We start from the raw sequence: 57,671 nt of genomic DNA, 5'->3' as shown, positions 1-57,671 counted from the left end.
GGGTGCCTCCCGTATTGCCCTGCGTGACCCGAATGTCGAGGGTAATCCGGTTCTCGCCGTGATGGATGTTGAGGCGATCGAAACCATTTCAGAAGAGCAAATGGACACCATGGCTGAGCAGGTGTTTGGCACTCTGGATGAGAAACACCCCGGTGTCGCAACTTTTAAGTCTGCGGGTCGAACTCTAGTATCGGGCCCGATCGAAGTGCTGAACTTTAGCTACTTCCAGAATGACTTCCCGGATACTTTCCGCACCGCGGTTGAGATTCGCAATGAATTCAAGGAGCGTGGCTGGAATAAGGTTGTAGCCTTCCAGACTCGCAACCCGATGCACCGCGCGCACGAAGAGCTGTGCAAAATGGCCCTCGACGGGGTGGAAGCCGATGGTGTGCTGATTCATATGCTGCTTGGCCAGCTGAAGCCAGGTGATATCCCTGCTCCGGTGCGCGATGCCTCCATTCGCAAGATGGTAGAATTGTACTTCCCGGCGAATACTGTGATGGTGACCGGCTATGGCTTCGATATGTTGTATGCTGGCCCGCGCGAAGCGGTATTGCATGCGGTGTTCCGCCAGAACTGTGGCTGTAGCCACCTGATTGTCGGTCGTGATCACGCCGGCGTTGGCGATTACTACGGCGCTTTCGATGCTCAGACAATCTTCGATGAAAAGGTACCCGAAGGCGCTCTTGAGATTGAGATTTTCCGTGCCGACCACACCGCTTATTCCAAAAAGCTGAATAAGGTGGTGATGATGCGTGATGTTCCTGATCACACGAAAGAAGACTTTATTCTGCTTTCAGGTACTAAAGTGCGTGAAATGTTGGGTGATGGTATTGCGCCGCCCCCAGAGTTTTCTCGCCCTGAAGTGGCGCAGATTTTGATGGATTACTATCAGAGCCTGTAAGTGCCGAATAAAAAAGGCGGGTGATTACCCGCCTTTTTTATTGCTTGGAAAACTGCGTTTCATCATCTCGTACAGCTTATTAATTATTAGCTGCTCTCATGGGCCTCTTTTTCGAGCCCGTAGTCCTCAGCAAGCGTGCCTTTGGCACCAGGTTCCTTGGGGGCCCAGTCGCGAGGTGGCTCTATATCCTGCAATTTCTCATCGTTGTCTTTTAGTTTTCCACTGCCGGCTTTTAGCATCTGGCGGCCGATATCCTGGCTGGATAAGCGCAGCGCACTATTAGATAAGTATTCGTGAACCTCTTTATAGCTCTCGGTGAGGTTGTGAACAAGTTGTGACGTTTGGTCAAAGTGATCGTTGACCTGCAACTGGAAATCTTCGAGTTTGTTGTTGGCTTCGCGGAGTCTCTGCTCCAGTTCCTCTGAGCGCTCCACACTGGTACGCCCGCGCACAGCCAGGAATGCGAGGAATGCACCCAGGGTCATACCGAGGACGCCGACTAGAATTAATACCGATGTAGAGTGCACTTACTACCTCCTCAACTTGCTTTTTTATTGTACAGATCGCCTCGTGGAGAGATGAGGCTGCCAATCTTGGCCCAGCCGGTTTCTGCACTTTGGGTAGCCCGCGTTCGTGGCTATTGCCCCTCATAATAGAGAGGCTAGTATACGCGATTATTACGCTGACAATTAATGTTGTCGGTCAATTGCGGCAGAATGGTTAGTGCCTGGTTCCAGTTTGCGGGGAGGGCTGGCTATTTCGGGTAGTTGCACTGTTGTAAAGGGTGCCAACCATGTCTCTCCGCGGTCTATGCGTAGATTGGTTGAATTTGATAGAGTGCGCGCCAGTTATTCAGTAGTCGAAGAAATTTTCCTCTATGTTGCCCGCCAAACCACTATTTTCTTCCCCTCTTGAGCGTTATGAGAGTGATCTTCAGCGTCCGGACTTTGTTGAGGATCAATCCCAGCGTCAGGCAGTTGAGGAGCTGCAGGATCTTCATCGGCGCCTGGTGGCCCGGTCTGAGCGCGGTGCGATCATCAGTTTTTTGTCCCGCATTCGCAGTCGCGCTAATGAGCCCGAGAAGGGTCTCTACTTTTGGGGTGGGGTAGGCCGCGGAAAAACCTACCTAATGGATGCGTTTTTTGAGTCCCTGCCGTTCGCGGAAAAACAGCGCACCCATTTCCATCGCTTTATGCGTCGAGTTCATCAGGATCTAAAGGAGTACGCAGGGGAGAAGAATCCGCTGGAGAAGGTGGCGGATAAGATTGCCCGCCGCGCTCGGGTGCTCTGCTTTGATGAGTTTTTCGTCTCAGATATTGCCGATGCCATGATATTGGCCGGTCTGTTGGATGCGCTGTTCCGCCGGGGGGTGGCCCTGGTGGCGACCTCGAATATTGTGCCCAAGGGCTTATATAAAGATGGGTTGCAGAGGGTACGGTTTCTCCCGGCCATCGATCTGCTGGAGAAGTACACCAAGGTGGTTAATGTCGATAGCGGTACCGATTACCGGCTGCGCACCCTGGAGATATTGGAGCTATATCATTCTCCGCTGGGACCTGAGGCGGATAGCAGTCTGGAGCAAAGTTTTTCACAGCTGAGTGTCAGTGGCTGCGAAGCTCGTAGCGAGGTTCAGCTGCAAGTGGAGGGGCGCCCAATTCGAGCCTTGAAAGTAGCGGATGATGTTGCGTGGTTTGATTTTGTGGATCTGTGCGATGGGCCGCGATCGCAAAATGACTATATCGAATTGGCCAGGGAGTTCCATACGGTGCTTCTGGGGTCGGTGGTCAAGTTTGATGAGCGTATGGACGCCCAGGCGCGTCGCTTCATTAATCTGGTGGATGAATTTTACGACCGGTGCGTGAAGCTGGTGATTTCTGCGGAAGTTCCAGCTGAGGAACTGTACGTCGGCCGGAATCTTAAGTTTGAGTTTGAGCGCACGGTGAGTCGGCTTTTGGAGATGCAGTCCCGCGAATATCTGGAGCGGCCCCATCGCCCTGAATAAGTCTGTCGAGTCGGGGTAAATTCCGCTTGAAAAGCATACACTCCTTTTGTACTATCCGCGCTCTTTTGTGGGACGGCCCCTAATTCTGGGGGTCATATTACAGGTGTTTATAACATGAAGACTTACAGTGCCAAGCCAGAGGCGGTAAAACGCGACTGGTACATTGTTGACGCTGCGGACAAGACCCTCGGCCGTATTGCTGCCGAGATCGCAACCCGCCTGCGCGGCAAGCACAAGCCTGAATACACGCCCCACGTGGACACTGGCGATTACATCATTGTAATCAACGCAGAAAAGGTTCGCGTGACCGGTAACAAGGCCAAAGACAAGATCTACCACAGCCACTCCGGCTACCCTGGTGGTCTTAAATCCATCAGCTTTGAAAAGCTGATTGAAAAAGCGCCCGAGCGCACCGTTCAAAGCGCCGTTAAAGGCATGCTGCCGAAAGGTCCTTTGGGTCGTGCCATGTTCAAGAAGCTGAAAGTATACAGCGGCAGTGAACATCCTCATGTGGCTCAACAGCCGATTGAACTGGCGATCTAAACGGGAATAAATCTGATGGCAACTACTCAATACTACGGTACCGGCCGCCGCAAGACCTCCACTGCTCGTGTATTCCTCACAGCGGGTGAAGGTAAGATCACCGTAAACGGTCGCACCCTGGACGAATACTTCGGCCGTGAAGTGGCTCGCATGATCGTGCGTCAGCCGCTGGAAAAGGTTGAAATGGTCGAGAAATTCGACATCACTGTTACTGTTAAAGGTGGCGGTTCCTTTGGTCAGGCGGGTGCTATCCGTCACGGCCTGACCCGTGCCCTGATGCAGTACGACGAAGCGCTGCGTCAACCGCTGCGCGCCGCTGGTTATGTTACCCGCGACGCCCGTGAGGTTGAGCGTAAGAAAGTGGGTCTGCGCAAAGCGCGTAAGAAGCCGCAGTTCTCCAAGCGTTAAGCTTTCTTTTTGGCCCGGCTTTTGCCGGGCTTTTTTATATTCCCGTATCTGTGGTTATCCAGCGCTCTTATGACTTTTGCTGGATTTATCGCGGTTTCGCCGCGTGATTCCCGACGTTCCCCATAGCATTGCCTTGTATCAAATTGGCATTTTCTTTAACATTGCGCCGATTTGTATCCGCTTGATTTGTGGGGTTTATTCGCGCGGGCAATCTGCCGGGGCGGGACTTCTTTCAAGACTTTTTGGGTTTGGGCCAGCGAATCTCCGGGCTATCGGGGTCGCTGTGATGGGAGAACTACGTCATGAGTGATGACGGTGTAAATGTAGGACGGCGCCGTTTTCTAACCGCTGCCACCTCAGTTGTTGGTGGCGCGGGTGCGGTGGGGGTTGCCGTTCCCTTCGTCGCTTCCTGGAAACCGAGTGCCAAGGCGAAAGCTGCGGGCGCTCCGGTTAAATACAACATTAGCAAAGTTGAACCGGGCCAGATGGTCACTGTAGAGTGGCGAGGTAAGCCGGTCTATGTTGTGCGCCGTACCGATGAAATACTGCAAGACCTGGAGAAAGTGGAGCCTCTACTGCGCGACCCTAACTCCGAGGAGTCTATCCAGCCAGCTTATGTAGATCCGGAAAACCGCTCTATCAAGCCAAAGCTGTTGGTGTTGGTTGGTCTGTGTACGCACCTTGGCTGCGCACCTATGTACCGCCCGGAAGTGGGTGCTGCCGATCTGGGTGGCGATGAGTGGATGGGTGGCTTCTTCTGTCCCTGTCACGGTTCCAAATACGATATGGCTGGCCGTGTTTATACCGGTGTTCCCGCGCCTACCAACCTGGAGGTGCCGCCTTATTCCTATGAAAACGACGATGTAATCGTGATTGGCGTAGACCAGGAGGGCACCGCATGAAATGGCTCGCAGATTTCGGTGATTGGGTAGATCAGAGACTACCCATTTACCAGGCCTGGGATAAGCACATGGGCAAATACTACGCGCCCAAAAACTTTAACCTGTGGTATTTCTTCGGCGTTTTCTCCCTATTGGTCCTGGTCAACCAGCTGTTGACCGGTATTTGGCTCGTTATGAGCTACAACCCCTCTGCCGAGGAGGCATTTGCCTCGGTTGAGTACATCATGCGCGATGTGGAGTGGGGTTGGTTGATACGATATCTTCACTCCACAGGTGCGTCTGCCTTCTTTGTGGTGGTGTACCTGCATATGTTCCGCGGTTTGATGTACGGCTCTTATAAGCCGCCCCGCGAGCTGGTGTGGATCTTCGGTATGTGTATCTACCTGGTGCTGATGGCAGAAGCCTTTATGGGTTACGTACTGCCCTGGGGCCAGATGTCCTACTGGGGGGCCCAGGTAATTGTTTCTCTGTTTGGAGCAGTTCCCTATATTGGCGATAGCCTGGTTGAGTGGATTCGCGGAGACTACCTGATCTCTGGTATTACCCTGACCCGCTTCTTCTCCCTGCACGTTATTGCACTGCCGCTGGTATTGGTATTGCTGGTAGTTCTGCATATCCTGGCGTTGCACGAAGTGGGTTCCAACAACCCAGACGGCATCGAGATCAAGAAGAACAAGGATGAGAACGGCATCCCCAAAGACGGTATTGCTTTCCACCCTTACTACTCTGTTCACGACCTGGTAGGTATCGCGGTATTCCTGTTTATCTTCGCAACTGTTGTGTTCTTCTTCCCGGAAATGGGCGGCTTCTTCCTGGAGTACGCTAACTTCGAAGAAGCGAACCCGCTGAAGACACCACCGCATATTGCTCCGGTTTGGTACTTCACGCCGTTCTACGCAATCCTCCGTGCGGTTACCATGGATATCGGTCCGCTTACTGCGAAATTCCTTGGCTTGGTAGCTATGGGTGCCGCTATTGCTGTGCTGTTTGTGCTGCCTTGGCTGGACAAGAGCCCGGTTCGCTCGATCCGCTACAAGGGTTGGTTGCCGAAGGGCTTGCTGCTTCTGTTTGCTGCAGTATTTATTATCCTTGGCTACCTGGGTGTTAAATCTCCGACCCCGGATCGTAACTTCCTGTCTCAGGTAGCGACCCTGTTCTACTTCGCCTTCTTCCTGACCATGCCGGTTTGGACGAATCCGAAGAGTAAGAAAGGCATTGGCTCCTGGGCTGTTTGTGTCATCTTCGGCGTGCTGTTCCTGTGGATGGCGGTAGCTAATTACTCCGTGAATACTTTCATGGTGGTTGTAACTCTGCTGCTCGCTGCCTTCTTTACTTTGCTGCCCTGGATTACCAATCGCGATGAGGTCTACCCAGAGCCCGAGCGTGTAACCAGCCCGTCTGGTGGTAAAACTTTCGGCATCCTGTTTATCGGTATTATCGTTGTCGGCCTGCTGACCTTTATCCCGATTAAAGCGGTAGGTGCAGAATCTGAAGTGGAGCTGGATCACATCAATATCGATCTGCGGGACAAGCCGTCCCTGCAGCGCGGTGCCAAGTACTTCGTTAACTACTGCATGGGTTGTCACAGTGCCAATTACTCTCGTTGGGAGCGTGTGGCCACTGACCTGGATATCCCGGTTGAGTTGATGATGGAGAACCTGGTTTTGGGTGACGACAAAATCGGCAACCTGATGACGATCTCCATGCGTCCAGATGATTCCAAAGTATGGTTCGGCGCCGCGCCGCCGGACCTGACGCTGGTTGCTCGTTCTCGCTCACCGGAATGGCTCTACACTTACCTCCGCAGCTTCTATAAAGACGACAGTCGTGCTACCGGGGTAAATAACAAGGTCTTCCCGAGTGTGGCCATGCCTCACGTTCTGATGGAGCTGCAAGGCTTGCAGGAGTGTGCCCCTGGTCCCAAGCGCGACCACGGTAAAGTTGTCCGCGATGAGCTCGGCAACCCGATTATGGATGCCGCCTGTGGTAGCCTGGAGGTCGGTAAGGTGAAAGGCTCTATGACACCGGAAGAGTTTGATGGGGCAATGTATGACCTCGTCAACTTTATGGAGTACATTGCTGAGCCGATGGCTGAAGATCGCAAACGTGTTGGCTTCTATGTGCTGGCGTTTATTTTTGTGTTCTTTATCTTCGCCTGGTTGCTGAACCGCGAATACTGGAAAGACGTGCACCACTAAAGCCGTCGCTAGTTTGTCTCTAATGGGTGGTGGGTTTACTCACTGCCCTTTTATATTTTGAATAAAAGGTCGGTTCTAGCCGGCTTAAAGTTTGAGGTAGTTTGAACATGGGTGTGCCTACCAACAAGCGCTCCTCGATGACCTTCTTCTCCGATGGTCGCAGCCACTATAGCCACCGAGTACGTATCGTACTTGCAGAGAAAGGGGTTTCTGTCGATATCACCGATGTGGACGCCGATGATAAACCAGCTGAACTCGCTGACCTCAATCCTTACAACTCCCTGCCAACCCTGGTAGATCGCGACTTGGTTCTGTTCGAGACCAAAGTGATGATGGAGTACCTGGACGAGCGTTTCCCGCATCCGCCGCTGCTGCCGGTTTACCCGGTTGCCCGCGCGCAGAGCCGCCAGATCATGCATCGTATCGAGCGCGATTGGTGTCCTCTGGTGGACAAGATCCTTGCTGGTGGTAAGGACGCGGCCTCCGCTCGCAAAGAACTGCGCGACAACCTGGTTGGTATCGCTCCGATGTTTACCGACCTGCCGTACTTCTTTAATGAAGAGTTTTCTCTGGTAGATTGCTGCATGGCCCCGCTGTTGTGGCGCCTCGAGCAGTTTGAAATCAGCCTTCCGAAAACCAAGCAGGTTAAGCCGTTGCTGGATTATATGGACCGCCTGTTTGCCCGCGAGGCATTCCAGCAGAGTCTGACCGAATACGAACGGGAAATGCGTTGAGGGAATACTGGTGAGCAAGCCGGCCATGACATCCAATCGTCCCTACATTCTGCGGGCGTTTTACGAGTGGATAACCGATAACCGGTGCACTCCTTATATTCTGGTTGATACGCACCTCCCCGGTGTTTTGGTGCCGCAACAACATGTGAACGACGATGGTCAGATAGTGCTGAACATCTCGGAATCAGCGGTTGCCAGTCTGACTATGGATAATTACGCCATCAGGTTTAACGCCCGTTTTGGCGGGGTTCCGACAGATATCCAGGTTCCAGTGGGGTCTGTGGTCGGAATCTACGCGCGGGAAAACGGGCAGGGGATGGTATTTGAGGCCGAGGAAACTCCAGAGCCGCCCGAACCGACGCCACCCACCAGTTTGGGTAAAAAATCGGTGAAAAAACCGGCTCTGCGTGTCGTTAAATAGTGCTCCTTTTCGCTGGTAGGGCAGATTTCTGAAGCCCTGCCAGTTCCCTTCCTCCACTTTTGTGACTCGGTTCCGGGTATACGCTTGTCCCAAGTCCGTATAATGTCGCGTTATCTTTTATTGCCGCGAATGTCATGCCGCCGTACCTTCAATGGCTGCGCTTTATTTGGCTGCCAGGGATGCTTCTGGTGCTTCTCGTTGCGCAGTATCTCCCCTGGATCGATCTGACCCACTTATACAGTCCGCAGCTGCCTGTGTTGCTATTGGCTATGGCGGCATTGCTCAGTTTTGGTTTTCGCTCAAGCCGGGTTGCGCTTGCAGCGCTGCTTATCATGGCCCTATACATCGCGGCTCACTCCCAGTTGCTCCCCAGCTTGCACAGGGATCTCCCACTTTATCTCTCACTGGTTGCGGTAAATCTTGTTCTGTTTACTTGCAGTCGTGATCGCAGTGTCTTCAGTATTTTTGGGCTGCTGTGGGGCCTGTTTTTGCTGGCTGAGGGGATGGGTTTTGTCTTGCTCTACGATTGCTGCGCGCCGCTGAAGCTGGCATTTCCGGTCGAGAATTTGCCCAGGGGGTTGTCTGGGTTTTTACCCGACGCATTTTCGTTGCCACAATTGATTGGCAGTGTCTCCGCTCTCGGTGCTTTTGCCTTACTTTTTCTCTACCCTGGCCCCACCGCTATGGGTCTGTTTAGTTGTTCTATTTTGCTGCTGTGCAGTGTTTGGTTGAGCCTTCCTCTCGAGTTTACCGGGTCTGTAGCGGGAATATTGTTGGTCGCTTCGCTGCTTGGGGCCAGTTATGAATTGGCGTTTCGCGATGAACTGACTGGGCTTCATTCCAGGCGGGCCTTCCGCTATCAGATGCTGACGCCAGCATGGAATTACAGTCTTGCCATGGTTGATATCGATCATTTTAAGAAGCTGAATGATCGCTATGGGCACCAAGTGGGTGATCAAGCTTTGCAAATGGTTGCGGCTCAACTCGCGCGCCACTCTCACGGTACCGTGTTTCGCTATGGCGGCGAGGAGTTTGTTATTTATCTTCCGGGCCGCAGTCGCGAGGCGAAAGAAGCTTTATTGGAAAAAATCAGGGAGAAAATCTCAAGCTACCCACTGCGCCTAAGGTCATCGGGGCGTCTTGCCGCAGGGGCCTCGCTCAGGGGGAAGGGTGGAGGGAAGCCAGTAAAAGTTACTGTGAGTATTGGCGTTGCCCACCGCAATAAAAAACTAAAGAAACCCGAGAGTATCCTTAAAGCGGCTGATCAAGCGCTTTATAAAGCGAAGCGCAGCGGGCGAAATTGCCTGTCTGTCCACAGCTGATATAAATCAAGTAAATTTGAAAGTGACGCTTAATTCCCTTTTGGCATTGGTCAATCTGTTGTGCGCCACCGATACTGCAAAGCAGGGTATTGGAAGGGAGATTTGGTGTGCGGATACTCAGTCATACAATAGGTATTCTTACCAACCCGGAAAAAGAGTGGAAAGCGATACGCGCTGATCGCCATTCTTTTTTTGAGGTGTTTGTAACTCATGTGCCGCTTCTGGCGTTGATTCCTACCGTGGCCGGTTACTTTGGGGTTACCCGGGTAGGTTTTCAGGTTGGGGGACATCTAGCAAAGCTGACACCTGAAAGTGCAGCTGTTCTGTCGGTTGTTACTTACTTTGCATTGCTGGTTGGCGTCTATTGCCTCGGAGAGTTTATTAACTGGATGGCGCGATCCTACGGGGTTGAGGGCGATGAGCCCACGCGCCATTATGAAGGGACGGCACTTGCGGTGTTTATTACTACGCCAATCTTCCTGGCGAGTATCGTCGTCCTTTATCCGCACCCCTGGCTCACGATGGCGTCCGTAGGCATTGCCGGGATGTATTCTATTTACCTGGTCTTTGCCGGCATTCCGATCCTGATGAATATGAATAAGGATCGAGCATTTCTGTATGCCTGTGCAGTATTAACCGTTGCCCTGGTAATGATGGTTACGGTGCTTATTGGCTCCGTCATTTTGTGGAGTGTGGGCATCGGGCCGGTTTATCAGCACCATGCCCATTAAAAGTCCACAACGCCAGCATTTCTGCTGGCGTTGTGCGGCTATCTAGCCTTATGGATAATCGGTGGCATAGGGCAGTCCAGGCTGTCAGCGATGGCCCTTAACAATTCGATCTCCTCCGCTTTAATTACCCCATTGTGATTCAAGGTGATCACAATCGCTTTTAGTAAGCCGGGTTTCTCCAGGGGCGGGATAAGGCTGGCGATTGCAATGGCCTTGTCCAGTCGTGGCAGGGTGATATCAACGATGCCGGGTAGCGGGGTTATTTCAAGGCTGAGAGCATTGAGTCCCTTCTCATAAGCACGTTTTGCTGGAAGGTATTGGCTGTTTCCTGCATGGGCGATGGCTGCAATGATAAATCGTGAAGCATCTTTGTTGGCATGTTTGCTGTGGGAGAGGCGCTGTCGATCTGGAGCGCCGTCGAGCGCGTGCATTAATACCCGGTACAGGGCCCATTCCCAAACTTCAACTTTCCCATCGCTGTGTAGAAGCTTGATAAGATTTCGTTTAAAGATCTGGTACTGCTGAGGGACTAGGGCACGCAAGGCCGGGATACATAGGTCTATCAATGCGAGGCGAGCGTTGCTCGGCAGTGATTGCATATGTGGAGTGAGTTTTTTCATCTCGCGGATAACAGCGGGATGGGCAATTTTCTCCAAGAGGTTTAGCTGTTTGTCTCGCTCGGTTTTATCCTTGTGCAGAAGAAGGTAGTAAACCAGTGCCCGGGCGGTAAAGGGTTCGTGTGCAGCCTGCTGGATAAGGGGTGGAATAGAGCTCAGTAGTTGATGTCCAAGCTCGACTTGATGTGTATCTGGTTTGGCAATGCTGTTGTCCACCGCATCCAGAGCAGCCTGGAAAGGCGCTGTAGGAGCGGCCATGGCGAACTGAGGATTTTGCAATTCACTGGGTTTTAAAGTCTGGGCTTCACTTTTTACCTGTTCTTCCGTATTGGCGAATAGGCCATTCCAGGCGGGTTCTAGCCTCTTGATGCGAACTGGCAGTGGAGGGTGAGTGGCAAAAAGGCTGAGCAGGGAGCGTTTTACTCCAACCGCGAACAACATATGGTTAAACTCTGCTGCGTTGGGGCTGCTGAGTTCTGAGCCTAAATCGCGGCCACCGATCTTCTTCAGTGCGTTGGCAATACCGAGGTTGTTGCGAGTAAATTGTACTGCGGAGGCATCGGCAAGAAACTCCCGCTGCCGACTGACTGCGGCCTTGATCAGGTTGCCGATCAGCGTACCGGTGTAGCCGAGGATAATCAGAGTTATTCCCAGGCCTAGTAGCGGATATCTTATGGGGGTTATGCGCCTGTGGGGTGCCGGGCTTATGACAAGGAGCTGCCCCAAAAGTCCAATAATTAAGATTCCGTGGAGCAGCCCAGTGATTTGGGTGTTTAGACGAATGTCTCCATTGAGAATATGACTGAACTCGTGGGCAACAACTCCCTGTAGTTCCTCCCTGGTAAGCTTTTCCAAGGAGCCCCGTGTCAGGCCAATAATGGCGTTGGTAGGGTTTTGGCCAGCGGCAAAGGCATTGATGGTGCTGTCCTCAATGATGTAGACATCGGGTACCGGAATACCTGCTGCAATAGCAATCTCTTCCACAACATTGAGTGCTCTCTTTTCCCGCTCAGTCCGCGCGGAAGTATTAAGTTTGTGCCCTCCCAGGGATTCCGCCACAGCCTTTCCCCCAGGGGATAATTGATGGAACTTGTACAGACTGCCCAGAATAACGACGGTACCGATGACAAAGGCTATTGAGCCAAGGGTCTCCCAGCCCAGAAGTTGCACAACTTCAAAGGGAGTAAATGGTTGGCCGCGAGACAGTGACACCATGGCTGCCGTAGCCAGGGTACTCAAACTGATTAGGGTAATGAGGGCCAGGCTGAACAGGAAAACCAGCAAACGACTGCTGTGCTTGGCTTTGTCCTGGTGAACGTAAAAGTTCATATTTAAAACTCGATACGTGGCGCGACTTGAAAGGTTTCTGAGTCTGCGAACTCAAGCAGTTGGGCGTTGGCTCTGTGGCCAAAAAGGCCGGCCAGAAATACTGGGGGGAAGCTCTGCTTGTAGATGTTGTAGCTGGTGACGCAGTCGTTAAAAGCTTGGCGTGCAAATGCCACGCGGTTTTCGGTGCTGTTTAACTCCTCGTTGAGTTCGCGAAGGGTCTGGTCGGCTTTCAGTTCCGGGTAGGCCTCAATCACCATATTCAGGCGACCCAGAGCGCTGTTGAGAAGGCCTTCTGCGCGGCCGAGCTTATCGATAGCGGCCGGATTGGTAGGGTTTTTAGCGGCAGATTTAAGGTCTGAAATTGCGGTATTGCGCGCACTGATTACCGCTTCCAGGGTTTCCTTCTCGTGATTCAGGTATGCCCTAGCACTCTCTACCAGATTTGGTACCAGGTCGTGGCGTCGCTTTAACTGTATCTCTATCTGCGCAAAAGCATTTTCGCTGTGGTTTTTCAGTGAAACCAGTTTGTTAAAGATACTGATGATGAAAAAGAACAGTGCGATGACTACCGCCAGCACAATAAGTCCCGTAGATCCCATAACGCTCCCCTATTTATCCCTGTTGGTGGCGTAAATAGTAACACGATGGGCTGATACTGATGCGCACCGGCCGCACCCCTGGCGGAGCGGGGTGGGGCTTCGGCTATAATGCGGCGACATTAAAACAATTGCCGCCACCACAGTGATGACGGCACAGAACTTGGAGCAGCCAGAATGAGTGATGTAACTTCGGACCCTGTAGTGATTGTCGGAATGTCGCGTACGCCAATGGGCGCTATGCAGGGCAGCCTTTCAGCCCTCACTGCCCCGCAGTTGGGTGCTGCGGCGATTCGCGCAGCCCTTGAGGACGCGGGTGTGGCACCTGCCGATGTGGATGAAGTGCTGATGGGTTGTGTGCTCCCGGCAGGTGTTGGTCAGGCTCCGGCACGTCAGGCATCACTGGGTGCCGGCATCCCGGTCGGCACTCCTTGCACCACTGTTAACAAGGTGTGTGGCTCCGGAATGAAGACTGTGATGATGGCCCGCGATGCCCTGCTGATGGGTGAGGGTAAGGTTATCGTTGCTGGTGGTATGGAAAGCATGAGCAATGCCCCCTACCTGCTGGCCAAGGCCCGCTCTGGTATGCGCCTCGGTCATGGAGAGGTTAAAGATTCCATGTTCCTGGATGGCCTGGAAAATGCTGCGGATGGCAAGCTGATGGGTACTTTCGCCGAATCTACTGCGGATAAGTACGATTTCACCCGCGAAGAGCAGGATGCATTTGCCCTGGAATCTCTGGCGCGTGCCCAGGCTGCGATTGAGAGTGGAGATTTTGCTCGTGAAATCGCCCCCGTCACGATTGCCTCTCGCAAAGGCGAGATTGAGGTGAGTGTCGACGAGGCCCCAGGTAATGCCCGTCCAGACAAAATCCCTCAACTAAAGCCAGCGTTCCGTAAAGACGGTACTGTAACCGCAGCGAACTCCAGCTCTATTTCTGACGGTGCTGCGGCGCTGGTGTTGATGCGCAAAAGTGAAGCTGAGAAGCGCGGCTTGAAAGTTCTGGCTGTTCTCAAAGGGCAATCCCAGTTTGCCCGTGAGCCCGAGTGGTTCACTACGGCTCCGGTCGGCGCTATGCACAAGCTGCTGGAAAATGCCGGTTGGTCTGCGGCGGATGTGGACCTATTCGAGATTAATGAGGCATTTGCGGTAGTGACTATGGCTGCAATGCGTGAGCTCGATTTGCCCTGGGAGAAGGTCAATGTTAACGGTGGTGCCTGTGCCCTTGGCCACCCGTTAGGTGCTAGTGGTGCCCGTATCCTGGTTACCCTGTTGGCAGCGATGGAAAAGCGCGATGCCAAGAAGGGTGTGGCAAGCCTGTGCATTGGTGGCGGTGAGGCTACAGCGGTTGCTATAGAGCGCGTATAAATTACAGGCTTGAGCACAAACAAAACGGAGGCAGTTGCCTCCGTTTTGTTTGTGTAGTGCGGGAAATATTAGTTGATGTATTCCACTGCTTTCACAACCTTCTGTACCCCGCCTACCGAGCGGGTCACTTCGGCTGCCCGTTCCGCTTCGGCAGGAGTTAACAGTCCCATCAAATAAACAACTCCATTCTCGGTCACAATTTTGATGCGACCACTGTCTACTTCCTTATTGGCAAACAAGTTGCTCTTCACCTTGGTGGTTAGCCAGGTATCGCTGGTGCTGGCCAGTAAAGTGACTTTGCCGCGCACCTGAATTTCGTTGTAGACCTGGCGAACATTCTGTACTTGTTCCGCTGTGCGCCCGGCGAGTAGGCGCAGTTCCTGGCTGGGCACCTGGCCGGTGAGCAGTACAACACCATTAAAAGAATTGATATTGATATTCGAGGTTTTCAGGTCCGGGTGAGCTTTGTTGATATTGACTGTGGTCACCGTCTCGATGCGCTGGTCATCAATATAGGTGCCAAAAGATCGCTCGCCGGGGTCCTGCTGTATGGGACCGTCATGGGTGGCCTCCAATACAGTGCTGCATCCCGCTAACAAGGTGGTTGCCGCGAGGGCAGCCAGGAGATATTTCCCCAGGGTCAACTTTTTGTTGTTCATCGTTTATTCCTCGTAGCCACCAAACAAACTACTGTCGATTAGGTCGCACAGGCAAAAAATTGTCAGAAGATGTACTTGGTGTACCTCTGCTGCGACATCGGATGGCACCCGTAGTTCAATATCATGGGTATCGAGCAGGGCGGCGCAGTCGCCGCCATCACCGCCGGTCAGTGCGAGTATGCCCATATCCCGGTCCCGAGCCGCACGCATGGCCTGAACCAGGTTTGAGTCGCGCCCATCGCTGCTGATAATTACGAGAAGGTCACCGGGCTGCCCCAGGGCGCGAACCGGGTGTGCGAAGGTGTCTGCACCGCCGTGGTTCGAGGCAACGGTGCCCATGGAGACGCCGTCGCTGTTGAGGGCCATAGCCGGTAGGCCGGGGCGTTCGCGCTGGAAGCCGCCGGTCAGTTGCGAGCTAAAACTTTGCGCCAATGCGCCACTGACACCATTGCCACAGAGCAGGACTTTGCTCTCTGCCAAGAGTGTATGCACCACCATTTCGCTGGCTTCTGCAATCAGCGGGGCCAGTATCTCGCCAGCGTTCATTGTGGCTTCAAGGCTGTGGTGAAAAAGGGTTACGACTCGCTGTTCCATTGTGTCCTTAATTCAGGTGAGCTCGAACTCACCATAACTTGACGGGGTAAATCTCGGTTTTGCCTCAGGCTTCGAAGGCGCTTTTAATCCACTGGATGTTTTGTGCATCGCCATCTATGGCAAGGACATCGAAGCGGCACGGACAGTCCAGTTTATGTTGCTGCAAATAGCGGCTGGCAGTGGCCAGTAGCTTAGCTTGCTTGCGTGAATCCACGCTGGCTGCGGCCCCGCCGAATTGGCTCTTGCGGCGGAAGCGCACCTCCACGAACACGACAGTATCGCTTTCACGGGCGATAAGGTCTATCTCTCCGTGTGAACTGCGATAATTGCGCTCCAATAAGGTGAGCCCCGCGCGCTGCAAATAGCGGGCCGCGGCAGCCTCCATTTGGCTGCCGACAGTGCCGCTTGAGCCCTTAAAAAGCCTCACGATTCCCACTTAATTCGATCGGCTCCCGCTGCGGCAATTGGGGCTCGACGGTAGTGATGGGCACCGGCACCCCTTTGTCGATTCGCGCCCACATTTGTTCGCGCACTATGCGGCCATCGGCGCTCAGGCTCAATGCGCCGGTGAGACCGTGTACTTTCTGTTCCGGGAATTGGCGCAGCATCGGCAAGCGCGGGTAGAGGCGGAAGGCATCGGCACCTAGGGCATACAGTCTGGCAAAAGCCGGTGCGGGCGACGCCTGCTCCTCGATATCCTGCTTGGTTTGATTGCTTTCAAACAGCCAGGGCAGGGCGGTAAAGCGAATACCGTTCATATCCCTGTCGCGATTGCGGTTGATGCTGCCACCAAAGACATGAGAGGTAGCGTATACGGGCAGGTCACTGGCGTAGTAGTAGGTCAGCATGGGGTTGAGTTGGCGCGCCTGCTGGGGTTGTGCTGCCAGGAATACCATATCGACATCGTCACGGCGCCTGGGGGTAAATTCCAGCTTTGCCGCCAGGCGACTCTGCAATTCCTTCTTGCGCGTGTTGCTGGCGGGAATTAACAGGGCATCGCTGACCAGGGCTGAGAACTTGCTGTTGTCCTTAAACGTCCGGCGAATGCTAACTGAGCCACCGAGGCGCAGCCACTCTTCTTCAAATGCTTCAGCGCCGCGCTGCCCCCAGCTATTGTCAGCGGTGAGGACCATTGCCTGTCGCTTGCCCTGTCGGTAGGCGTGCTGGGCAATTTGCCGCGCTTCATCTTCAATTGCCAGGCCAAACTGGACCAGGTCTGTGGTCAGGCGCCCCTCATCGCCGTAGTTGAGGGCGAGAGTAGGCACTGGCAGTTTTTCTGTGGCAAGCAGGTTGGCTACCTTGCTCTTATCCAGTGGTCCAACAATCATCTGCGCACCGGCATCTACGGCGCTCTGGTAAATTTCCTCGAATGGCTGATCGGAACCGGTGTCGTAAACCATCACTTTCGGAGTTGCGCCGCCAGCATTCAGAGCGGTGTAGTGGGCGGCCATAAAGCCATCCCGGATTGCCCTGCCGGCGTTGCCCAGGGGGCCGGACAGTGGCAGGAGCAGCGCTACGCGGTCTGCCCGCTGGGCGGCCAAGCGCTCCAACAGCTGCAGTGCCTGTGGCGGATGGGAATTGGCACTATGGGCAGGCCAGCGCTCGCGCCAGCGGCTGAGGGCGGTCAGCTGTGAGCTGATATCCGTCTGGGTGTCGCGGCCCAGCAGGGCGAGTTGATACCAGGCGCGCATCTGGGTGTCATTGCTTTGGGTGGCGCGAGCCTGCAATTCACTGGAGGGCAGCTGGGTCAAGAGATGCCAAAAGCCGTTGTTATTTTCTGTGATCGCTTCGTCGGATCGGGCGATATAGGAGATTTCGCGCCGCTCACTAATCGCGCTGTCCAGATTGCCCAGAAGTCCCCACAGATCAGCCCGTAGGCTGCGTAGAGGTAAGGCAGTCTTTTGCGGCAGCTCCGACCACACATTGTCCAGTCGTGGAGAGGCTGCCAGGTCGAGGGCTTCAAAGAAGTCGTCGTCTGCGGCAAGGAGGCTGCCATAGACCTGTGCATAACTGGCGAAGAGATTGTCGTCCAGTTGTTCGGGCGTAATTTTGATTACCGCCTCTTTTGCCGTCTCTTTATCTCCCAGCTCGTATAGAATAGCGGCCGCTTGCAGGCGCTGTTGATCCCGCGCCGGTGCCGGCAGGGTGTCGGCACTGCGCAGCATACGTACAGCTTCACTGCGGCTTGCGGTGTGGCCGGCCGAATAATCCGGCTGGTAAACGTTTGGCCGGGAAGCCGGTGTCTGGCAAGCAGCCAGTGCGACTGCCAGTGAGGCAGCTGCCATTCTGGTGATTACAGTAGAGGTGCGCCGGGAAGAGGCGGACATAATCTTCTCCCGCAATATTTATATTTGGAGTGAACAGCTATGGGGCCGGATCAGGCGCTGCTTTATATTGTCGCTACGCCCATTGGTAATTTGGCCGATATGGTACCGCGAGCGATCGAAGTTCTACAATGTGCCGATCTGGTTGCGGCGGAGGACACACGTCACAGTCAGCGATTATTTTCCCATTTTAATATCGATACGCCATTGATGGCATATCACGATCACTCGGATGACAAGCGCACAGAGCAGATTTTGCAGCGTTTGGAGCAGGGCCAGACCATTGCCCTGATTTCCGATGCGGGCACCCCACTGATCTCAGACCCCGGTTATCGCCTGGTGCGTGAAGCCCGAGAGCGAGGAATCAAAGTCTCTCCGATACCGGGGGCTTGTGCTTTTGTCTCTGCACTGAGTGCCGCTGGACTCCCCAGTGACAAGTTTAGTTTCGAGGGATTTCTGCCGGCCAAGTCCGGTGCCCGTGAGCGAGCCCTGCAGGAGTTGGCCAGTGATACCCGTACTTTGGTGTTCTACGAGGCCCCGCATCGGGTTGCCGATACTCTGGAAGCAATGGCGGTCGTGTTCGGCGGTAATCGAGAGGCGGTGATAGCCCGCGAGGTAAGCAAGGCCTTTGAAACTTTTCAGTTGATGCCTCTGGCTGAGTTGGTTGAGTGGGTCCGAGCTGACAGCAATCAGCAGCGCGGTGAGATTGTTTTGATGGTGCGTGGTGCAGAGCGCTCTCGTGAAAGTGAGCTGGATGGGGAGGCACAGCGTGTAATGTCGCTGTTGCTGGCGGAGTTGCCGCCGAAAAAGGCGGCGGCGATCGCTGCCGAAATTACTGGAGTGAAAAAGAAAGTCCTGTACAACTGGAGCCTGGAGCAAAAATAAGGCACTGATTGCTGCAATTGCCTGTTGCAATCCGTCTGTCGCCTCTTTACTCTTCGCCGCGAGCTGGCCGGGCAATCGCTGTCGCCTTGTGCGATGGAGGAAAGTCCGGGCTCCATAGGGTGGAACGCCAGGTAACGCCTGGGGGGTGCGAGCCTACGGAAAGTGCAGCAGAGAGTAGACCGCCGATGGCTCCTTTTTTGGAGTACAGGTAAGGGTGAAAGGGTGCGGTAAGAGCGCACCGCGCGGCTGGTAACAGTCCGCGGCATGGTAAACCCCGTTCGGAGCAAGACCAAATAGGCCCTCTATAGGTGTGACCCGCACTGAGGGCGGGTAGGTCGCTTGAGGTGTCTGGTGACAGGCATCCCAGATGAATGATTGTCCTCGACAGAACCCGGCTTACAGGCCAGCTCAACAATTTCAAAAGCCCGGCATTCGCCGGGCTTTTTTGTTTGCCTGATGTGGTGGTCCCGGCTCCGGTAGCCCTCTTTGTGTTCGCCTATTTCTTCTCGTTTAATTTCGGCTAAAGCCTCTTTTTGGCGCAAAAAAATTGATTAACTGTTAAGGGGGCGATCGTGCCAGATAGGGCTGTTCCGACTAGTTTCAATGTGCCAATATGCGCCACTTCTCTGGAGGCCGCGATTTTACAAGGGGTTATGGGGACTTTGGGGTCGAATTCCTTGACTTTGTGTCGACCAGTTTTATAGTGTCGAGAGTGGGAAAAAGTGGAAAATCGTGGAAATTTGTGGTTTATTCGCGATAAGTAAGTGGGTGTTCACACCGCCAGGTTAAAGTCGAACATCTTTCTCCATTGACCTGCCATATGGGAGTGAGTCGCGAGAGGCGCGATCTCCAAAGCGAGAACCACTAAACGTGTATTTGGGCAGCCACGCAATCAATATGGACGCCAAGGGGCGTCTGGCAATACCGGCACGCGTCCGCGATAGGCTGTTGGATGAGTGTGCGGGGTGCTTGGTGGTGACTGCCCATACAGAGGAACGCTGCTTGTTGGTGTATCCGTCGCCCCAGTGGCAGCAAATTCTCCCGAAGATTGAAGCATTGCCCAGCTTTAACAAAGTGGCTCGGCGCGCTCAGCGCCTGCTGATCGGGTATGCCTGTGAACTGCAGGTGGATGGCAATGGCAGGGTATTGATTCCGCCAACTCTGCGTGAGTACGCGGGGCTGGAAAAGAAATTGATGTTAGTGGGCCAGGGGAAAAAGCTGGAGCTCTGGAGTGAGGAGCGCTGGATGTCCTGGCTCGATGATAGTGAAGACGAAGAGGGTATGCCTGAGGAAATGGCATCCCTCTCTTTATAAGGGGAGTACCGGGTGTCTCAAGAATTGCATCGCAGTGTGTTGTTACGCGAGGCCGTAGACGCTCTGGTGACTGAGCCGGATGGGTTTTATATCGATGGCACCTTTGGCCGGGGTGGGCACAGCGCCTCAATCCTTGAGCACTTGGGGCCCAATGGCCAGTTGGTAGGGGTGGATAAAGATCCCCAGGCTGTTGAATTTGCAGAGCAGCGGTTTTCCGGTGAATCTCGTTTTTCCATTTGGCATGGGTCTTTTGCCGATATGGATAAGGCTGCCGGGCAAGCTGCCGGCAAGGTCAGTGGAATATTACTCGATCTGGGAGTGTCTTCGCCGCAACTGGATCAGGCCGAGCGCGGTTTCAGTTTTATGCAGGATGGCCCCCTGGATATGCGTATGGATACCAGTCGGGGTATCAGTGCAGCGGAGTGGGTCAACACTGAAGCTGAGGCCGAAATGGCCCGGGTGTTTAAAGAGTACGGCGAGGAGCGTTTTGCCCGTCGAATGGCTGCTGCCATTGTGAAGCGCCGGCTGGAAAAACCATTTGAGCGCACCCTCGATTTTGCCGAGGTTGTGAAAGAGGCGAATCCGGCTTGGGAAAAAGGTAAACATCCTGCTACCCGAGTCTTTCAGGCTATTCGTATCCATATTAATGGCGAGTTGGATGACCTGCAGAGTGCATTGGATAAATCCCTGCAGTTGCTGGCACCGGGTGGGCGACTGGTGATTATCAGTTTCCACTCTCTTGAAGACCGAATGGTGAAGCGTTTTATTCGGGAAAAAGAGCGCGGTCCCCAGTTGCCTCGTGGCCTTCCGGTTATGGATAGTCAGATAGCCAAGTCACTGCGCTCGGTGGGTAAGGCAGTGAAAGCCAACACGGTTGAAGTGGATGAAAATCAGCGGTCCCGCAGTGCAGTAATGCGGGTGGCAGAAAAGCTGGCGGGAAGCTGAGTTTATGTCTGGCAAGGCTCTACTTGGAGTGGGGGTAATGTGGATAGCGGTAATACTGTCGTCGCTATCTGTTATTCATACCACCCAACAAAGCCGAGAGTTAACTGCTGAGCTGGGTAAGGCACAAAAAGCCCACGATGAATTGCGCTATGAGCAGGAGCGTCTCCTTTTGGAGAAAAGTGCCTGGTCTGCCTATAGCCGGGTCGAACAGGTCGCCCGAGAAAAATTAAAAATGCATATGCCAGCACCTTCGGAACAGGTCTTGGTAGTGGCGGATTAAGTTTTAACCGCCTTGGATGAAGACGTAAGTACCCCACTGCTTGCCCGGTGGGGTTTCTGCGTTTGGGGGCTTTGGCCTTTAAATAATTATAAAGAATTTTGCGTTAATTGAGTTTTGGAGTTCAGGCCCTGGAGAGTGGCATGCTCAGCCGGGATGCAAAGTAAATAGATAACGCCAACTGGGAAAACATGGGCGCAGTCAAAAAAAAGGATATTCAGCCGGGTATAGCCCGCTGGCGCTTTGCGCTGGTGGCGGTCCTGCTGTGCCTGCTCGCTCTTACCCTTGTGTTCCACTTGGCCAAACTGCAGGTAGTGCCTGCTGCTGAGCGCGGATATCGTTTCCTGCAAGACCAGGGCCGGGCCCGCACCTTGCGCACCGAAGAGATTGCTGCCTATCGGGGCTCAATAGTCGATCGAAACGGTGAGCTTCTCGCTGTCAGTACACCGGTACACAGCCTGTGGGCCAATCCCAAGTTGTTGAGTGAAATAAGCGATGCGAATTTAGTGCGCCTGGCTCGCGCGCTGGATTTACCGTCTTCCAAACTGGGCTCTCGCCTGAAGAAATACCGAAACAAAGAATTTATGTACCTGCGCCGGCACCTGTCTCCAGAAGAGGCTGAGAAAGTGCTGGACCTGGGTATTACAGGTGTTTTCAGTAAAAAAGAGTATCGGCGCTTCTATCCTGCTGGGGAGGTCGTAGCCCAGCTTCTCGGTTTTACCAATATCGATGATCGCGGCCAGGAAGGAATGGAATTGGCCTACGACGATTGGCTGTCCGGACAGCCGGGATCACGTCAGGTAATTAAAGATCTGAAAGGGCGCACGGTAAGGGATTTGGCAATTCGTCAGGAAGCGCAACCGGGCAGGGATCTGCGTTTGTCTATCGATATGCGCCTGCAATATTTGGCCTACCGGGAATTAAAGCGGGCGGTGTCGGAAAACGGCGCCGCTTCCGGCTTTATGGTGATTCTCGATACTCACAGTGGCGATGTGTTGGCCATGGCCAACCAGCCTTCATTTAATCCCAATGATCGTAAAGGGGTTAAATCGGCGGCTATGCGCAACCGTGCGCTGATCGACCAGTTTGAGCCGGGTTCTACAGTGAAACCCTTAACGGTATTGGCGGCTTTGGAAACCGGGCGCTACACCCCAAGAACAGAAATAAACACCAGCCCTGGATATATTCGCGTGCCGGGAAAAACCCTGGTGGACCCGGTTAATTACGGAAAAATAGACCTCACCAAGATTATTACCAAGTCGAGCCAGGTGGGAATTACAAAAATTGCTCTCGATTTGGAACCAAATTCTCTGCGGGGACTCTTTTATCGCTTGGGTCTGGGCGAGGCAGTGGGCAGTGGCTTCCCCGGTGAAGCACAGGGGATCTTGCCCAGTCGCAGCCGCTGGCACCCAATCGAGCGGGCTAATTTCGCCTTCGGCTACGGTTTAACAGTTAACGCTGTGCAACTGGCACAAGCCTACAGCGTACTGGCGAATGAAGGGGTTAAGCGTCCTGTTTCCCTGGTTTTATCCGGTGACAAAGTGCCGGGCGAGCCTGAGCAGGTTATTGAGCAATCCTTGGCTGGGCAGGTTACAGCGATGTTGGAGACGGTGATTTCCCGGGGTACTGGGCGCCTTGCCGCTGTAGAAGGTTATCGTGTCGCCGGCAAGACCGGTACTGTGCACAAAGTTGGCAGTAGTGGTTATGCGGATAATCGCTACCGCTCAGTATTTGCGGGCTTTATCCCCGCTGATAATCCGCGCCTTGCCGCGGTAGTTGTTATTGATGATCCCAGTCATGCCAAATATTACGGTGGTGAAGTTGCTGCACCGGTATTCGGTTCGGTGATGACTGGTGCTATGCGCCTGTTGCAGGTTCCGCCGGAAAAAATTGAATCGGCGGAGGGGCAATTGGCCGCGCAGTTAAGCGAGAGGGGTTCAAAATCGTGAGTCAGCGCGAAAAACATTCTGTTTCTATCAAAGAATTAGTGCCGGGTTACGCCGGTATTCCCGATATTTTTGTCACTGGTATTGCCCTGGATAGCCGCAAGATAAAAGCGGGCGATGCATTTATGGCCTTGCGCGGTTCTGTGGTCGATGGTCGGGAATATATCGATGCGGCAATTACTGCAGGTGCTGTGGTAGTGCTTGCCGACGGCGACAAGTTGGAATGTAAAAGCCGTGGTGATATCCAGGTGGTCAGTGTTCCCGGTCTGGCAAAGCGGGTAGGGGAAATTGCAGCGCGTTTCCACGGTAATCCCAGTGGTGAAATGCACTTGGTTGGAGTGACTGGCACCAACGGTAAAACCACTTGCGCCTATTTGACTTCCCAATTACTGGCTCGCCACTTTGGCAGTGCAGCACTGATAGGCACCATCGGTAATGGTGTTTGGAAAGATAACCAAATCGAATTGCAGGAAACGGGTTTAACAACGCCTGACCCGGTGAGTTTACAAGCGGACTTTGCAAATTATCGCGATAGTGGCGTTGCCGCTGCCGCAATGGAAGTTTCTTCGCATTCCCTTTCTCAGGGACGTGTGCATGGGCTGATTTTTGATACGGCAATTTTTACCAATTTGAGCCGCGATCATTTGGATTATCACGGCAATATGGCCGCTTACGGCGCAGCCAAAGAGAAACTTTTCGGACTGCCAAAATTGAAGCGAGGAATCATCAACCTGGATGATCCGTTTGGCGCCCAGTTGGCAGAGCGCTGCAAATTGCGTGGCCTGCGCGTTATTACTTATGGGCTGCAGGCGGGCGATTTATATGTTGCTGACCTGCGTCGCCATGAGCGCGGTTTTTCTGTAAAACTTAATTCCCCCTGGGGCAGCGGTGAGCTGCACGCACCCTTAATTGGCGATTTCAATATTCACAATGCTCTGGCTGTGGTAGCTGCTGCAGCGGCAGAGGGCATGCCTTTTGAAGATATTATTGCCGCTTTCCCCACTATCAAAGCGGTGCCGGGGCGTATGGAGCGTGTCCTGGTTGAGGGTTCCGATGATGTGGGTGTATTGGTGGATTATGCCCATACACCAGATGCTCTTCGCGCGGCTTTAGCAGCAGCGCGCCCTTACTGTCGCGGTAATTTGTGGTGTGTTTTTGGTTGTGGCGGTGACCGGGATACGGGTAAGCGCGCGTCGATGGGGCGTATTGCCTCAGAGATGGCGGACCGTGCCATTGTGACTAGCGATAATCCGCGCAGCGAAGAACCACAAAAAATTATCGACGATATTCTCGAAGGGGCTGCCAGTAATATCGAAGTTGAAATTGATCGCGCGACAGCAATATCTCAGGCGGTATCTGCAGCACAACCGGGGGATATTGTATTGATCGCCGGTAAAGGGCACGAAAATTACCAAATTATCGGCAGTGAAAAAATTCACTTCTGCGATCGTGAGCAAGCTGCTGCAGCTCTCAAAGCCCGCGTGGATGAATCGGGCCAGTCAAGTGAAGGCAAGGAGAGCCAAGGTGATTAATTCCCTTACGTTGCAGCAACTGCAAAGCCGTTTTGGTGGTGAGTTAATCAATGGCTCTGTGGAGTTTGAACTGGTTTGCACGGATACCCGCAAGCTGGACCCCAAATCTTTATTTGTTGCTCTGGTTGGCGAAAATTTTGATGCTCACGACTTTGTCGGTGAGCTGGATGGTCAGGTATTGGGGTTGGTCGTTGATCGTGAAGTGCCTAGTTGCAGTTTACCGCAGTGGCGCGTTGAAGATACGACGGTCGCATTGGGACAAATTGGCTTACTGTGCCGTGAGCAGTTTGACGGTCCGGTTGTGGCGATTACAGGGTCCTGCGGTAAAACTACCGTTAAGGAGATGCTGTCTGCAATTTTTTCCCAGAGTCATACACCCTGTGTAACCGAGGGAAACCTGAACAACCAGTTCGGTTTACCCATGACTTTGTTTGGGCTGACAGCGCAACACGATGTGTTGATTCTCGAAATGGGAGCTAACGGCCCTGACGATGTTGGCTACCTGTGTAGTATCGGCAAGCCGCAGGTGACGGCGGTAAATAACGTAATGCCAGCGCATGTCGAGGGCTTTGGCTCAGTTGATGCTATCGCAAAAGCCAAGGGCCAAATTTATACCAGTTTGGATGTATCGGCGACGGCGGTGATCAATACCGATGATGGCTATGCGAATTACTGGTTGGAGAATATGCCCGAGGGGGTAAAGACTCTGGGTATTGGCTTATCCAATGAGTGTGCTATCCATGCGGATAATATTGTATTGAATCCCAATGGTTGCCCTTCATTTGACTTGGTAATTGAAGGCGTTGCCCACCCTGTTAGCCTGAAATTGCTTGGTGAGCACAACGTTCACAACGCTCTGGTTGCTGCTGGATGTGCTTTTGCTGCGGGAATACCTGCGGTTGAAATTATCAGCGGACTTAACACGGTGACCGGGGTTGCTGGGCGCTTGCAGGAGCAGGCAGGTATAGCCGGTGCAACCGTTATTGATGACAGTTACAACGCGAACCCGGGTTCAGTAGGTGCGGCCATTGAATTGCTGTCACAGCGTTCAGGTAAAAAAATTCTGGTGCTGGGGGATATGGCGGAGTTGGGGCCGGACGCGGAGGAAATGCATAGAAGCGTTGGAGCTTTGGCACGAGAGCGGGGCTTGGATGCGCTGTTTACATTGGGGCCGCTGGGTACTGCCGCCAGCATGGCCTTTTCTGCGGGGAGGCAAGAGTCGCTGCGCAATTATCGCGAGAGAGAGCCCCTGGTTACTGCTCTCACTCAACAATTGGATGAACAAACCACAGTTTTGGTTAAAGGATCACGCAGCGCCCGTATGGAATTGGTAGCGCAGGCACTGCTTGGCAATAGCAGAGGGGAGAAGTAATGCTGCTTTGGCTAGCGGAGCTATTACAACAACATGTCAGCGGTTTTTCGGTATTTAACTACCTGACAGTGCGCGCAATTCTTGCTGCGTTGACGGCTCTGGGTATTTCACTACTTGTGGGTCCGCGCATGATTCATTGGTTGAATCATTTACAGGTGGGGCAGGCTGTTCGCGATGATGGTCCGCAAAGCCATTTGAGTAAATCTGGTACCCCGACTATGGGCGGCACCTTGATTCTCGCCTCAATTTTTGCCTCAGCCCTACTCTGGTCTGACCTCAGTAATCGTTACGTGTGGGTTACTTTATTAGTTACCTTTGTTTTCGGTGCTGTGGGCTTCGTGGATGACTATAAAAAAGTCGTTTATAAAAATCCCCGTGGCCTTATTGCTCGCTGGAAATATTTTTGGCAATCCGTTGCCGGGTTGGGTGCAGCTATTTATCTGTATATGAGTGCTTCAAGCCCGGCAGAGACTCAGTTTTTTGTCCCGTTTTTTAAAGATGTTGCGATAAACCTGGGACCGGTATCTTTTATATTGTTGACCTATTTTGTCGTTGTTGGCTCCAGTAATGCGGTTAACCTGACTGATGGCCTCGATGGCTTGGCGATTATGCCTACTGTGATGGTGGGTGGAGCACTTGGGGTGATTGCTTATTTATCCGGCCATATGGAATTTGCTGACTACCTGCATATTCCCGCAATTCCAGGAGCCGGGGAGTTGGCGGTGTTCTGCGCTGCCCTCGGTGGTGCCGGACTCGGATTCTTATGGTTTAACACTTATCCGGCCCAGGTGTTTATGGGAGATGTGGGTGCTCTGGCACTGGGGGCGGCGCTGGGAATTATTGCAGTAATTACTCGTCATGAAATTATTCTGTTCATTATGGGCGGTGTGTTTGTGATGGAGACGGTTTCCGTAATTTTGCAGGTGGCATCCTTTAAATTAACGGGGAAGAGAATTTTTCGCATGGCGCCTCTGCACCACCACTTTGAGTTAAAAGGGTGGCCGGAGCCTCGGGTCATTGTGCGCTTTTGGATTATTACCGTCATTCTGGTCTTGGCTGGTTTGGCAACACTGAAAATTCGATAAATAGATAAATGAGCCTGATCGCGACTTCTTCACAGCAGAAAGTGGTAATAGGTCTTGGCGCTACCGGAAAGTCGGTGGTGCGCTACCTGCTGCGTTACGGCCATACACCGGTCGTTGCAGACAGTCGCGATAACCCGCCGGGGCTCGAAGCTTTTCGTCAGGAGTTCCCAGAGGTTGCGGTGGAAACAGGTCCATTGCGCCCGGGGACAATACTCGCTGCGAGCTTGATTATTGCCAGCCCGGGAGTTGCGCTTGCTGAACCCGTATTGCAGCAGGCGATTGCGGATGGGATTCCTGTGGTTGGGGATATTGAGTTATTTGCCCAGGCCCTGACTCGGATGCAATCGACAGCGAAGCTCGCCGCGATCACAGGCTCCAACGGAAAGAGTACAGTGACCACACTCCTGGGGGAGATGGTTGAAGAGGCAGGGCTGACAGTTGGTGTGGGCGGCAATATCGGTGTGCCGGTGCTGGATTTACTTGAGAAACCTCTGCCGGACATCTTTGTTTTGGAGCTTTCCAGTTTTCAATTGGAAACCACCTACTCGCTGGCACCTACCGTAGCCACCATTTTAAATATGAGTGCGGACCATATGGACCGCTACCCCAGTATGGTGGAGTACCACCGGGCCAAGCAGCGCATTTATCGCGGAGCGGATCAGTTCGTGATAAATCGCGCGGACCCCTTATCCCAGGGGCCTCTTTCTCGAGAGAGACGGGAGTGGAGTTTTGGGCTTGATCAGCCGGATCTCAATCAGTTTGGCCTGCGCTTGCATGAGGGGCAGAACTGGTTGGCTCGAGGCACAGAAGTTTTAATACCTGTGGCCGATTTGGCTATGGTGGGTAAGCATAATATTGCCAATGGTTTGGCAGCCCTGGCAATGGGTTATGCACTGGGCCTACCCACTGAGGCGATGCTAAAAATTTTACGCAGCTTTCGCGGGCTGAAACATCGCTGTGAGCGCGTGGCTGATTTTGAAGACGTTGTTTATGTTAACGATTCAAAAGGCACCAATGTAGGAGCAACCCAGGCGGCATTGGATGGCTTGGCTACGGCAACCAGTAAAATAGTGCTTATTGCTGGAGGGGATGGCAAGGGTGCTGATTTTGCTCCCTTACGAAAAAGTGCAAGAGCACTCCGGGCCCTGGTGTGTATCGGTGTGGATGGAGAGAAAATAGCCGGTGTCTTTGATGGCCTGTGCGAGATTCGCAGGGCTAGCACAATGGTAGAGGCCGTTGCTGAGGCCAGACAATTAGCTAATAGCGGTGACTATGTATTGTTATCACCGGCATGTGCCAGCTTTGATATGTATAAGAATTTTGAAGCCCGCGGTGATGATTTTCGCCAGGCCGTTTTGGAATTAGGCTATACCGCTGGAGGCTCCCAGTGAGTGCCCAGGTAATCAAGGCTCAAGGTAGTGAATGGCAGGATGGGCTGCTGCTACTCAGTGTTCTGGTTCTGGCTAGCATTGGTGTGGTGATGGTCGCTTCAGCATCTATCGCTTTTGCTACGGATATTTATGGTGATCCCTGGTATTTCCTCAGGCGTCATTTGGCTTTTTTGATGGTTGGTGGATTAGCTGGATTTGTCGTTAGTCAGATTCCCCTGTCAATTTGGTCGCGACTGTCCTGGCCATTATTACTGTTTGCCTGTCTGTTATTGATTGCAGTGCTTGTGCCGGGGATTGGACGGGAGGTGAACGGTAGCCGGCGTTGGCTGGTATTTGCAGGCATAACTGTGCAACCCGCGGAAGTGGCTAAGTTCTGTCTGTTAGTTTTTTTTGCCAGTTTTTTAACTCGTCGAAATAAGCAACTACGCCACTGGACCAGCTTTATGGTGCCAGTGGTGATTCTCGCATCGGTTGCTCTGTTATTGCTTTTACAACCGGACTTCGGTTCGGTGGTTGTAATTTCAGGCACCGTATTGGCAATGGTTTTTTTGGCGGGAGCGCGTCTTCCCCATACTTTTTTATTGGTAGCTGCGGCTGCGAGTGGACTGGCGATAATGGCACTGATGAGCCCCTATCGCTTACAGCGATTGCTGACGTTTCTGGATCCTTGGGGGGATCAGTTTGCCAGTGGCTACCAACTTACCCAGTCCCTGATTGCATTTGGTCGCGGAGAGTGGTTTGGAGTTGGTTTGGGCAATAGTGTGCAGAAGCTGTTTTACCTGCCTGAGGCCCATACGGATTTTATTTTCGCCATTCTGGCAGAGGAATGGGGAATGTTGGGTGGCGTAGTGCTGGTAGGGCTTTTTGTTGTTCTCACTTACTCACTGCTCCGCCTGGTAAAGGAGGCCCTGGTGCAGGAGAAATTTTTCGCTGCACTTCTAGCTTTTGGTATGGCAGTGCTATTGGCTGGACAAGCTTTCGTGAATATGGGCGTTGCTTCAGGCTTGTTGCCGACTAAAGGGCTAACGCTGCCATTTGTCAGCTCTGGTGGCAGCAGCCTGATTGTATGTTGTGCATTACTCGGCTTGGCGATGCGGATTCGGGCTGAACTAAAAGAGCCTGCTGAAAACGGAAGCGGGGGGCTAGAGCTTTTGCGTCAGCTGCCAATATTCCATTCACCCAAGTCCAGTGTGAAGGGCAGCAACGGAGAAACGGTTTGATGCCTGAAGTAAATAAGCGTTTTTCTGGAAAGAAGTTTTTGCTGATGGCCGGTGGTACCGGCGGTCATGTGTTCCCAGCGTTGGCTGTGGCTAAAGCGTTGCAAGAGCAGGGAGCTGTTGTCGAGTGGTTAGGCACTGCCCGCGGGATTGAATCCCGATTAATACCTGCAGCAAATATTCCTTTGCACTGCATTAAAGTGGAGGGTATTCGGGGGAAGGGAAAGTTGGCCTTACTCAAAGCCCCGTTGCAAATTTTGCGGGCAATTGCTCAGGCCAGGACCGTTGTTAAGCAAGTACGACCTGATGCAGTACTCGGCTTTGGCGGCTTTGCGACCGGCCCAGGGGGCGTTGCAGCCCGTCTCGGGGGGATACCGTTGATTATTCACGAGCAAAATGCTGTTGCCGGAACGACAAACCGCTTGTTAGCGCGGATTTCCAGCCAGGTGCTTGAAGCATTTCCCAGTGGGTTACCCGGTGCCAGGCAGGTGGGTAATCCAGTGCGCAAAGAAATTGCAGAATTGCCTGAGCCAGAAACACGAATTGGCAGCCAGTCGTCTCTGCGCCTTTTGGTATTGGGCGGTAGTCTCGGTGCTGTAGCAATTAATGAACTGGTTCCTAAGGCAATCGCATTGCTGAAACCCTCCCTGCGCCCGGTAGTGGTCCACCAGGCTGGAGAGCGCCACCTTCAGGCTGCCAAAGACGCCTATAAAGAGGCGGCAGTAGAAGCTGAGGTGGTCCCTTTTATTGCGGATATGGCTGAGGCCTACCGCTCTGCGGACCTGATTATTTGCCGTTCCGGGGCTTTGACTGTTTCTGAAATTTCAGCTGCGGGAGTCGGTGCAATCATGGTGCCTTTCCCCTTTGCAATTGATGATCATCAAACGCGTAATGGCGAGTGGTTGCAAAATGCTGGCGGAGCGATTGTTATGCAGCAGCGGGAAATGGACGAGCAGAAGTTATCCGGCTTGTTACAAAGCCTGTTAGAAGATCGTCAGAAACTATTACAAATGGCGACCTCCGCGCGGCGAGCGGCAAAAACTGATGCGACTGAGCAAGTGGTTAACGCTTGCAGAGAAGAGCTGGCCTCGGCCAGGTAACACAGAATAAGTGGACGAAGGTTAAAGTAATGTCTTCAGTGCGGACAAACGAAGATAAAAGTTATGCGGTACCGGCCATGCGCCGTATCCGCCGTATCCACTTTATTGGAATCGGTGGTGCCGGTATGAGCGGCATTGCAGAGGTACTGCAGAACCAGGGCTACGAAGTCTCAGGTTCTGACCTGCGTGAATCTGCAGTTACTGATAGATTGCGCAAATTGGGCGTTAAGGTCCAAATCGGGCACAGCGAGGAAAATGTTCGCGGCGTTGATGTTGTGGTCAATTCCTCTGCCGTACATGGTGATAACCCGGAGCTGGTTGAAGCGAGAGAAAAGAGAATCCCTATTGTACGCCGTGCCGAAATGCTCGGTGAACTAATGCGCTATCGCTATGGCATTGCTGTGGCAGGAACCCACGGAAAGACCACCACGACCAGCTTAATCGCCTCAATTTTTGCGGCAGATAAAAAAGACCCGACCTTTGTTATCGGTGGTCTGGTCAACGCTGCAGGTGCCAATGCTGCCTTGGGCGAAAGTCGTTATTTAGTGGCTGAAGCTGATGAGAGCGATGCGTCTTTTATTCACTTACAGCCGATGGTGACGGTGATTACCAATATCGATGCAGACCATATGGAAACTTATGGTGGAGACTTCGAAAAGGTAAAGCAGATCTTTATTGATTTTGTTCACAACCTGCCGTTTTACGGTTTGGCGGTAGTTTGCGGGGATGACGCCAATGTTCAGGAAGTTATTCCCAAGTTTTCCCGCCCGGTTCTGACCTATGGATTTGATGAGGGTAATGACTACCGTATCGTTGAAGTAAAGCAGGAACCACTGCGCAGTCATTTCACGGTACAGAGACCCAAGGGTGATCTATTGCAGGTTTCTGTGAATACACCGGGTATTCACAATGTTCTCAATGCGACTGCAGCAATTGCTGTAGCTAGTGATGAAGGCGTTAGTGATGAAGCAATTAGCCAAGGTCTAATAGGCTTCCAGGGCGTTGGTCGTCGATTCCAGATCTACGGTGATTATGCCGTTAGCGATGATACCGAAGCCGATAAGGTGATGTTGGTAGATGACTACGGTCACCACCCACGTGAGGTAGCCGCTACTGTAAAGACAGTTCGAGATGGCTGGCCGGATCGTCGCTTGGTAATGATTTATCAGCCCCACCGTTATACCCGTACGCGGGACTTGTTTGAAGACTTTGTCCAGGTCCTCTCTGAGGTGGATAAGTTAATTTTGCTGGATGTATACAGTGCGGGTGAAGCGCCAATTGCTGGTGCCGATGGCAGAACGCTTGCGCGAAGTTTACGCAACAGGGGACAGGTAGATCCGATTTTTATGGAAACTATCGATCAGGTTCCACCGGTATTAGCTGATCTGTTGGAGCCAGGTGATATTGTCCTGACCCAGGGAGCTGGCAACGTCGGAGCACTTTCGCAAAGGTTGGCTGATTGGCGCTTGGGCGAGCGCAGCGGCGAGGACTAAGTAGCTAGTGAAAGGAGCTGGAACGAAATCAGCCGGGAGAAAAAAAAAGACAGCTCGCGGAGCGAGCCCTCTTGGAACCGATGATCCCGAGAAGCTTCGTCTGAACTGGAAGCGGTGTTTTTTTTTATTGGTGATGTTCGCAGGCTTTAGTGCTTTGCTCTATGGTGCAGTTTGGTTATGGCGATGGGTGCCATCGGTTGAGTTGAGTAATGTTGATGCTCTAGAGCAAGTTGAAGTACGCGGGGCTTTTAATGCGGTAACTGAAGAAGAGTTAAGAGAGGTGCTTCTTCCTCACTTGAAAGCGGGCTTTTTTTCAGCGGACATTCAGGCGATGCAGCAGACATTACTGTCTAACCCCTGGATTACTTCCGCCTCGGTGAGCAGGCGTTGGCCGAAGGGTGTTGAGGTTGATATCACTGAAGCGCAACCTCTCGCCACCTGGGGTAAAGATAAATTGTTGGTAGCGAGTGGGGATCTGCTGCCGCGTCCGTCACATATGGGGGTTCAGTCCCTGCCCGAGCTTGCCGGGGATGAAGAATTGGTAGAGCGGATTATGCTGCAATACCGCGCGCTTGCGGGGTTACTGACCACGCGGGATATGGAGGTTAAACGGTTGTCATTTGACGACCTAAGCGGTTGGCATCTGGAGTTAGTGTCGGGAATTGAATTAAAACTTGGCCATGATGCTTTATTGGAGCGGGTACACCGTTTTCTGTATTTGAGTCGGGGTGTACTGGCGCCGCACTTGCAAAAAGTTGTCAGCGTCGATACGCGCTACAGCAATGCGGTAGCGGTTCAGTGGAAAGACGAAGAAAAGTAAACATCGAGGCAGCCCGGGTGGCTGTTTTATAGATAAAAGTTTAAAAGCGAATGCTGTGTTCTGGTCCGATAGCAGAACCTGAAACAGAATGCAGCTCAGCGAGGTTGGCACGAAAATGACACAGGTATCCGATCAGCGCATGATTGTTGGACTGGATATAGGCACCTCTAAAGTAGTCGCTATTGTTGGTGAAGCTTCCGGTGATGGGGAACTTAATATTGTCGGTATCGGCTCTCATCGTTCCACTGGAATGAAAAAGGGCGTAGTGGTTAATATTGAATCAACCGTGCAATCTATACAGCGCGCTGTGGAAGAAGCTGAGTTGATGGCGGGTTGTGAAATTCACTCTGTGTACGCAGGGATTGCGGGAAGTCACATTCGCAGCTTGAACTCTCACGGTATAGTTGCGATTAAGGATCGAGAGGTTACCCAGCAGGATCTCGATCGTGTTATTGATGCTGCCAGGGCTGTCGCTATTCCTGCGGACCAGAAGATTTTGCACACGCTTCCGCAGGAATACCTGATTGATAATCAGGAAGGGGTAAAAGAACCTCTCGGAATGTCTGGTGTTCGCCTCGAAGCAAAGGTCCATTTGGTCAGCGGTGCAGTGAATGCTGCACAGAATATTGAAAAGTGTATTCGTCGATGTGGTCTGGAAGTAGAAGATGTCATTCTTGAACAATTGGCTTCAAGTTACGCAGTCCTGACCGAAGATGAAAAAGAGTTGGGAGTATGCATGGTAGATATTGGTGGGGGAACTACCGATATTGCTGTGTTTACTGGTGGATCTATTCGGCATACCGGTGTGATACCGATTGCTGGAGACCAGGTTACCAATGATATTGCCATGGCTTTGCGCACACCGACACCGCACGCAGAAGACTTGAAAATCAAATATGCGTGCGCGTTGGCAAAACTCGCTCGCGAAGGTGAGACCATTAAGGTACCGAGCGTTGGTGATCGCGCGCCCAGGGATTTATCCCGACAGGCATTGGCCGAGGTCGTTGAGCCGCGCTACGACGAATTGTTTACATTAGTACAGGCGGAGTTACGTCGCAGCGGCTTCGAAGATTTGTGTGCGGCGGGTGTAGTACTTACCGGCGGCTCTTCAAAAATGGAGGGCGCGGTTGAACTGGCTGAGGAAATTTTTCATATGCCGGTTCGCCTAGCAGTGCCTCAGGGTATTGCAGGTTTGACGGATATCGTCAGCAACCCAATTTATTCCACTGGAGTTGGATTATTGATGTATGCGATGCAGCAGGAAGAGGCTCGAGAGGGCAAAATACAGCCTGTCCGCAACGATAATCAGTGGTGGGACAAGGTAAAGCACTGGTTTCGCGGAAATTTGTAATAGAGTGCAACCAGATTTAGCCATCCGGTGAAGGATTTTTTTTAGGCATGGCTGTAAAATTCGACATGAGCAAGAAAGGGGAACAGCAATGTTCGAGCTAGTTGATAGCGTACAGGATAAGCCTGTCATCAAGGTGATTGGTGTCGGCGGCGGTGGTGGTAATGCTGTTAAGCATATGATCGCCAATGATGTTGAGGGTGTAGATTTTATCTGTGCAAATACAGATGCACAGGCCCTCAAAGATGTTGAGGCCCGCACTATCCTGCAACTGGGTAACACAATTACACGCGGTTTGGGCGCAGGGGCAAACCCGGATATTGGCCGACAGTCCGCACTTGAAGATCGCGATCGCATTGCTGAGGTATTAACCGGTGCGGATATGGTATTCATCACTGCCGGTATGGGCGGTGGTACCGGTACCGGTGGTGCGCCGATTGTCGCTGAGATTGCAAAAGAACTGGGCATCCTTACCGTTGCGGTAGTTACTCGCCCATTTAAGATCGAAGGGCGCAAACGCACAGTTGTAGCTGAAGAGGGTATCCTCGAGCTGCGCGATAAAGTTGATTCTCTGATTACTATCCCCAACGATCGTTTGCTGGAAGTACTCGGTAGCAAGATCACAATGAAATCTGCTTACAAAGAGGCAGATAACGTTTTACTGGGTGCTGTACAAGGCATTGCCGACCTGATGATTCGCCCGGGCATCATGAACGTGGACTTCGCCGATGTGCGCACCGTAATGTCTGAAATGGGCATGGCGATGATGGGGTCCGGTTCTGCCGTCGGTGAAAACCGTGCGCGCGAAGCGGCTGAGAAAGCCGTGCGAAGCCCGCTACTGGATAACGTCAACCTGGCAGGTGCTCGCGGTATCCTGGTGAATATCATCACAGGTAGCGAAGAGGCGGGCTGTCAGGAACTGACCCTGGGTGAGTACTCTGAAGTAGGTGAGATTGTCCAGGAAATCGCCTCCGATGAAGCTACTGTGGTTATCGGTACAGCGGTAGATGATAAGCTCGGTGATGAGATGCGGGTTACCGTTGTGGCCGCAGGTCTTGGCGAGGGTACTCCTGCAGCGCGTCCGGCGAAGGTGGTGGATAATACTCGCCGCCCAGAGCCTCGCGAGCCTGTTCGTGAAACCCGTGAGGTTCGCGATAATCACAGCGCTCACGCTGGCCACAGCTCTGCGGGACTGGCAAGCCGCGAGGCCATTGATCCGCGCCCTCGTGCTGAAGCGGAGCGCCCCAAGCGCCCGGCTTCTGCCCTGAATCCCGCTGATGCGGATATGGAGTACCTGGATATTCCAGCCTTCCTGCGCCGTCAGGCAGACTAGGAAACGGTACCGCAGAGGCAGAACACCGCTCATGTCTGCCCGGCTCCAGCTGGGTATTGCCGCTGCGGTGCGGCTTTTGCTCGGGTCTACCTTGTCGAATGGGTGGGCCCTTGCCCCGTTTGTGTAGATTTTGATCAGAACTGGTGAGTCGCAATAACTATCTAAAATAATTAACAATTATTAACAGCGCTTGCGGAGCTTAGGATCTTAGAATGCTGTCATAGCGACATGCGTTGGCGCTGCAATCTTTGCTTGATCTATCCTCATATAGGTAGGTGGTGCACAGTTGTGGTGACCACTCGCCCAGAATTGGTATTGGCGTCGCAATTGTGCTAGTATCGATGGCTTGCTGCGCCTTAGGGGCGTAGTCCACCGACGGGGAAAAGATAGTTTCATGATCAAACAGCGCACGCTTAAGAATGCTATTCGCGCCACTGGCGTAGGTCTGCACACTGGCAAGAAAGTTGTACTTACCCTTAAACCAGCGCCCGTAGACACCGGTATCGTGTTCCGTAGAACCGATTTGGACCCGGTAGTTGAAATCGAGGCTCGTGCGGAAAATGTCGGCGACACTCTCCTTTCAACCACCCTGGAAAAGGGTGATGTTCGCATTGCTACGGTAGAGCACCTGCTCTCGGCAATGGCGGGCCTTGGCATTGATAACGCGGTTGTCGAGTTATCCGCGCAAGAAGTGCCCATTATGGATGGCAGTGCCGGCCCATTTGTATTTCTAATTCAATCTGCAGGCATCCAAGAGCAAGCAGCTCCGAAGAAGTTCCTGCGAATCAAGAAGCCAGTAACTGTAGAGGATGGCGATAAGGTTGCCAGCTTCCTGCCTTTTAATGGCTTTAAAGTATCTTTCACAATCGACTTTGACCACCCGGTTTTCCAGGGGCGTAACCTGAGTTCATCCGTGGATTTCTCCAGCACCTCCTTTGTGAAGGAAGTGAGTCGCGCCCGTACCTTTGGCTTTATGCACGAGATCGAGTACTTGCGCTCCAAGGGCCTAGTTCAGGGCGGTTCCGTTGATAACGCAATTGTGATTGACCAATACCGTATTCTGAATGAAGGCGGGTTGCGTTACGAAGACGAATTTGTGAAACATAAAATTCTGGATGCGATTGGCGATCTCTATCTTCTGGGGACCAGCCTGATTGGGGAGTTCAAGGCCTTTAAGTCTGGCCATGCGCTGAACAATAAATCCCTTCGCAACCTGATGGCTCAGGAGGATGCTTGGGAAATGGTCACCTTTGAAGGTGAGCAGGAAGAAGCACCGATCTCCTATATTAAGCCTATTTTGGCAGTTTGATACTTTCGCAAGAAGCCGGCATTATAGTGCCGGCTTTTTTGTATGATTGTTTCACAGAGAAAGCCTATAGATTTTTGGTATCCTTATCGGTTTGGCACCTCGGCTTGTGAGCTGGGGACTAACGAAAATTAAAAATGTCGAACTCCTCACAGTTCCTATGAAAGTAATCCTGGTTAATGAGCGCGGTGCGACTCGCAGCTTTAATTTTGGTAGTTTGAGCAAAGCCCTGTTGGGGTTGTGCTTGCTGAGCCTCCCTGTGGGTGCATTTCTGCTGGGGGCGAATTTACCGGTTACTAAAACTGACCTATTTGATTCCCGAACGGCCAAGGCCTGGAGCCGCGCACTGCGCAAACAGCAGGAAGAAATTGCTGAAGCAGATAGAGAGGCGCGGGAGCAGCTGGCAGCTCTTACCGTTAAGCTTGCAGAGTTGCAGGCGCGTTTAACTCGCCTTGATGCACTGGGTGAGCGTTTAACCTCTGTTGCCAATCTCGATGAAGGAGAGTTTGAGTTTGGCAGTGCACCTGCTATCGGTGGGCCGGAAGACCCCGGAATCGCAGGTGCATCAGAGTTGCCGTATCAGCCACCGGAATTCCTGGATGTTATTGGAGATCTCTCTCATCAGATTGAAGATCGCCAAATGCAGCTGAACACTCTCGAATCCCTGATGGCGAACCTCAAACTTGAGGATGAGCAGTTTTTGGCAGGCCGTCCGATCAGCAAGGGGTGGATGTCTTCCCGTTATGGTTATCGCACCGATCCATTCACTGGCCGTAGGACCTGGCACAAGGGGGTGGATTTTGCTGGCAAGATGGGCTCCGATGTTGTTTCAGTAGCCGCAGGTGTTGTCACTTGGGCTGATGAGCGCCATGGTTATGGTCAGTTGGTAGAAATTAATCACGGCAATGGTTATTCAACCCGCTATGGGCACAATAGTGAGCTGAAAGTGGGATTGGGTGACGTGGTCAAGAGGGGGCAGACTATTGCCCTGATGGGTTCCAGTGGCCGTTCTACCGGGCCCCATGTTCACTTTGAGATATATAAGAACAACCGCACGGTTGATCCAGCTAGCTATATCCGCCGCACAGGCAGATAAGAACTATCCTTCCTTTACGCGTAATTGTTGGTAGCTTGGCATAAGAGTTGCCAGCGCTTGCGCCTTCCTGTTTACTTGCACCCCTCGCATAAAGGAGCGTCGGTGCATCGATCTGCCCGATATTAGCGCCGACAGCGCAAATAAGATAAGTGGTTTCTAGATAATGATTGGCAAACTGATTAAATCGGTCTTTGGTTCAAAAAATGACCGCGAGCTGAAGCGCATGCGACGCGTCGTGGGAAAGATCAACGCTTTGGAAGAGGATTTCCAGAAGCTTGACGATGCAGGCCTGCGGGCTAAAACGGATGAGTTTAGGCAGCGACTCGCTGACGGGGAAAAGCTCGATCAAATTCTGCCTGAGGCGTTTGCTGCAGTGCGTGAAGCGGGTCGTCGGGCCATGGGCATGCGCCACTTCGATGTTCAGCTGATCGGCGGGATGACCCTGCATGAAGGACGTATTGCAGAAATGCGTACCGGTGAAGGTAAAACCCTGGTTGCAACCCTGCCGGCCTATCTGAATGCACTTGAAGGTAAGGGCGTTCATATTGTTACGGTGAACGATTACCTCGCTTCGCGGGATGCCAATTGGATGCGCCCAGTGTATGAATTCCTGGGTATGACAGTGGGAGTTATTGTTTCCCAGCAGCCACCGGAAGAAAAGAAAGCGGCCTATGAGGCTGACATTACTTACGGTACTAATAACGAATTCGGTTTTGATTACCTGCGTGACAACATGGTGTTGCGCAAAGAGGACCGTACTCAGCGCCCTCAGAACTTCGCTATTGTCGATGAGGTGGATTCCATCCTGATCGATGAGGCGCGTACTCCGTTGATTATTTCTGGAGCCGCTGAAGACTCTTCTCACCTTTATATGGCAATGAATAAGTTGGTTCCCCAGCTGGAGCGTGCCGAAGAAGGTGGGGAGGGGCACTACACCGTTGATGAAAAGACTCGCCAGGTTGAGCTGACGGAGCAGGGCCACTTGTTGATCGAAGACCTGCTGTCACGCAGTGGGTTGATGAAGGAAGATCAGTCCCTTTACGCCCCTGGGAACCTGGGCCTGTTGCACCACGTGCACGCCGCCCTGCGCGCGCATGTGCTGTTTAACCGCGATGTGGATTACATCGTGCAGAACGGCCAGGTGGTGTTAATTGATGAGCACACAGGTCGGACCATGCCGGGTCGCCGTCTCTCCGAAGGCCTGCACCAGGCGCTGGAAGCAAAAGAGAGTGTGCAGATTCAGAGTGAGAGCCAGACCCTCGCTTCTACAACATTCCAGAACCTATTCCGCTTCTACCCCAAGCTTGCGGGAATGACCGGTACAGCGGATACAGAAGCGTTTGAATTCCAGCAAATTTATGGCCTGGACGTGGTGGTGATCCCCACCAATAAGCAAATTCAACGTGAAGATCTCAATGACCTGGTTTACCTAAGCCAGGAAGAGAAGATGGAAGCGATTATTGAGGATGTGAAGCACTGTCGCGAAAAGCAGGCTCCAATCCTTGTAGGTACCGCTTCTATCGAAACCTCTGAAGAAATGTCCCGCAAGTTGCAAAAGGCGGGAATTAAGCACCAGGTTCTCAACGCGAAATACCACGAGCGCGAAGCGCAGATTATCGCCCAGGCGGGTCGCCCGGGTGCAGTGACTATCGCTACTAATATGGCTGGTCGCGGTACCGACATTGTTCTCGGTGGTAACTGGGAAGCTGAAGCGGCGGCCTTGGGTCAGGAAAAAGATCGCGAACTGACTGAAGCGGAGCTCGCACAGGTCAAGGAAGATTGGAAGAAGCGTCACGAGCAGGTGATCGCTGCGGGCGGTCTGCATATTATCGGTACTGAGCGCCATGAATCCCGCCGTATTGATAACCAGCTGCGAGGCCGTGCAGGTCGTCAGGGTGATCCGGGTGTTACTCGTTTTTATCTATCTCTGGAAGATAACCTTATGCGCATCTTTGCCTCTGACCGGGTGAAGAACTTTATGCAGATGCTGGGTATGGAGCGCGGTGAGGCGATTGAGCACCGCATGGTTTCCAACGCTATCGAAAAAGCCCAACGCCGTGTTGAAGGCCGCAACTTCGATATTCGCAAACAGTTGTTGGAATACGATGACGTGGCTAATGACCAGCGTCAGGTGATTTACGGCCAGCGCAATGAGCTGCTGGAAGCTGAGGTTATCAGTGACACGATCTCTGCCATTCGTGAAGATGTGGTTGACGGTATTGTCTCCGGTTCTATCCCCCCCCAGAGCGTGGAAGAGCAGTGGGATATTCCAGCTCTAGAGCAGCAGCTCTCTGGCGAATTAGGTATCCAGTTGCCGGTTCAGCAGTGGCTCGATGAAGATCGCACTCTGCACGAAGAGAGCCTGCGGAAAAAGATTACTGTCGCCGCGCAGGAAGCCTATGCTGCAAAAGTTTCCCGCATTGGTGAATCTTCCGGTGATGCCAATCTGATGCCGACTATCGAGCGTCAGATTATGCTGCAAGTATTGGATCAGTTGTGGAAGGAGCACCTTTCCAGCATGGACCACTTGCGTGCAGGTATTGGTTTGCGGGCTTACGCCAACAAAAACCCTAAGCAGGAATTCAAGCGCGAGTCTTTCCACCTGTTCCAGAGCATGCTGGAGAACCTCAAGCATGAAGTGGTGCGTATTCTTGCCCACGTAGAGCCGATGACTCGTGAGCAAGCGGAAGAGATGGAGCAGCGTCGCCTGGAAGAGCAGCGCAGGCAGCAGCTTGAGCTGCAACACGCTCAAGCTTCGGCGCTTCCAGAAAGTGAGCCCAAGGAGCAGCAGGCGGCTACCCCGGCACCGGAGCGTCGCGGTCCTAAAGTCGGGCGCAATGATCCCTGCCCCTGTGGTTCCGGGAAAAAGTACAAGCAGTGTCACGGCAAGCTGGCTTCCTCTACCCAGAGCTAATTATTTACTGCTTGAATTCAAGAAAGTGCCCCGCTTAGCGGGGTATTTTTTTAATTAGCAAAAGAATTATCTGCGGAAAAAGGTTCCCATTCCGCAGATAAGTCTATTTTTGGCTTGCCTTGCTGAGGTTCGGCTTTGATAATGTCGACCGCTCATTTATTTCCGCTAATCCGTTTGGGTGGACCGGGGTCTAGGTTTGCCTGCGCTGTGATAGCCCAAAGTCGTTATTCTTATGCCTGAATTATCCATACCCGTTGTCGAAGGAGTTCGCCTCGCCAGTGTACCTGCCAGGGTCAAAGACTGGGAACGCAATGACCTGTTGTTGGTTGAGCTTGCTGAAGGAACTTCAGTTGCAGCCACTTTTACCCAGAATACTTTTTGTGCGGCTCCAGTAATGGTTGCTAAAGAGCATGTCGCCAAAGGAGAAGTGCGAGCCTTGGTGGTTAATGCCGGCAATGCCAATGCCGCTACTGGGGTAAGGGGGCTGGCGGATGCCCGGGCTACATGTGAGGCGGTGGCAGATGCACTGAAGATTTCTGCCGAGCAAGTATTGCCTTTTAGTACTGGCGTCATTGGTGAGCACTTACCGATGGAGAGGTTACTCGCTGCTATTCCGGGGTCTGCTGGACAGCTTGATCCCGCCGGATGGGAGTTGGCGGCCGAGTCCATTATGACTACGGACACCCGGCCAAAGATTGCGAGCCGCAAGTTAATGATTAATGGTGAAGAGATCACCGTTGTCGGTATTGCCAAAGGTTCCGGCATGATCCAGCCGAATATGGCTACCATGCTCGCCTATGTCGCCACTGATGCCGGTGTAACGCAGCCCCTGCTTGATCAAATGGTGCGCGAAGTTGTCGGGGCCTCATTTAATCGAATTAGCGTAGATGGAGATACCTCGACGAATGATGCTTGTGTTTTGATGGCCACAGGTGCGCGGGGGGAGATGATCAGCAGCTCTGAGAGCACTGGCTACCTGGAGCTGTATAGAGCAATTTCGGAAATACATATAGAGCTGGCCCAGGCCATTGTCAGGGACGGTGAGGGGGCGACCAAGTTTGTTACCGTACAAGTGGATGGCGCGCTCAGCAGTGAAGAGGCCTTGAGGGTAGCTTTTGAAGTCGGTGATTCTCCGCTGGTGAAAACTGCACTTTATGCCTCAGACCCCAACTGGGGTCGGCTGGTTATGGCGATCGGCAATGCTATCCAAGGTGAATTAGACACCGATAAGGTGGAAATTTTCCTCGATGATGTACAGGTGGTAAGTGCCGGTGGACGCGCATCTGGATATCAAGAGCAGGCTGGAGAGCAGGTATTTTCAAAACCTGAATTTACAATCCGTATAGAGCTGGGTCGAGGTGCCAGCAGTGAGCACATCTGGACCTGTGACTTCTCTCACGAGTATGTCACCATCAACGCAGAATATCGGACTTGAGGTAGTAGAGTGAGTAAGGTTGTCCATGTTGCTGTCGGTGTAGTAACCCGAGGGGATGGCAAGATCCTGATTGCCCGCCGTCCCGACCATTTGCATATGGGAGGGCGCTGGGAATTTCCCGGTGGCAAGGTGGAAGCTGGTGAGTCTGTGCAGGAGGCGCTCTATAGGGAGCTACTTGAAGAAGTGGCCATTGAAGTACAGGAGTTGCAGCCGCTGGTGGAAATTCGTCACGATTACCCTGAAAAAACAGTGCTGCTGGATACCTGGCAGGTAACGCAGTTCACGGGTGAGGCTCTTGGGCGAGAGCAGCAGGAAATCAAGTGGGTGTCTGCTGGGGAGCTGGATAAATTCCACTTCCCCGATGCCAATCAAGCAATTATTGAAGCGGTAAAAGGGAGTTTCTCCTAAGCTTCATCTTGAACAGCTGCTTGCAGGCAGCTGTTCAAGTGGATTGGATGGCCTTAATGGCGGGGCTTGTTCGGGTCCAGGTCATCACTCAGCACATCGTCATACACTGACTCCCCGGGAATCTTGTGTCCCTCACTAGCCCATTCGCCGAGATCAATCAGCTTGCAACGTTCGCTACAAAAAGGTTTGAAGGGAAACTTATCGCTCCACTCAATGGGCTTTTTGCAGGTAGGGCAGTTGAGTGTCGGCGTTACGCTGGATTTAGGCATAAGTTAGCTTGGGCTCTAAAGTGATCTGAATCGGAATTGTACTCTAATTAACTTAGCTCGATTGTTCCAACCGGGTAATCCGTAAGTACTGCCGGTGGAGCTGCTCTACTTGAGCTTTGAGTGAGGCTAAGTCACTAGCGTTATCCAGTACGTCATCCGCTTTCTCTAGTCGTTGTTTCCTTTTTAGCTGGGCCGCCATGATTTTGCGAATCTGCTCCCGCTGACTGTTATCTCGTGCACTGGCGCGCTCAAGCTGCAAAGCCTCGGGTAGATCGACTACACAAATCCTGTTAACGAGCTCATATTGGCCTGACTCAATCAGGAGGGGGGATTCCAATATTGCGTAGGGCCCCTGACTTGCGTTCAGTGAGGAAGTTATTTCTTCTCTAATCAGTGGGTGTAATAGACTTTCCAGCCATTGCCGTTCGCCCGGGTCGTCAAATATCAGTGTGCGCAGTTTGCTCCGGTTTAATTCGCCACTTTCCAGTAAGACATCGGCCCCGAAGTGTCGGGTTATCTGTTCCAGAGCGGGCTTTCCCGGTTGTACCACAACCCTTGCCGCCCAGTCTGCATCTACTACATTAATGCCCAGGCCACGGAAATACCCAGCTGCTGCTGACTTTCCGCTACCGATCCCGCCGGTTAAGCCTACGGTAAACAATGGCTGTCCTCCCCAAGAATAATTAAGGTTGCGGTATAGATAAAAACCCCGGCCAGATAGCTGGCCGGGGTCATAGTAATGCAATTGAATGGAGAGTAGGTAGCTGGCGGCTTAACCGGTAAGCCCAGAGATATTGAAATACCAGTTCATAATGTGGTTCCCCCACAGCATGGCGATCCAGCCGGCACCAGCGAGATAGGGGCCAAAAGCAATGGGCAGGTTTCGGTCCCGCCCTACGGCAATGCTCCAGGAAATTCCCGCGATAGCCCCTACGACGGCAGAAAGTAGGATGACCATCGGTAGCACCTGCCAGCCAAACCAAGCTCCAATAGCTGCCAGGATTTTAAAGTCACCAGCCCCCATACCTTCTTTGCCGGTAACAATCTTAAAGATGTGGAACACCAGCCAAAGAGATAGGTAGCCGGCAATAGCACCGATTACTGCGTCCTGCAGAGAAGCAAACACTCCCCAAATATTGATGATTAAACCGGCCCAGAGTAGCGGCAGAGTAATACTGTCTGGAAGCAGTTGCTTGTCAAAATCGATACCTGTTAAGGCGACCAAGGCCCAGGTAAAAAAGCATCCAGCCAGTGCCTGCCAGGTGAAGCCCAATTGCCAGACAACGATAGCGGTCAAAATGCCGGTAATCAGTTCCACCATTGGGTAACGTTTGGAAATGGAGGTGCCACAGGAGCCGCACTTACCGCGAAGAAATAGGTAGCTAACAATGGGGATATTTTGCCAGGCTTTGATCTCAACATGGCATTTGGGGCAGTGGGAGTGTGGTAGCACCAGATTAAAAGGCTTTTCTAACTCTTTCTGCTCCTCGCTAGGTGGCTTTTTATCAAAGTAACTATAGAAGTCCCGCTTATATTCCCGCTCCATCATAACGGGGAGACGCAGGATTACGACGTTTAAGAAGCTGCCTATAAGTAGGCCCAAAATAAAGGCGCTGCCTATAAGCAGCGCCGGGTAAAAGGTTAGGGTTTCAATCATCTGTCTTAAACAACTTGACCCAGCTGGAAAATAGGCAGGTACATGGCGATCATCAAGCCGCCGACCAGAATACCCAGGACTGCCATAATTAGCGGCTCAAGCAGAGTAGTAAGGTTGTCGACCATATTGTCTACAGCCTCTTCGTAGTAGTCGGCTGACTTACCCAGCATTTCATCCAGGGCACCAGATTCTTCACCGATGGCTGTCATTTGTATCAGCATGGTGGGAAAAACCCCCGATGTCCGCAGCGCGGTATTGAGGGGGATACCCGTTGCGACGGAATCTCTTATTTTAAGGGTTGCCTCGGTATAGATACTGTTTCCGGTTGCTCCTGCAACAGACTTAAGTGCGTCGATCAAGGGAACCCCGGCGGCAAAGGTTGTCGAAAGGGTACGGGCGAAACGCGCTGAGATAGAGTTGTAGGTAATTTGGCCGATAATTGGCAGTTTTAAAATAAGGCGGTCAAAAAACTCGGCCACTTTTTTATTGCGCTTTTTGGCTTCGATCGTGCCGCCAATACCGACAATAGTAATAACAAGGGCTATAAACCAGTTTGCCTGCATCCACTCTGACATGCTGACGACCAGTCTTGTGAATGCAGGTAGATCTGCTCCGAAACTAGAGAAAGTGGTGGCAAATTGAGGGACTACCTTGATTAGCAGAATTGAAGTTACAACAAGTGCAACTGCAATTACCGCAATAGGGTAGGTCATTGCTTTTTTGATTTTCGCCTTTAAGGATTCTGTTTTTTCCTTATAGGTGGCAATTCTGTCCAGCATGGTTTCCAGTGCGCCAGACTGTTCACCAGAGGCAACTAAGTTGCAGAATAAATCGTCAAAGTACATCGGGTGTTTACGCAGGGCATCTGCAAATGCTGTGCCCGAGGCAACTTCGGTGCGTATTTTATAAACTAATTCTTTGACCCCCTGGTTATCCATGCCGTCAGCAACAATCTCAAAGCTCTGTACCAGAGGTACACCAGCCTTCATCATGGTAGCCATCTGCCGAGTAAACAGCGCGATATCGGCAGGTTTGACTTTTTTCTTACCGCCGCCGAACAGGGGGGTAGGCTTCTTCTGTACGCGATTGGCGATGATTCCCTGTTTGCGCAGCTGGGCCTTTACCAGTGCTGGGCTCGTACCGTTGATCTCACCTTGAATTTTAGCTCCTTTACTGTCTACTCCCTTGTAGATGTATGCAACTGCTGTAGCGTTGGCCATAAATGTTACCCTGGATATACTTTTCACTTCTGCATTTTTGAAGTCGACAGAAGAGTGCTTTTGATTCTTTATTCGATATCTTAAAACTCGGCGGCTTATACCGGCTTAAAACGAGATTTCACTGCGGAGCCTAATCCCATATTAGGCTAATAGCAGTTAATCCTTCGTGACCCGGTTGGCCTCCTCCAGGCTGGTGACACCCATCACAACCTTTCTCAGTGCTGAAACTCTCAGATTGTTGAAGCCCTCTTGCCGAGCTTGATCTGCAATCTGAATAGAGTTGCCTCCTTCCATTATAATTCTGGAGATGCCGTCAGTAATGCGAACCACTTCATACACACCTACGCGGCCCTTATACCCTTTAGAGCAGTGCTCACAACCTACTGGCTGAAAGATACTCCAGTCGCTTTCAGGGATTGTAACGGCGGAAAAGCCCTCTGCCTCGAGTACTTCGGGTGGAAGGGTGGCTGGTTTCTTACACTCATTGCATAATCTTCGAGCCAAGCGCTGCGCAATAATAACGCTCACTGAGGTGGCAATATTAAAAGTAGGAACGCCCATATTCATTAGGCGAGTCAGGGTTTCCGGTGCAGAGTTGGTGTGTAGTGTTGAAAGCACCAAGTGCCCGGTTTGTGCCGCCTTAATGGCGATTTCGGCCGTTTCCAAGTCCCGAATTTCCCCTACCATAACAATATCGGGATCTTGCCGCAGGAACGAACGCAGGGCCTCGGCAAAGTCGAGCCCGACTTTTGCTGAAACATTGACCTGGTTGATGCCCTCGAGATTGATCTCTACCGGGTCCTCTGCAGTAGAGATATTGCGCTCCGGGGTGTTCAGGATATTAAGTCCTGTGTAAAGAGAGACCGTTTTTCCTGACCCTGTGGGGCCGGTAACTAATATCATTCCCTGTGGTTGGGCCAAGGCGTCCATATAGATTTGCTTTTGCTCATCCTCATACCCAAGGGCATCAATGCCGAGCTTGGCAGAGGAAGGGTCGAGAATACGCAGTACAATTTTCTCGCCCCAGAGAGTCGGCAGGCTGTTAACGCGGAAATCAATAGCCTTGGTTTTGGAGAGCTTCATTTTTATGCGGCCATCCTGGGGAACCCGCTTCTCAGAAATATCCATCTTGGACATCACTTTGAGACGTGCGGAAAGCCTGGAGGCCAGCTGGATGGGGGGCTTGGCAATTTCGTGCAAGACCCCATCGGTACGAAATCTCACCCTGTAGGATTTTTCATAAGGTTCGAAGTGGATATCTGAAGCCCCGGTGCGGATTGCGTCGAGAAGCACCTTATTTACAAAGCGAACTACCGGTGCTTCATCGCCACCGGGTTCTTCATCATTGCTGCGATCGGAATCGTCCTCACCAACATTGAGGGAATCAAGTTCCTCGTCCTCCATGCCATCGAGGCCCGCTCCCATATCGTCACCCTGGGACAGGTAGTTCTCAATGGCTTTGGCGAGCTTATCGGCTTCGACTATAACGGGGTCAGTATTCAACCCAGTATTAAAATTTATCTCATCCAGGCCGGCAAGATTGGTTGGGTCCGCCACCGCTACAAATAGCCGGTTGCCCCTTTTATACAGTGGAAGAGCGAAGTGTTTGCTGACAAGCTTATCGTCGACGATATCCCTTGGAATCAGCTCAAAGTTATAGCTGCTGAGGTCAAAAAGCGGAGTGCCAAATGCCTGTGAAGCGATCTTGGCGAGCTCAGAGCTTTTAACCAGTTTGGTTTCCGCTATATGCTGGACAAAGCTTTGATTTTCTCGCCGGGCCGCTTTAACGGCAGATAGCGCGGTTGATTCATCAAAAATTTGATCGGCAACCAAACGCTTGGCTAGGCCGCTAAGAGGGGGTGCTGTCATTGGTCACACTGCCGTATAGGGTTACTACATGCTTGTTGCTTAAGAAGCTGGGTTAGCCTAAAGCATTACATCCAAAGCGTATATTTTGGATATCGAACGGAATATAGCGAAATAATGAATGAGAGCCAATAAATTGAAAGCCTGACTAAATACCTAGGGTTTGGCCGTCAACTGCTAAAGAGTGACAATTTTTGTCGGATATCGAAGATTAGTGTCAATCTTCTTAGGGTGAATCTGATGCAGAGAACGAATGTGTGATCAGTAACGCAGTTGCAGGGTGGGATTGTAATTAGTATTTGTTAACGTTGGCACAAAGCTTGTATATTGTTCAGCGACTTCCTCACGGGATTCACTATTTCAAATAGTCTGTATGGAGACGGTTACAATGAAAAAGCAACAGGGTTTTACTCTTATTGAATTAATGATCGTAGTCGCGATCATCGGTATTTTGGCAGCTGTAGCTCTGCCGGCTTACCAAGATTACACCGCTCGCTCCCGAGTAGCAGAGGGCCTCAGTTTGGCTACTGAAGCGCGCGCAATTGTTGCTGACAACGCAGCTAACGTAGTGCGTGATGATGCCGGTGGTTTTGCTGCCGGTTACCCAATCTCTGGTGCAATTAATGCTGCTACTACTCCTTGTGCTGCTGCTGGTACTTGTACCCTGACTCTGGGTAATGACGGTGCCGCAGGTGGCTCCCAGAATGTAAACACCATTACAGTATCAACTTCTACTGGTCAGATTGATATCGCTTTCGGTAGTCGTGTGTCCGATGCAGCGACTAACACCCTGAGCTTGGTTCCGACTGCTGCAGGTGCTGCCCTGGTCGTAGAAACTCGTCCTACTGCACCAATTATCTGGACTTGCTACGCTGCGGGTAAGACTGGTGCTCCGGCAGCTGCAACTCTGCCAGGCAATATTGCACCGGCTGAATGTCGCGCATAATCCTGCTTAAGTTGTGATAAAAAGCCTCCTTTATAGGGGGCTTTTTTTGTTGATAAGGTGGGTGGATGTTATTTCAGGCAAAGTTAAAAGCGACGGGCTACCATGCTCTGGTTACATTATCGGTAGCGGCTTTGATGCTGGTTGCCGTTTATGGGATTTGGTATCCGGACGAACTTGCCGACATGATGGCGGGGGCGAATCTCTTTTTGCTTGTAATGGGCGTAGAGTTGGCCATGGGGCCTTTGATGTCCATGGTGATCTTTAACCCCCAGAAGCCCAGGCGTGAATTAGTCCGCGATTATCTTTTGGTGGGAACGGTACAGCTGGCTGCATTGATTTATGGGTTGTATGTAGTCACACTTTCGCGGCCGGTCTATCTGGTTTTTGTTAAAGATCGAATAGAAGTCGTTGCCGCTTCTGAGCTGGATGCCGTTGATATGAAAGCGGGAGCCAATGGCTATACGGATAAGCCCTGGTTCGGCCCAAAGCTGGTCTGTACAGAGGGGCCGGTAGATGCCCAGGAAAAATCAGATTTGCTTATCTCAGCGTTGAAAGGTAAAGACATCCAGTTGTACCCTAAATATTACCGGCCCTGTTTTAAGGATGAAATAGCCGGTAGGGCCTTTGGAAGGGACAATTTTGAACTTATTGCCAAGGCCAAACAGCAATCCCTACCTTCAAATCTACAGAATCAAGACTTCTTATGGTTGCCCGTTGTAACACGATTTGGGGCTTGGACCGCCGTTTTTACGAAGGAAGAGGGAGTTGATAACGCGACCTACTATGACATCTATCCTTTTGAGCAGAGATGACTTTTGGGTTGCCAGTGTTATGAGTTTAAAGCCTTCTCTCTTCCTATACTTAGATATGAACTCCTCCCTCACTAGGTGAAGTAGAGTTACTTGAGTGAGGGTTGCTCGATAAGGTCACTGGAGTACGTCTAGGGGAAGTCTCTTCAATGAAAATTTCTTGTCTTCTGGTAATTTTTTTCATTGATACTTAATATTCTTCTGGCGATGACATGGGTGGTCTTATAGCTGTTGTTATTGGCCCCTTTAGAGACTTGTAGCTCCCCATGAATAATCAATATGCCTCCATGGATAATCTCTGCTCTATATAAGGTTTGATAGGCCTCATAAATAACTACATTCATACAGCCTGTTTCATCTTCCAGGGTTAAAAACATCACTCCAGATGCGCTTCCAGGCCGTTGTCGGCAAGTTACCAGTCCAATGATGTCAATCTTTTCTTGATCAAGACGATAGGTAAGATCCTTTGCCTTAGTATATTTCTCAAATTTCTTTTGCCTTCTTAGTAGTGCGACAGGATGTTCGCCTAGAGTTAGTCCTGTACTGCTATAGTCAATCTCGCTACTGTCTTTTATATAATTTCGCGGTAAAAATTTTGTTTGTGGTTTGCTGTAATCGGTTTCTATAGAAGTCCAATTGTCGTTATGGCGATTTTGAGTCAAGCTGATAAATGCATTAGCCTTAGTAAGGCAGGAAAGCTGCTCATGGTTTAGCTTTAAAGTTTCTTGAAACTGTCCTAAAGAAAGGACTTTTGTATCCGCTCTAAGCTTTAGGATAGCTTTCTCTGTGGTTTCTTTTAGCCCTTTAATTAGACGCATGCCCAGGCGTAAAGCGGGAGTTTTACCGTTGAATGTTGAATTTTCCCTGAGCGGTACTGCCGGCGTATTAACTACTGATTTTCCTTTAGCGTAGTAATTTTTCGATGAACCTCTTTCTTGAGGTGAAGAGGGCTCTTGTATCTCTAAGCTGTGATCCCAATAGCTATAAAGTACATCAATAGGCAAAACCTTAACTCCGTGGCGTTGAGCATCATAAACCAGCTGTGCCGGAGCATAGAACCCCATCGGCTGACTGTTGAGCAGCCCACAGTAAAAGGCCGCTGGATGATGGTATTTAATCCAGGCAGAAAAATAGGCTAAAAGCGCAAAGCTTGCAGAGTGAGATTCGGGGAAGCCATAGGAGCCGAACCCCTTCATCTGGTTGAAGAGCTGCTCAGCAAAACTTTCCATATAGCCATTACTTTGCATTCCCCGCACAAGCTTATCCTTGAATTTATACAAGTCCCCATTTTTTCCCCAGCTGGCCATGGCTCGGCGAAGTTCATCCGCTTCACCGCCGCTAAACCCTGCTGCGACCATCGAAAGTTGAATAACTTGTTCTTGAAATATAGGAACACCGAGAGTGCGCTCAAGCACTGGGCGTAAACTGTTATGAGGGTAGCAGACGGTCTCCAATCCCTGCTTGCGTTTCAAATAGGGGTGTACCATGCCGCCTTGAATTGGCCCGGGGCGGACAATGGCGATTTCTATAGTAAGCTCATAAAAATTTCGAGGTTGTAATCTTGGCAGCATGCTCATTTGAGCGCGAGATTCAATTTGAAAGACTCCAACGGTATCGGCCTTGCACATCATTTCGTAGACCTGTGGATCTTCGGCGGGAATATCCTGCAATCGCAATTTGGGGCCGTATAGAGCAATATAATTCAGGGATTTACGCAGTGCAGTTAGCATACCCAGGGCGAGCACATCGACCTTCATTAGTTTTAAGTCTTCGATATCCTCTTTGTCCCATTGGATTAGGGTGCGATCCTCCATAGCGGCATTTTCAATAGGAACCAACTGGTGTAATGGTTGTTCTGTAATAACAAAACCACCCACATGTTGCGATAGATGTCTTGGAAAACCATATATTTGCTGTAGTAACTGCGGGAACATTTTTCCTATTGCGCTACTCGGATCTATTCCCACTTTTTGCATCTGCTGGGGGAAGCTATCTAGAGTGTCCCACCAGGCGCGTTCAGCAATAAGTTGTTCTATTGTGGCAGCGTTGATACCAAGGGCTTTGCCGATATCTCTTACGGCGCTTTTAAAGCGGTAGGTGATCTTGCTAGCGGTAAGTCCAGCTCTTTCGCGGCTATATTTTGTGTAAATATACTGAATAACTTCTTCACGTCTTTCGTGCTCAAAGTCTACATCAATATCTGGGGGTTCATTGCGTTCCCGTGAGATAAACCGTTCAAATAGCAGACCAATTTTATGAGGGTCTATTTCTGTGATGAATAGGCAGTAGCAAACTACTGAATTGGCTGCAGAGCCACGGCCCTGATATAAGATATGGTTTTCGCGGGCAAACTGGACTATATCGTAAATGGTTAGAAAGTAATGCTCATATTGCAGTTCTGCTATTATTGCGAGTTCTTTATTGATAATCTCATCAATTCTCTTTTCAGGACCCCGTGGCCAGCGAGCAGACTTTCCTATTTGAACTAGCTTCTTTAAATAGCTGCTCGCATTACTTTCTTGAGGGATAACTTCTGATGGGTATTCATAGCTGAGTTCACTCAAGCAAAAAGTACACTGTTTGGCAATGAAGTTGGTATTGTCTATAGACTCTTTGGAGTTTAACGACTGGATATCACCTAAGCTGCGAAGGTAACGTTCAGCATTTTGCTCAATACGATACCCTAGATTATCCAGGGTACAGTTATGGTAATTTGCGTTAAGTACATCTTGTAGTGGCTTTCGGCTATAGCAGTGCATCAATACATGATTGGTTGCAACCAAGGAAATACTCTCTCTTCTTGCAAGCTCAGTAACTCTATTGGACTTAAGGCTTTCCTCTGCGTGTAGGTGATTATTGATGGCAATGTAAAGCCGTTCGCTGAAGGTTTTCTTAATTTCTTCAGGTATTTCTATCTCATTAAAATTTGGAATCCAGATGGCAATTAGGTTTTTACATAACTCTACCAAGTCACTTTGATAAGTAATGTAGGTTCCTTTTTTTGCCCTTAAGCGTGATTTTGAAATTAACTGGCATAGCTCGCTGTAGGCAGTTTTGTCCGGAGCCAGTAGAACTATTTCTATGCTGTTATGGAGCCGGAAATAACTGCCAAAAATTAGTTTAAACTCGGGATTTTTAGAGTCTGTAGACTTGATGGTTTCAAGTTCTTTATAGGCTCTAACAGCTCCGGAAAGGGAGCATTCATCGGTGATAGCAAGGGCTGTATATTGCAGGTTGTAAGCAGTTTGGACTAATTCCTGCGGATGCGATGCCCCCTGCAGAAAAGAAAAGTTGCTTTGACAAAAGAGTTCGGCGTACCTCATGCTGATTCTCTCGGCGTCTATCTGTTGATTGTGATGGGATTTGGGTTTTGGTGAAGATCAGTATTAAGAAAGGGGTTTAGGCTTAGCTATAAACGCCATGTAAAAACCACTCTTCGGTTGTAAGATCCTGAAAGACCCAGTAGAGCTCATCTCTTTTATTTCTTGCGATATAGTAATCCCGCCCATGACGCCCGTGCTGCCACCAATAGCCATCAATTCGCTCTGGCCCCTGTAATAGTTGTAGCTCTCCCTGATAAAATAACTTGTGCTCGCTACTTTCCAGTTTGGTTGGACGAGCTAATAGCCAGTTGGGGCGCGGTGCTTGGATGGGCTTAATTTGCTGTCCCTTAGCGTTACTTTTAATTATCAGGGTATCTGTATTTTGCCAGGCCTGCTCTGGTAGGTAGCTTTCTTTTAGGGCAATTCCCGAGAGTGCTTGATGACCGAGGCGGGCTTTTAATTTGTCTAATAGCTGTTGATTGCGTTTATGTTGGCTGCCTTCACCAAATAAATCTTCATCCAGTGATCCCTGCTCCAAGGGGAGTAAATGCTTGCAATTTAAGCTGATGGACTGCACTGGCTGATCAAGAGTTACTCTTTCCATTTGCAGCTTGGTTAGTGCTATTAGGCGTTGAGGGTCCAACTGCGGAGTGGAGAGTTCTACGGTTATTTCCTGAGATTTATTTTGGCCGAAATCCATATGCCAATTTAACTGTTGTGTGTAGAGCTGGCGTCGCTGCAACTGGAAGCATAATTCCCTTAGTAGGCGGCCGATAGGAAATAGCAGCTGTTCGCTATTATCCAAGGGGCTGGGGAAAAATAGCTCGCTGCGGAATTGTGCTGGGGGCTGATAACTACAGACTGGATCTTGGCGAGTTCCGTTCAGGCGTGCCAGGTAGTCCACAAATGGGCGACCAAAACGAGAGCCTACCTCAGAGAGTGGAATAGCGAGCAGCTGGCTTACTCGCTTGATACCACATGCGTAGAGCTTGGAAATAGTTTTGTTGTCGCAATTAAGGAGCTTGGATGGGGCAAAGCTAATCCACTGTCTCCACTGCTGAGGGCTGGGCGGAGAATCTGATTGCGCAAGCCAGTGCCGGTGTTCGGTCAGTTGGCTTAGCATATGAGCTGCACTGGGACTGTGGCCGAGGCCCATCAGGCTGTAGATCCCCATCTGTTCAAGCTCATCGCTCAGCTGTTGTATCAATGCCTTGAAGCCACCGCTGGCTTTTAGGCAGCCACTCAGTTCCAGATAGAGGTGGGCGGGAGTGCTCTCGCCATTACTCAAAAGCCCTGCGGACTGAGGTGATACAAGTGGTGTAAAGCTGTATGCCCACTGGGCCAGCTGCTGTAACTCTTGTTGTTCCCGCTGGGAATCGCGTTGTAGCAGCTGTAAGTCTGCACAGAGAGCAGACGCAGTGGCAATACTGAGCCCGGTCTCGACGCCGCATTGGGATGCCGCTGGGTTTCTATCAATCACCAACTGTTTTTCAACCACAACTTGGGGTAGAGCCTCTTCTCCTTGTTGCTGAGCGCGGGTCAGAACTTCTAACGGAAGCCTGGGGAATTGAATACAAAGCCAGAGCATGGAGCTATCCCTCGGAACCGTTCAGTGCATTGGTTGGTCCCGTCGGACCAGTTTTGCTGCTCTTGCCAAATAGAGGTTCTGGCCTGAATTTCCACCCAATTGCTTTAAAAGCCTTAGTGCCAGCTCTCCTTCCCTGGGAGTGAGCTGTATGCGCAAGCTCGCGGGTGAGGGGTTTGCTGATTCACACTGAGGGCGAAAGTGGAAGTGCAGACAGTCCCCATTGCGGGCAGCGAGTTGCAGGCGACGAAGATCTTTATGCTTCTGGGATTGCCGCCCCTGCCAGCTGAGTAAGGCACCACAGCTTCCGGATTGTAGGGACTGCTCGATCGCCCAGAGAGTATCCTTGGGGCCTCGGGGGTGCAGGATCAGCAGGTTCTCAAGGCGGATACCACTGTTGGCCAATGAGGGCGCATAGGGGATATGGGGTGGATTGACCAGTATGATCATTTGCCCCCTCTGAGTGAGATTTGCCAGGGCCGGAAGTATCAGGGTGAGTTCACCGATACCCATCTGGTCCATGAGTAGCTCAGTAGTGGCCCCTCTTGGCCAGCCGTGGTTCGCTAGGAGGGCATCGAGGCTTGGATAACCACTGGCGATGCCGTTTCGCTGTCGTCGGGGTTCATTCGCTGCTTGCCAGATATCGGCTCTGGTGAGTAGCTGTGCCAGTTTCTGGTGTTTTGCCTGGCGGTCTAACTGATTGTTTTCTATGAAGTTTTCTGCGCTGCCCACGATTCCACCACTGAATTTTAGTCCGATCTGGCCACTATCTTCGCCTTAAACTGTATGTGCATACAGTAGCACTGTTAATTTATACAGTATCTGTCCAGTGGTAACAAGTGAGAATTCCTTGGATAGGCACTTTTTTGCACAGCCTAAACCGGCTATGATTCCGCCTCTTTAATTGAGCACTAATTATTCTATTCAGGGGGGACGGAGTGAGTATCAAGTCCGACAAGTGGATTCGCCGCATGGCAGAGCAGCACGGTATGATTGAGCCTTTTGAGGCCGGTCAGGTGCGTCATAACGATAATGGCGATCGACTCATCTCCTATGGCACCTCCAGCTATGGCTACGATGTTCGCTGTGCTCGTGAATTTAAGATTTTCACCAATGTTCACTCAGCGACAGTTGACCCCAAGACCTTCGATGAAAACAGCTTTGTGGATGTTGAAGGCGACCACTGCATTATTCCGCCAAACTCCTTTGCCCTGGCGCGTACAGTGGAGTATTTCCGTATCCCGCGCTCTGTATTGACGGTTTGCCTGGGGAAATCCACTTATGCCCGTTGCGGCATTATCGTCAATGTGACGCCACTGGAGCCGGAGTGGGAAGGTCATGTGACTTTGGAGTTCTCAAATACCACTAACTTGCCTGCGAAGATCTATGCCAACGAGGGTGTGGCACAGATGCTGTTCTTCGAATCCGATGAAGTTTGTGATGTGTCCTATGCCGATCGTGGTGGCAAATACCAGGGCCAGCGCGGCGTTACCTTGCCTCGCACCTGATCACCGGTCTTACTGCAGTACTATTTCCTACCTATGACAGAGGTTTCTACCAGCCAGCTACCTGAAAGCGTCGATGTATTGGTCATTGGCGCTGGGGCAGCTGGACTAATGTGCGCGGCTACAGCGGGCCAGCGCGGGCGCAACGTGTTGGTCCTGGACCACGCCAACAAAGTCGGAAAGAAAATCCTGATGTCTGGTGGTGGCCGTTGCAACTTTACCAATCTCTACACCAGTGCAGAGAACTTCTACAGTAACAACCCCCATTTCTGTAAGTCCGCCTTGGCTCGCTATAGCCAGTGGGACTTTATTGCATTGGTGGAAAAGCACGGGGTTGCCTATCACGAAAAAACTCTCGGTCAGCTCTTTTGCGACAATAAATCAAGGGATATTGTCGACTTGTTACTAGCGGAATGCCGTGCGGCTAAGGCACAGATCCGCACGCGCTGTAGCATTACTCAAATTCGAGCTTTGGGGCAGGGGTATAAGGTCGAAACCAGTATGGGGACGGTTACCTGTGAATCCTTGGTCGTGGCTACTGGAGGCCTTTCTATTCCCACCATGGGGGCGAGCGGGTTTGGATATGAGATCGCTAAGCAGTTTGGGCTTGATGTAGTCCCAACTCGAGCAGCGCTAGTGCCATTCACCCAGCATAAACGGCAATTAGAGCGTCAGGGTACCCTGCCCGGCACCTCTCTATCAGTGACCGCTTCTTGCGCTGAAGGTAGTTTCCAGGAGCAGATGCTGTTCACTCACAGGGGGCTGAGTGGGCCAGCGGTTTTGCAAGTTTCCAGCCACTGGCGAGAAGGTCAAACGGTAATATTTGACTTGGCTCCAGAGAAAAATCTGGCAAAGTGGTTACCGCTGCGCCGACATCAGAGCCCGGATAGCCACTTGCACAGCGTTTTGGCTGAGGTTTGGAGCAAAAAGTTAGTACAGTTTTTCCTGCAGCGAGCGCAAATTACCAGCCGCCCCCTAAAACAGTTTGGGGAGGGGGAATTACAGCAAGCCGGGGAAAAGTTACAAAGCTGGAAATTGGTACCGGCGGGCACTGAGGGTTATCGCACTGCTGAGGTAACATTAGGTGGAGTCGATACTGCACAGGTCTCTTCCCGTACTATGGAATGTAAAACCCGGCAGGGGCTTTATTTTATTGGCGAGGTTCTCGACGTAACCGGCTGGCTCGGTGGGTTTAATTTTCAATGGGCTTGGGCTTCAGGTCATGCCGCAGGAGAGGTGGCTTAATGGGAGATGTTATTCCTTTCAAAAGAAAAACCGCTTGGCAAAAGCACAAGGGCAGCACCCTTTGCAGGGAAGGCTTTCATAAATGGAAAGTGGTCACCGAGCGCAAGTTTGACGTAAAGCAGGGAAAGTTGGTTACTGAATATCGCTGTGAACGCTGTGGAAAAACAAAAATTAAACACTTGTAAATTTTCACTCCCGCCAAGTCCGATATTCATAGGTCGGCTCAATTAAAAATTCGGTAATTTACTTTCCCCTACTAAGAGAATTGTTAAAATTTAACATCTCTAATACGGGTGATTACTGCGAAAAGATATTTTGGGGTCTCAGGAATTTCTATAATTCGCCCATCTATGATTATGGGGTTAGCAAATAATGCA

51 protein-coding genes and 1 other RNA gene (1 of these 52 running past the window's edge) are annotated in these 57,671 nt (G+C 51.6%); 37 read left to right on the top strand and 15 right to left on the bottom strand.

Going from position 1 to position 57,671, the window contains the following annotated elements:
- On the top strand, nucleotides 1–904 hold the 3' portion of the coding sequence (gene sat, locus ACJJIM_RS15105; protein ID WP_413663032.1) for a sulfate adenylyltransferase. It extends 287 nt beyond the left edge of the window; only the last 904 of its 1,191 coding nucleotides appear in the window; its start codon lies beyond the left edge, outside the window; its stop codon occupies nucleotides 902–904.
- Nucleotides 905–990: 86 nt separating this feature from the next.
- Here the strand turns inward: sat and ACJJIM_RS15100 are convergent, their stop codons facing one another.
- Nucleotides 991–1,431 carry a YhcB family protein gene (locus tag ACJJIM_RS15100; protein WP_157954137.1) on the bottom strand — a complete coding sequence of 147 codons (441 nt, stop codon included), beginning with the start codon at nucleotides 1,429–1,431 and terminating at the stop codon, nucleotides 991–993.
- 350 nt (nucleotides 1,432–1,781) lie between these two features.
- On the opposite strand from ACJJIM_RS15100, the gene zapE reads away from it, so the two are divergent.
- The 9 genes from zapE (at nucleotide 1,782) to ACJJIM_RS15055 (ending at nucleotide 10,165) form a co-directional block, all read left to right on the top strand.
- The gene (gene zapE, locus ACJJIM_RS15095) at nucleotides 1,782–2,906 is read left to right on the top strand and encodes a cell division protein ZapE (protein WP_413663031.1); all 1,125 of its coding nucleotides are present in this window, start codon (nucleotides 1,782–1,784) and stop codon (nucleotides 2,904–2,906) included.
- Nucleotides 2,907–3,020: 114 nt separating this feature from the next.
- Entirely contained in the window at nucleotides 3,021–3,449 is a 429-nt protein-coding gene (rplM, locus tag ACJJIM_RS15090; RefSeq protein ID WP_108734214.1) for a 50S ribosomal protein L13, read from the top strand.
- Between the two features lie 15 nt (nucleotides 3,450–3,464).
- Nucleotides 3,465–3,857 carry a 30S ribosomal protein S9 gene (gene rpsI, locus ACJJIM_RS15085; RefSeq protein WP_413663030.1) on the top strand — a complete coding sequence of 131 codons (393 nt, stop codon included), beginning with the start codon at nucleotides 3,465–3,467 and terminating at the stop codon, nucleotides 3,855–3,857.
- 302 nt (nucleotides 3,858–4,159) lie between these two features.
- Nucleotides 4,160–4,759, top strand: coding sequence for a ubiquinol-cytochrome c reductase iron-sulfur subunit (petA, locus tag ACJJIM_RS15080; protein ID WP_413663029.1), 600 nt, complete (start codon nucleotides 4,160–4,162; stop codon nucleotides 4,757–4,759).
- Nucleotides 4,756–6,957 (top strand): ubiquinol-cytochrome c reductase, encoded by a 2,202-nt coding sequence (locus ACJJIM_RS15075; protein WP_413663028.1) that lies wholly within the window; start codon nucleotides 4,756–4,758, stop codon nucleotides 6,955–6,957. The genes petA and ACJJIM_RS15075 overlap by 4 nt, the downstream gene beginning before the upstream one ends.
- 107 nt (nucleotides 6,958–7,064) lie before the next feature.
- Nucleotides 7,065–7,691, top strand: coding sequence for a glutathione S-transferase N-terminal domain-containing protein (locus tag ACJJIM_RS15070; protein WP_108734210.1), 627 nt, complete (start codon nucleotides 7,065–7,067; stop codon nucleotides 7,689–7,691).
- A gap of 25 nt (nucleotides 7,692–7,716) precedes the next feature.
- Nucleotides 7,717–8,112: a ClpXP protease specificity-enhancing factor gene (locus tag ACJJIM_RS15065; protein WP_108735312.1), complete on the top strand. Its 396-nt coding sequence runs from the start codon at nucleotides 7,717–7,719 to the stop codon at nucleotides 8,110–8,112.
- Between the two features lie 134 nt (nucleotides 8,113–8,246).
- Nucleotides 8,247–9,434 carry a GGDEF domain-containing protein gene (locus tag ACJJIM_RS15060; RefSeq protein WP_413663027.1) on the top strand — a complete coding sequence of 396 codons (1,188 nt, stop codon included), beginning with the start codon at nucleotides 8,247–8,249 and terminating at the stop codon, nucleotides 9,432–9,434.
- Nucleotides 9,435–9,541: 107 nt separating this feature from the next.
- On the top strand, nucleotides 9,542–10,165 hold the full coding sequence (locus tag ACJJIM_RS15055) for a Yip1 family protein (RefSeq protein WP_413663026.1): 624 nt from the start codon (nucleotides 9,542–9,544) through the stop codon (nucleotides 10,163–10,165).
- Nucleotides 10,166–10,203: 38 nt separating this feature from the next.
- On the opposite strand, the gene ACJJIM_RS15050 is transcribed toward ACJJIM_RS15055, so the two are convergent.
- Both ACJJIM_RS15050 and ACJJIM_RS15045 read right to left on the bottom strand, forming a co-directional pair.
- The gene (locus ACJJIM_RS15050) at nucleotides 10,204–12,111 is read right to left on the bottom strand and encodes a M48 family metallopeptidase (protein ID WP_444911385.1); all 1,908 of its coding nucleotides are present in this window, start codon (nucleotides 12,109–12,111) and stop codon (nucleotides 10,204–10,206) included.
- A gap of 2 nt (nucleotides 12,112–12,113) precedes the next feature.
- Nucleotides 12,114–12,710 (bottom strand): LemA family protein, encoded by a 597-nt coding sequence (locus tag ACJJIM_RS15045; protein ID WP_444911384.1) that lies wholly within the window; start codon nucleotides 12,708–12,710, stop codon nucleotides 12,114–12,116.
- Nucleotides 12,711–12,884: 174 nt separating this feature from the next.
- On the opposite strand from ACJJIM_RS15045, the gene ACJJIM_RS15040 reads away from it, so the two are divergent.
- On the top strand, nucleotides 12,885–14,075 hold the full coding sequence (locus ACJJIM_RS15040; RefSeq protein WP_413663023.1) for an acetyl-CoA C-acyltransferase: 1,191 nt from the start codon (nucleotides 12,885–12,887) through the stop codon (nucleotides 14,073–14,075).
- Between the two features lie 68 nt (nucleotides 14,076–14,143).
- Here ACJJIM_RS15040 and ACJJIM_RS15035 read toward each other — a convergent pair whose 3' ends face one another.
- From ACJJIM_RS15035 to ACJJIM_RS15020, 4 genes are all read right to left on the bottom strand, one after another.
- Complete coding sequence (locus tag ACJJIM_RS15035; RefSeq protein WP_413663022.1) at nucleotides 14,144–14,734, bottom strand: BON domain-containing protein; 591 nt, start codon at nucleotides 14,732–14,734, stop codon at nucleotides 14,144–14,146.
- A gap of 3 nt (nucleotides 14,735–14,737) precedes the next feature.
- Nucleotides 14,738–15,328, bottom strand: coding sequence for an SIS domain-containing protein (locus tag ACJJIM_RS15030; protein WP_108734203.1), 591 nt, complete (start codon nucleotides 15,326–15,328; stop codon nucleotides 14,738–14,740).
- Nucleotides 15,329–15,392: 64 nt separating this feature from the next.
- Complete coding sequence (locus ACJJIM_RS15025) at nucleotides 15,393–15,755, bottom strand: YraN family protein (protein ID WP_413663021.1); 363 nt, start codon at nucleotides 15,753–15,755, stop codon at nucleotides 15,393–15,395.
- Nucleotides 15,742–17,655, bottom strand: a complete 1,914-nt coding sequence (locus ACJJIM_RS15020) for a penicillin-binding protein activator (protein WP_413663020.1) — start codon at nucleotides 17,653–17,655, stop codon at nucleotides 15,742–15,744. Before ACJJIM_RS15020 ends, ACJJIM_RS15025 begins: the two co-directional genes overlap by 14 nt.
- Before the next feature lie 39 nt (nucleotides 17,656–17,694).
- On the opposite strand from ACJJIM_RS15020, the gene rsmI reads away from it, so the two are divergent.
- The 21 genes from rsmI to mutT all read left to right on the top strand — a co-directional run bounded on the left by rsmI (nucleotide 17,695) and on the right by mutT (nucleotide 42,869).
- Nucleotides 17,695–18,537: a 16S rRNA (cytidine(1402)-2'-O)-methyltransferase gene (gene rsmI, locus ACJJIM_RS15015; protein ID WP_444911383.1), complete on the top strand. Its 843-nt coding sequence runs from the start codon at nucleotides 17,695–17,697 to the stop codon at nucleotides 18,535–18,537.
- Between the two features lie 59 nt (nucleotides 18,538–18,596).
- An RNA gene (rnpB, locus tag ACJJIM_RS15010) (RNase P RNA component class A) lies at nucleotides 18,597–18,952 on the top strand.
- A 455-nt stretch (nucleotides 18,953–19,407) separates the two neighbouring features.
- Complete coding sequence (mraZ, locus tag ACJJIM_RS15005) at nucleotides 19,408–19,851, top strand: division/cell wall cluster transcriptional repressor MraZ (RefSeq protein WP_282933875.1); 444 nt, start codon at nucleotides 19,408–19,410, stop codon at nucleotides 19,849–19,851.
- Between the two features lie 12 nt (nucleotides 19,852–19,863).
- Nucleotides 19,864–20,796, top strand: coding sequence for a 16S rRNA (cytosine(1402)-N(4))-methyltransferase RsmH (gene rsmH / locus ACJJIM_RS15000; protein WP_444907502.1), 933 nt, complete (start codon nucleotides 19,864–19,866; stop codon nucleotides 20,794–20,796).
- Nucleotides 20,797–20,800: 4 nt separating this feature from the next.
- On the top strand, nucleotides 20,801–21,076 hold the full coding sequence (gene ftsL / locus ACJJIM_RS14995; RefSeq protein ID WP_413663017.1) for a cell division protein FtsL: 276 nt from the start codon (nucleotides 20,801–20,803) through the stop codon (nucleotides 21,074–21,076).
- 188 nt (nucleotides 21,077–21,264) lie between these two features.
- Nucleotides 21,265–23,022, top strand: a complete 1,758-nt coding sequence (locus ACJJIM_RS14990) for a peptidoglycan D,D-transpeptidase FtsI family protein (protein WP_444911382.1) — start codon at nucleotides 21,265–21,267, stop codon at nucleotides 23,020–23,022.
- Nucleotides 23,019–24,551 (top strand): UDP-N-acetylmuramoyl-L-alanyl-D-glutamate--2,6-diaminopimelate ligase, encoded by a 1,533-nt coding sequence (locus tag ACJJIM_RS14985; protein WP_444911381.1) that lies wholly within the window; start codon nucleotides 23,019–23,021, stop codon nucleotides 24,549–24,551. The genes ACJJIM_RS14990 and ACJJIM_RS14985 overlap by 4 nt, the downstream gene beginning before the upstream one ends.
- Nucleotides 24,544–25,923, top strand: coding sequence for a UDP-N-acetylmuramoyl-tripeptide--D-alanyl-D-alanine ligase (locus ACJJIM_RS14980; RefSeq protein WP_444911380.1), 1,380 nt, complete (start codon nucleotides 24,544–24,546; stop codon nucleotides 25,921–25,923). The genes ACJJIM_RS14985 and ACJJIM_RS14980 overlap by 8 nt, the downstream gene beginning before the upstream one ends.
- Nucleotides 25,923–27,008: a phospho-N-acetylmuramoyl-pentapeptide-transferase gene (gene mraY / locus ACJJIM_RS14975; RefSeq protein ID WP_444893034.1), complete on the top strand. Its 1,086-nt coding sequence runs from the start codon at nucleotides 25,923–25,925 to the stop codon at nucleotides 27,006–27,008. Before ACJJIM_RS14980 ends, mraY begins: the two co-directional genes overlap by 1 nt.
- Nucleotides 27,009–27,016: 8 nt before the next feature.
- Nucleotides 27,017–28,399 (top strand): UDP-N-acetylmuramoyl-L-alanine--D-glutamate ligase, encoded by a 1,383-nt coding sequence (gene murD, locus ACJJIM_RS14970; RefSeq protein WP_444911379.1) that lies wholly within the window; start codon nucleotides 27,017–27,019, stop codon nucleotides 28,397–28,399.
- Nucleotides 28,396–29,619 carry a putative lipid II flippase FtsW gene (ftsW, locus tag ACJJIM_RS14965; RefSeq protein ID WP_444911378.1) on the top strand — a complete coding sequence of 408 codons (1,224 nt, stop codon included), beginning with the start codon at nucleotides 28,396–28,398 and terminating at the stop codon, nucleotides 29,617–29,619. The genes murD and ftsW overlap by 4 nt, the downstream gene beginning before the upstream one ends.
- Nucleotides 29,619–30,716, top strand: a complete 1,098-nt coding sequence (gene murG, locus ACJJIM_RS14960) for an undecaprenyldiphospho-muramoylpentapeptide beta-N-acetylglucosaminyltransferase (RefSeq protein ID WP_413663010.1) — start codon at nucleotides 29,619–29,621, stop codon at nucleotides 30,714–30,716. The genes ftsW and murG overlap by 1 nt, the downstream gene beginning before the upstream one ends.
- A gap of 29 nt (nucleotides 30,717–30,745) precedes the next feature.
- Entirely contained in the window at nucleotides 30,746–32,209 is a 1,464-nt protein-coding gene (gene murC / locus ACJJIM_RS14955; RefSeq protein WP_444911377.1) for a UDP-N-acetylmuramate--L-alanine ligase, read from the top strand.
- 133 nt (nucleotides 32,210–32,342) lie between these two features.
- Nucleotides 32,343–33,029 carry a cell division protein FtsQ/DivIB gene (locus ACJJIM_RS14950; protein WP_413665884.1) on the top strand — a complete coding sequence of 229 codons (687 nt, stop codon included), beginning with the start codon at nucleotides 32,343–32,345 and terminating at the stop codon, nucleotides 33,027–33,029.
- Nucleotides 33,030–33,144: 115 nt separating this feature from the next.
- Entirely contained in the window at nucleotides 33,145–34,380 is a 1,236-nt protein-coding gene (ftsA, locus tag ACJJIM_RS14945; protein WP_282933862.1) for a cell division protein FtsA, read from the top strand.
- 88 nt (nucleotides 34,381–34,468) lie between these two features.
- Nucleotides 34,469–35,710: a cell division protein FtsZ gene (gene ftsZ, locus ACJJIM_RS14940; protein WP_444911376.1), complete on the top strand. Its 1,242-nt coding sequence runs from the start codon at nucleotides 34,469–34,471 to the stop codon at nucleotides 35,708–35,710.
- A 394-nt stretch (nucleotides 35,711–36,104) separates the two neighbouring features.
- The gene (lpxC, locus tag ACJJIM_RS14935) at nucleotides 36,105–37,019 is read left to right on the top strand and encodes a UDP-3-O-acyl-N-acetylglucosamine deacetylase (protein WP_282933860.1); all 915 of its coding nucleotides are present in this window, start codon (nucleotides 36,105–36,107) and stop codon (nucleotides 37,017–37,019) included.
- A 157-nt stretch (nucleotides 37,020–37,176) separates the two neighbouring features.
- A complete protein-coding gene (locus tag ACJJIM_RS14930) occupies nucleotides 37,177–38,112 on the top strand; it encodes a M23 family metallopeptidase (RefSeq protein ID WP_413663007.1) in 936 nt (311 codons plus the stop codon).
- 163 nt (nucleotides 38,113–38,275) lie between these two features.
- Entirely contained in the window at nucleotides 38,276–41,026 is a 2,751-nt protein-coding gene (gene secA, locus ACJJIM_RS14925) for a preprotein translocase subunit SecA (RefSeq protein ID WP_444911375.1), read from the top strand.
- A gap of 232 nt (nucleotides 41,027–41,258) precedes the next feature.
- Nucleotides 41,259–42,461: a bifunctional glutamate N-acetyltransferase/amino-acid acetyltransferase ArgJ gene (gene argJ, locus ACJJIM_RS14920; protein ID WP_444911374.1), complete on the top strand. Its 1,203-nt coding sequence runs from the start codon at nucleotides 41,259–41,261 to the stop codon at nucleotides 42,459–42,461.
- 9 nt (nucleotides 42,462–42,470) lie between these two features.
- Nucleotides 42,471–42,869 (top strand): 8-oxo-dGTP diphosphatase MutT, encoded by a 399-nt coding sequence (mutT, locus tag ACJJIM_RS14915; RefSeq protein WP_444911373.1) that lies wholly within the window; start codon nucleotides 42,471–42,473, stop codon nucleotides 42,867–42,869.
- A 53-nt stretch (nucleotides 42,870–42,922) separates the two neighbouring features.
- On the opposite strand, the gene yacG is transcribed toward mutT, so the two are convergent.
- The 5 genes from yacG to pilB all read right to left on the bottom strand — a co-directional run bounded on the left by yacG (nucleotide 42,923) and on the right by pilB (nucleotide 47,884).
- Complete coding sequence (gene yacG, locus ACJJIM_RS14910) at nucleotides 42,923–43,138, bottom strand: DNA gyrase inhibitor YacG (protein ID WP_108734183.1); 216 nt, start codon at nucleotides 43,136–43,138, stop codon at nucleotides 42,923–42,925.
- Between the two features lie 52 nt (nucleotides 43,139–43,190).
- Nucleotides 43,191–43,799: a dephospho-CoA kinase gene (gene coaE, locus ACJJIM_RS14905; RefSeq protein WP_444911372.1), complete on the bottom strand. Its 609-nt coding sequence runs from the start codon at nucleotides 43,797–43,799 to the stop codon at nucleotides 43,191–43,193.
- A 111-nt stretch (nucleotides 43,800–43,910) separates the two neighbouring features.
- On the bottom strand, nucleotides 43,911–44,795 hold the full coding sequence (locus ACJJIM_RS14900) for a prepilin peptidase (RefSeq protein ID WP_444911371.1): 885 nt from the start codon (nucleotides 44,793–44,795) through the stop codon (nucleotides 43,911–43,913).
- 5 nt (nucleotides 44,796–44,800) lie between these two features.
- A complete protein-coding gene (locus tag ACJJIM_RS14895) occupies nucleotides 44,801–46,015 on the bottom strand; it encodes a type II secretion system F family protein (RefSeq protein WP_444911370.1) in 1,215 nt (404 codons plus the stop codon).
- Nucleotides 46,016–46,171: 156 nt separating this feature from the next.
- Nucleotides 46,172–47,884 (bottom strand): type IV-A pilus assembly ATPase PilB, encoded by a 1,713-nt coding sequence (gene pilB / locus ACJJIM_RS14890; protein WP_444911369.1) that lies wholly within the window; start codon nucleotides 47,882–47,884, stop codon nucleotides 46,172–46,174.
- Between the two features lie 385 nt (nucleotides 47,885–48,269).
- Between pilB and ACJJIM_RS14885 the strand changes: the two genes are divergently transcribed.
- Together ACJJIM_RS14885 and ACJJIM_RS14880 are read left to right on the top strand one after the other, a co-directional pair.
- The gene (locus tag ACJJIM_RS14885; RefSeq protein WP_444911368.1) at nucleotides 48,270–48,827 is read left to right on the top strand and encodes a pilin; all 558 of its coding nucleotides are present in this window, start codon (nucleotides 48,270–48,272) and stop codon (nucleotides 48,825–48,827) included.
- Between the two features lie 65 nt (nucleotides 48,828–48,892).
- Complete coding sequence (locus ACJJIM_RS14880) at nucleotides 48,893–49,639, top strand: hypothetical protein (protein WP_444911367.1); 747 nt, start codon at nucleotides 48,893–48,895, stop codon at nucleotides 49,637–49,639.
- Between the two features lie 143 nt (nucleotides 49,640–49,782).
- Here the strand turns inward: ACJJIM_RS14880 and ACJJIM_RS14875 are convergent, their stop codons facing one another.
- The 3 genes from ACJJIM_RS14875 to imuA form a co-directional block, all read right to left on the bottom strand.
- Complete coding sequence (locus tag ACJJIM_RS14875; protein WP_444911366.1) at nucleotides 49,783–52,959, bottom strand: error-prone DNA polymerase; 3,177 nt, start codon at nucleotides 52,957–52,959, stop codon at nucleotides 49,783–49,785.
- An 82-nt stretch (nucleotides 52,960–53,041) separates the two neighbouring features.
- Entirely contained in the window at nucleotides 53,042–54,547 is a 1,506-nt protein-coding gene (locus ACJJIM_RS14870) for a Y-family DNA polymerase (RefSeq protein WP_413662996.1), read from the bottom strand.
- A 21-nt stretch (nucleotides 54,548–54,568) separates the two neighbouring features.
- The gene (imuA, locus tag ACJJIM_RS14865) at nucleotides 54,569–55,276 is read right to left on the bottom strand and encodes a translesion DNA synthesis-associated protein ImuA (protein WP_444911365.1); all 708 of its coding nucleotides are present in this window, start codon (nucleotides 55,274–55,276) and stop codon (nucleotides 54,569–54,571) included.
- Between the two features lie 206 nt (nucleotides 55,277–55,482).
- Here imuA and dcd point away from each other — a divergent pair, with 206 nt between their 5' ends.
- The 3 genes from dcd to ACJJIM_RS14850 are packed head-to-tail and all read left to right on the top strand — an operon-like array spanning nucleotide 55,483 to nucleotide 57,479.
- The gene (dcd, locus tag ACJJIM_RS14860) at nucleotides 55,483–56,052 is read left to right on the top strand and encodes a dCTP deaminase (RefSeq protein ID WP_282933840.1); all 570 of its coding nucleotides are present in this window, start codon (nucleotides 55,483–55,485) and stop codon (nucleotides 56,050–56,052) included.
- Nucleotides 56,053–56,085: 33 nt separating this feature from the next.
- On the top strand, nucleotides 56,086–57,294 hold the full coding sequence (locus ACJJIM_RS14855; RefSeq protein ID WP_413662994.1) for an NAD(P)/FAD-dependent oxidoreductase: 1,209 nt from the start codon (nucleotides 56,086–56,088) through the stop codon (nucleotides 57,292–57,294).
- Nucleotides 57,294–57,479 carry a hypothetical protein gene (locus ACJJIM_RS14850; RefSeq protein WP_413662993.1) on the top strand — a complete coding sequence of 62 codons (186 nt, stop codon included), beginning with the start codon at nucleotides 57,294–57,296 and terminating at the stop codon, nucleotides 57,477–57,479. The genes ACJJIM_RS14855 and ACJJIM_RS14850 overlap by 1 nt, the downstream gene beginning before the upstream one ends.
- Nucleotides 57,480–57,671: the final 192 nt, after the last annotated feature.

The organism is Microbulbifer maximicatervae (SeqCode), from assembly GCF_052467615.1.
The sequence above is the reverse complement of the archived record's forward strand: the minus strand, read 5'-3'. Positions and strand labels throughout refer to the sequence as shown.

Bases quoted from the DNA above. Each gene is read 5' to 3' on its own strand.
- mraY (WP_444893034.1), top strand. From the start codon at position 25,923: ATGCTGCTTTGGCTAGCGGAGCTATTACAACAACATGTCAGCGGTTTT.
- ACJJIM_RS15030 (WP_108734203.1), bottom strand. From the start codon at position 15,328: ATGGAACAGCGAGTCGTAACCCTTTTTCACCACAGCCTTGAAGCCACA.
- secA (WP_444911375.1), top strand. From the start codon at position 38,276: ATGATTGGCAAACTGATTAAATCGGTCTTTGGTTCAAAAAATGACCGC.
- ftsL (WP_413663017.1), top strand. From the start codon at position 20,801: ATGTCTGGCAAGGCTCTACTTGGAGTGGGGGTAATGTGGATAGCGGTA.
- ACJJIM_RS14870 (WP_413662996.1), bottom strand. From the start codon at position 54,547: ATGCTCTGGCTTTGTATTCAATTCCCCAGGCTTCCGTTAGAAGTTCTG.
- argJ (WP_444911374.1), top strand. From the start codon at position 41,259: ATGCCTGAATTATCCATACCCGTTGTCGAAGGAGTTCGCCTCGCCAGT.
- murD (WP_444911379.1), top strand. From the start codon at position 27,017: ATGAGCCTGATCGCGACTTCTTCACAGCAGAAAGTGGTAATAGGTCTT.
- rsmI (WP_444911383.1), top strand. From the start codon at position 17,695: ATGGGGCCGGATCAGGCGCTGCTTTATATTGTCGCTACGCCCATTGGT.
- ACJJIM_RS14930 (WP_413663007.1), top strand. From the start codon at position 37,177: ATGAAAGTAATCCTGGTTAATGAGCGCGGTGCGACTCGCAGCTTTAAT.
- rpsI (WP_413663030.1), top strand. From the start codon at position 3,465: ATGGCAACTACTCAATACTACGGTACCGGCCGCCGCAAGACCTCCACT.
- ACJJIM_RS14850 (WP_413662993.1), top strand. From the start codon at position 57,294: ATGGGAGATGTTATTCCTTTCAAAAGAAAAACCGCTTGGCAAAAGCAC.
- ACJJIM_RS14855 (WP_413662994.1), top strand. From the start codon at position 56,086: ATGACAGAGGTTTCTACCAGCCAGCTACCTGAAAGCGTCGATGTATTG.
- ACJJIM_RS14875 (WP_444911366.1), bottom strand. From the start codon at position 52,959: ATGAGGTACGCCGAACTCTTTTGTCAAAGCAACTTTTCTTTTCTGCAG.
- petA (WP_413663029.1), top strand. From the start codon at position 4,160: ATGAGTGATGACGGTGTAAATGTAGGACGGCGCCGTTTTCTAACCGCT.
- pilB (WP_444911369.1), bottom strand. From the start codon at position 47,884: ATGACAGCACCCCCTCTTAGCGGCCTAGCCAAGCGTTTGGTTGCCGAT.
- yacG (WP_108734183.1), bottom strand. From the start codon at position 43,138: ATGCCTAAATCCAGCGTAACGCCGACACTCAACTGCCCTACCTGCAAA.
- lpxC (WP_282933860.1), top strand. From the start codon at position 36,105: ATGATCAAACAGCGCACGCTTAAGAATGCTATTCGCGCCACTGGCGTA.
- ftsA (WP_282933862.1), top strand. From the start codon at position 33,145: ATGACACAGGTATCCGATCAGCGCATGATTGTTGGACTGGATATAGGC.
- ACJJIM_RS15070 (WP_108734210.1), top strand. From the start codon at position 7,065: ATGGGTGTGCCTACCAACAAGCGCTCCTCGATGACCTTCTTCTCCGAT.
- murC (WP_444911377.1), top strand. From the start codon at position 30,746: ATGTCTTCAGTGCGGACAAACGAAGATAAAAGTTATGCGGTACCGGCC.
- ACJJIM_RS14950 (WP_413665884.1), top strand. From the start codon at position 32,343: ATGTTCGCAGGCTTTAGTGCTTTGCTCTATGGTGCAGTTTGGTTATGG.
- ACJJIM_RS15050 (WP_444911385.1), bottom strand. From the start codon at position 12,111: ATGAACTTTTACGTTCACCAGGACAAAGCCAAGCACAGCAGTCGTTTG.
- rplM (WP_108734214.1), top strand. From the start codon at position 3,021: ATGAAGACTTACAGTGCCAAGCCAGAGGCGGTAAAACGCGACTGGTAC.
- ACJJIM_RS14900 (WP_444911371.1), bottom strand. From the start codon at position 44,795: ATGATTGAAACCCTAACCTTTTACCCGGCGCTGCTTATAGGCAGCGCC.
- ACJJIM_RS15035 (WP_413663022.1), bottom strand. From the start codon at position 14,734: ATGAACAACAAAAAGTTGACCCTGGGGAAATATCTCCTGGCTGCCCTC.
- ACJJIM_RS15065 (WP_108735312.1), top strand. From the start codon at position 7,717: ATGACATCCAATCGTCCCTACATTCTGCGGGCGTTTTACGAGTGGATA.
- ACJJIM_RS14990 (WP_444911382.1), top strand. From the start codon at position 21,265: ATGGGCGCAGTCAAAAAAAAGGATATTCAGCCGGGTATAGCCCGCTGG.
- zapE (WP_413663031.1), top strand. From the start codon at position 1,782: ATGTTGCCCGCCAAACCACTATTTTCTTCCCCTCTTGAGCGTTATGAG.
- ACJJIM_RS15045 (WP_444911384.1), bottom strand. From the start codon at position 12,710: ATGGGATCTACGGGACTTATTGTGCTGGCGGTAGTCATCGCACTGTTC.
- ftsZ (WP_444911376.1), top strand. From the start codon at position 34,469: ATGTTCGAGCTAGTTGATAGCGTACAGGATAAGCCTGTCATCAAGGTG.
- ACJJIM_RS15020 (WP_413663020.1), bottom strand. From the start codon at position 17,655: ATGTCCGCCTCTTCCCGGCGCACCTCTACTGTAATCACCAGAATGGCA.
- ACJJIM_RS14880 (WP_444911367.1), top strand. From the start codon at position 48,893: ATGTTATTTCAGGCAAAGTTAAAAGCGACGGGCTACCATGCTCTGGTT.
- ACJJIM_RS14885 (WP_444911368.1), top strand. From the start codon at position 48,270: ATGAAAAAGCAACAGGGTTTTACTCTTATTGAATTAATGATCGTAGTC.
- ACJJIM_RS15060 (WP_413663027.1), top strand. From the start codon at position 8,247: ATGCCGCCGTACCTTCAATGGCTGCGCTTTATTTGGCTGCCAGGGATG.
- ACJJIM_RS14895 (WP_444911370.1), bottom strand. From the start codon at position 46,015: ATGGCCAACGCTACAGCAGTTGCATACATCTACAAGGGAGTAGACAGT.
- ACJJIM_RS15040 (WP_413663023.1), top strand. From the start codon at position 12,885: ATGAGTGATGTAACTTCGGACCCTGTAGTGATTGTCGGAATGTCGCGT.
- murG (WP_413663010.1), top strand. From the start codon at position 29,619: ATGCCTGAAGTAAATAAGCGTTTTTCTGGAAAGAAGTTTTTGCTGATG.
- ACJJIM_RS15075 (WP_413663028.1), top strand. From the start codon at position 4,756: ATGAAATGGCTCGCAGATTTCGGTGATTGGGTAGATCAGAGACTACCC.